Genomic DNA, 42321 nt, shown 5'->3' with positions numbered 1-42321 from the left:
CCTCGGAATAGTTCTTGCGGGCCATGGTCCTGATCATCTCGCTTCCCCAGCCGATGGCTGGAATCAGCGTGTCCAAGAACCAGGGTCAAGGCCCCTTGTCAATCGGTATGACAATCATCCAGCACTGGCAATGTGGCATGTACACAATGAGTACGGGACGGTCTGTTACTGCTCGCTGGCGGCTGAGCGGTTCCGGGACTGGTTGCGGGAACGATACGGGTCGCTCGACCGGTTGAACGCCGCGTGGACGACGGCGTTCTGGAGTCAGGGGTACGCCGACTGGCAGGACGTCCAGCCGCCGCGTCGTACGCAGTACCTGGTGAATCCGACGCAGTTCCTGGACTATCGGCGGTTCTGGTCGGACGAGTTGCTTGCGGCGTACCTGGAACAGAAGGCTGTCATCCGTGAGCGATCGTCGTTGCCGATCACGACGAACTTCGTGTTCGGGAACTGGGTGCCGGTGAACCATGCCCAATGGGCTTCGGCGGTTGATGTCGTTGCCATCGACCACTATCCGAGCCGGAGCGATATCGGTGCAGAGGAACAGACCGCGTTCGGTGCCGATCTCGCCCGGTCGTGGGCCGGTGGGAAGCCGTGGCTGTTGATGGAGCAGGCGGCGGGAGCGCTCAACGACGGTCAGCGGCTGCACGCAAAGGAGCCGGGACGGATGGCGCGGCAGAGTCTGTCGCACATCGCGCGCGGGTCCAACGGAGCGCTGTTCTTCCAGTGGCGGGCCTCGCGCGGTGGCTCGGAGATGTATCACTCGGCCCTGGTGCCGCACGCCGGGGCATCGTCGCGGATATTCCGGGAGGTTGCCGACCTGGGGTCGGTGCTGCCCCAGCTGGAAGAGATTGCCGACAGCAAGGTTGTCGCCGAGGTCGCGGTGCTGTGGGATGTCGAGTGCTGGTGGGCGATGCAGGGGACGCATCTGCCGTCGTCCTCACTGGATTACCTAGTGGCGGTCCAGGATGCACATCGGCATTTCTGGCGTGCCGGTGTGACCGTCGACTTCGCGGATCCTTCGGCCGACTTGTCGTCGTACAAGCTGGTCGTGGTGCCGTCGTTGTACTTGATCAGCGATGCGGCGGCCGCGTCGCTCGCGGCGTATGTCGAGGGTGGCGGGCAGTTGGTGGTCGGGTACTTCAGCGGGATCGTCGACCCCGACGTACAGGTGCGGCTCGGCGGGTATCCGGGTGCGTTCAGGTCGCTGCTCGGCGTGCGGGTGGAGGAGTTTCATCCGCTGCCTGCCGACGGCGTGGTGGAGCTGTCGTCCGGCGGCCAGGGGCGGTTGTGGAGCGAGGACGTGGAGGCGGTGTCGGCCGAGGTGATCGATCGGTACGTCGGGGGAGTGCTCGACGGGAAGCCGGCGATCACCCGTCGTCAGGTCGGCGCCGGGACAGCCTGGTACGTCTCGACCTCGGTGGACGCCGAGACCGCTGCGGGCATCTTCGGTCTGACGACGTCGGCTGTGGAGACGGTTCGTCGCCGTTCCGGCTCCGGCGACACGACGTGGACGTTCCTGTTCAACCACGGCGACGCGGAGGTCGTCGTACCCGCTGATGGGGTTGACCTGATCTCAGGCCTGACAGTCGACGGCGAGTTGTCATTGCCGGCTGGTGGCTATGCCGTGGTCAGGTCACCTTGAGGGGCCGCGCAGGTGCTGCCGCGGGCGGTGAGCTTCGGCGGCAGCAGGGTCAGCTCGGGTACGTCGCCGCCCTCGAGTTTGGTGATGAGGGACTCGACCGCCTGCTCGCCGATCCACTCGGCCGGGATGGTGACGGACGACAGTTGCGGAACCTGCCGCTCGGCGACGTCGTCCGCGCAGATCGCCATCAGGGACATGTCCTCGGGGACGCGGCGTCCGAGTCGCCGCAGTACGTCGAGCAGCGGGCCGATGATCGGCTCGTTCTGTACCACGAGCCCGGTGATGTCCGGGTGGTCGCGCAGCAGTTGCTCGACGGTGCCGAGGATCGCGTCGAAGGTGTGCTCACACGGGGTCTCGACGCCGAGAACGCCACGACGCTCGGCCGCTTCCACGAAGCCGGTCAGAGTGCGCTGGGCGAAACCTGTCTGACGTTCGTACACGGCAGACGGGGTACCAAGCAAGGCAAGCGAGCGGTGGCCGAGGTCGGCCAGGTGATCAACACAATGGGCGCCCGCGGCAACGAAGTCGAGGTCGATACAGGTCAGCCGGTCGGCGTCGGCCGGGTACCCGATGAGCACCGACGGCATCGGCAGCTCGCGCAGCACCGGCACTCGCTCGTCGTGCAGCTCGACATCCATCACGACCAGCGCGTCCACGAGCGAGCTCTGCGCGACCCGCTCCAGACCTTCCGGCCCTTCGTCGGCGGTCAGCAGCAGTACGTCGTGATCGAACCGGCGGGCCGTGGTGACGACCGCGGCGGCGAACTGCATCATCACCGGAACGTGCATGCCGGTGCGCAGCGGAATCACCAGCGCGAGCACGTTGGACCGCTGGCTGGCGAGCGCACGAGCGCTGGCGTTCGGCCGGTAGCCGAGCGCGCGGACGCTGCGCTGGACGCGCTCGCGGGTGTCGGTGGAGATCGACCGCTTCCCGCTGAGCACGTAGGAGACAGTGCTGGCCGCGACCCCGGCATGCCGGGCGACGTCCGCGATCGTGACCATCGAGGGCTCTCCTTGTCCTGGTGTGTTCCTACCCTGTCATACCCCAGTCGAAGCGCTTCGACTCGGAGGCACCAGCGTCGAGTCGAGAAATCCCCTGTGTCAAGCCCCTGCGTCATCTCAACGCCCAAAGATGGGAGGAATAGCAATGGCCAAATGGTGGAGAGCGGTCACTGCGGTAATGACAGTACTGGCGGCGGGCTTGGTGGCCGCCGTACCCGCCCGAACACCGGTGGCGTGAAGTCGAACCGGCACTCGGCGCGCACCATCGGCAAGCGGGTGAACGCAATCGGCACCGGTCATCCACGCGGTCAAGTTGTTGCCTGGCGCAACGCAGCGGGACGGGACAAACAGAAAGGCAAGGAGAGCGGATCTCCTTGCCACTCTTAACTTATAGCGCAGGTGGGGGCTTGCCGCAAGGGGCGGGTTGTGGCGGAGAATCGCCGATCGTGACTAGAAATACTGACGTTGACGTAGTTGTCGTGGGTGCCGGACCGACCGGGTTGATGCTGGCTGGTGAGTTGCGGTTGGCGGGTGTGCGGGCGGTGGTGCTGGAGCGGTCCCCGCGGCTGCGGGAGACGGCGAAGGCCAACGGGATCGCCGGGCAGATCCTGGAGTTGCTGCGCTACCGAGGTCTGCTGGACCGGGTCAAGGCGGCCAGTACCGATCCCAGCCCGCCGGCTCGATTCCCGTTCGGCGGTCTGGATCTGGACTTCACCCACCTGGCAGATCCGCCGCTGTACGCGGTCCAGATCCCGCAGGCGCGGCTCGAGGGCGTGCTCGACGAGCGTGCCCGCGAGCTCGGCGCCGACGTACGCCGCGGGCACGAGGTGCTCGGGGTGAGCCAGGACGACGACACGGTGACCGCGGACGTGCGCGGTCCGGACGGGTCGTACCAGGTGACCGCCCGCTACCTCGTGGGCTGTGACGGCCCGCGCAGCCGGGTGCGCGAGCTGGCCGGCATCCCGTTCCCCGGTACCACGTATCCGGAGGTCAACCGGCTCGGGCAGGTCACCGTGCCCGACTCGATCACCCGGCTGGACAACGGCGACCTCGAGGTCAGCGGCGTCGGCACGATCCGTGCGGGTTTCACCCGGACAGACGGCGGTGTCTTCGGGTGGGGAACGCTCACCGCCGACGTCATGATGGTCTACACCTCCGAGGACGAGACCACCGAGTACGACGATGACACGCCGATGACCCTGGCCGAGCTCGAGGGCAGCATCCGCCGCGTCCTCGGCGTGGACCTGCCGTTGGGAGAACCGCGTCGGCTGTCACGCTTCACCTTCCATGCTCGACAGGCCGAGCGGTACCGCGAGGGGCGGATCCTCGTGGCCGGTGACGCGGCCCATCTGTTCCCTGCCACCGGGGTAGCGCTCAACGCCGGCATGCTCGACACGGTCAACCTCGCCTGGAAGCTGGCAGTCGGCGTCAACGGCTTGGCGCCGGACGGTCTGCTGGACACCTATCACGCCGAACGCCACTTCGCCGGAGCCCGCACGCTCCTCCACACCCGCGCCCAGGTCGCACTGAGGCGCGGGCTTGACCCCGCGGCCGACGCGCTGCGGGAAGTCTTCCAGGAACTGCTCGTCGACGAGCAGCCGTTGCGCCGCCTCGCAGCGCGTGTCGCGGCCTCCGACATCCGTTACCCGCTCCCTGGCGCTGACCGGCACGCCTTGATCGGCACGTTCGCGCCCGACCTCACCCTGCACACCGACCAGGGCACGACCAGCGTCGCGGAGCTGATGCACGCAGGACGGCCCGTCCTCCTCGACCTCGCCGACCGTCAGGATCTTCGCGAGACCGCCCGGGACTGGCAGCAGCGCGTCCACATCGTCACCGCCAAGACCGACGACCGGCCGGCCGACGCCCTCTTGATCCGCCCGGACGCCCTCGTTGCTTGGGCCGCAACCAACGACGAACCCGCCGGAACCGCGCAGCCCGCGCTGCACGACGCCCTCACGACCTGGTTCAGCTGGGAGTGAAGGGCTGTTCTCGCGGCGCGGTCGGGCGAGTGTGATGCCGAGCAGCACCAGTGCCATCCCGAAGAGTTGTGTGACGGTGAGCAGTTCGCCGGACAGGGTGGTCCCCAGGAGTACGCCGGTGACCGGGTTCAGCAGGCCGATCAGGCCGACGGTGGCGGCGGGGAGGTGGCGGAGGCCGGTGAACCAGGCGGTGAAGGCCAGGGCGGTGGCGATCAGGCCGACGTACGCGAAGCCCGCGAGGGCCGGTAGGTCCATCGTGGGTGGCCGACCCTCGATCGCCACGGCGAACGGGATCAGGACGAGGCCGCCGGCGATGAGTTGCCAGGAGGTGGTGGCCAGCGGGCTGGCCGCTCGGCCCCACTTCTTGGTGAGGATGTAGCCGCAGGAGGACATCAGCAGGGCGGCGAGTGAGGCCGCTACGCCGCGGAGGTCCACCGCGGTTGCGCCGGCGCCGAGCATCAGACACACGCCGGTGATTCCGGCGGCTGCGCCGACGAGGACCGGCAGAGTCGGGCGCTCGGCGAGAAGGGCCCACGCGAAGAGCGCCATGGTCAGTGGGCTGGCGGACATGATCATCGAGGCGAGACTGACCGGCAGCAACTGCGAGGCGACGTAGATCAGCGCGAAGAAGGCGCCCATGTTGCAGATGCCCAGCACCAACGAGCGCCACCACCAAGACCCGCGGGGGAGGCGGCGGGCGAGACCCAGCAACAGCAGTCCGGCGGGCAGGGCGCGGAAGAGGGCGCCGTACAGGGGATAGCCGGCCGGCAGGTACTCGTGGGTGACGAAGTAGTTCGTACCCCAGGCGATCGGGGCGATCGCGGTGACGAGCACCCAGCGGAGGATATTTTCCATGGAAGCTATTATATCTTCCTGGGAAGATATACTGGACTGGTGACCGAAGACCACGTGGCGCGGATCCAGGCGGAGTGGCGAGTCGAGCGGCCGGACGTCGACACGAGTCCACAAGGAGTGATCGGCCGGCTGCACCGGATCGCGAACCACCTGACCGGTGAGCTGACGCTGCTCTACGCGAAGTACGGGCTGACCGAGGGGGAGTTCGACGTACTCGCGGCGTTGCGCCGGGCCGGTACGCCGTACGAGCGGGCGCCCGGGGAGATCGCGCTGCACACGATGGTGACGACCGGTGCGGTCACCAAGCGGGTGGATCGGCTCGAGGAGGCCGGCCTGGTGGAGCGACGGCGCAGTGACGCCGACGGTCGCGGTCGCGTCGTTCGCCTGACGCCGGCCGGGCGCCGCCTGTTCGACAAGGCGTTCACTGCGCATATGGCCAACGAGCGCCGGCTACTCGAAGCGTTGAGTCCGGATGAGGCCGCGCAGCTGGAGAAGTTGCTCACCAGCTGGCTCGGCGCACTGGAGCCGACGACCGGCTGAGCTGTTTCGCCGGAGCGCGCCGCCGCGTTGGTGGCGGCGTTGGGGAGGGGTGGGTAACCTGCCCTGGTCGTCGGTCGAGCGGATAGGAGATGATGCCCCCCGTGACCGGACCACGTAGCCAGGACGCGCAGGACCGGCTGACCCCGTCGGAGGCCGACCCGTCCGTTGCCAGCCTGACTGTGGGGCTCGGAGGGCCGTCCGGCCGGTTCGCCCGGCTGAGCTCGTCCTGGTGGACACCGCTGCGGATCGCGCTGGCGGTCTGCACGCTCACCTTCGGGCTCGGCGTACTGCAGAAGGCGCCGTGTATGGAGGCCGGCTGGGACCGGCAGAGCTGGCGGCCGTTCAAGGCGCTGTGCTACTCCGATATCGGGTTCCTGTACCAGGAGCGCGGCTTCGCGGAGGGCAACCGGCCGTTCCTCGACACCGGCAACTACCCGGTGCTGGAGTACCCGGTGCTGACCGGTGGGTTCATGGAGGTCGCGGCCCGGATCACCTGGGTGATCACCGGCGACCCGAAGACGGACCTGACCGTCGAGCAGAAGCGCGACACCGCGGGTGTGTTCTTCGTCGTCAACCTGGTGTTGCTGTTCCTGTGCGCGCTGCTCATCGTCGGTCTGACCGTCGCCACCGCGCGCGGGGTCGAGACACGCCCGGGCGCGGCCCGTGGGCAGCCGCTGGACGCGCTGTACGTCGCCGCCGCGCCGGTGCTGGCGTTGACAGCGACGATCAACTGGGATCTGTTCGCGGTGGCGCTGACGGCCGGGGCGATGTTCGCCTGGTCGCGGGGAAGACCGATCTGGTTCGGCATCCTGCTCGGGCTGGGCACGGCGGCGAAGTTCTACCCGTTCCTGCTGCTCGGTCCGCTGCTGATCGTGTGCATCCGCGGCCGGAAGCTGTGGCCGTGGTTCCAGGCGACGGTGGCCGCGATCTTCGCCTGGGGTCTGGTCAACGCGCCGATCTACCTGCTGGCGAAGAACGAGTGGATGTCGTTCTGGACCTTCAACGACGAGCGGGAGAGCGACTACGGCTCGATCTGGTACGTGCTGAAACTGGCCAAACACGAGGTCGCGGACGTCAACCAGCTGAACATCGTGATCTTCGCCGGGCTGTGCCTGTCGATCGCGATCCTCGGCCTGATGGCGCCCCGGCCGCCACGCTTCGCCCAGCTCGCGTTCCTGGTGGTGGCGGCGTTCCTGCTGGTCAGCAAGGTCTACTCACCGCAGTACGTGCTGTGGCTGCTGCCGCTGGTGGCGCTGGCCCGGCCGCGGTTGCGGGACTGGCTGATCTGGCAGGCCTGCGAATGCTTCTACTGGATGCTGGTGTGGATGCATCTGGCCCAGTTCCTGGCGCCCGGGAATCCGGACCAGCCGGATCGGATCTACTGGCTGTCGGTGATCGTGCGGATGGCCGGGACGCTCTGGCTGATGCTGGTGGTGGCGCGCGACATCCTGCTGCCGGAGAACGACCCGGTCCGTCAAGGTGACGTGGTCGACGACCCGAGTGACGGGGTCAAGTCCGACTCTCGTGCGCTGGCTCCTGCCTAGAGGACCAGCTTCGACACGTCGAGGTTGCCGCCGCTGACGACGGAGGCGGTCGTGCCCTGCAATTGGATGCTGCCTTCGAGCAGCGCCGCGAAGGGTGCGGCCGCGGCCGGCTCGAGGGCCAGCTTGGTGCGGGACATGACCAGGCGGGTCGCTTCCAGGAGCGCCTCTTCACTCACGCGGACGACGTCGTCGACGTACTGCTGGATGAGCGGGAAGTTGCGCGTACCGCAGACCGGTGCGGCCAGCCCGTCGGCGATGGACCGGGCGGTCGGCAGCTTCTGCGGTTCGCCGGCCGCGAGGCTGCGGCTGACGACGTCGGCCTGCTCGGGCTCGATGCCGATCACCCGGATCTCCGGCTTCACGAGCTTCACCGCCAGCGCGACGCCGGAGATGAGTCCGCCGCCGCCGATCGGGACCAGGACGGTGTCGATGTCCGGGCGCTCCTCGAGCAGCTCCAGGCCGAGGCTGCCGTGACCGGTGATCACGTCCTCGTCGTCGAACGGGTGGACGCCGGTCAGCTTCCGCTCGTCCCGGATCCGCTCGTACTGGGCCATCAGGTCGCCTTCGACGAGTTCGACCGTGGCGCCGTACCCGCGGGCCGCGTCGATCTTCGCCGGTACGGCGGTTTTCGCCATCACCACCGTGGCCGGGACGCCGGCGTTCCGGGCGGCCCAGGCGAGGGCTCCGGCCGCGTTCCCGGCGGAGACGGTGATGACACCGCGCTCGCGCTCCTCCGGACTGAGCCGGAGCAGCTTGGTGAGCAGGCCGCGGACCTTGAAACTGCCGGTCTTCTGGAACAGCTCGGCCTTGAGCAGCAGCGTGCCCTGGAAACGCTCGTCCAGCGCGGTCGAGGTCAGGATCGGAGTGCGGTGGATGCGGCCCCGGAGCTGGGCGGCGGCCTGCTGGATGTCCTCGAGCGTCGGCATGACTCCGACTCTATTTGTCTACTAAATCAGTCGACAAACTCTCATATGCCGAGACGCGGTCCAGACCGGTCGCGGCGGCGCCTACCGTTTTGTCATGAGGCCGACCCTGACAGTGATCGTTGATCCCGCCGACCGCTGGATGACCCGGGCCGCCTGTATCGGTCAGGCACCTGCCTACGACGAGACGGCGACGCCCTGGGAGCAGCGCAAGGCCCGCCAGCTCTGCCTGACCTCGTGCCCGGTGCTGGCCGAGTGCCGCGAGTGGGCCCGCCGGACGAAGTTCACCGGCACCGCGGCCGGCGAGACCCTGCTGTACGGCCGCCGCCGGGGTCACCCGGAGTCGGCCGCCAGCTAGACGCGGTCGGCGACCGCGGCCGCGAGCTTCTCGGTCGCTTCCGGGGACTGGGGGAGGAACAGGTAGGGCTCGATCAGCTCGAGCTCCATCAGCAGGAAGCGGCCGTTGACGACCACGCCGTCGACGCGGGCGTACAGCGGGTCGGAGCCGGCCGCCACCAGAGCTGCCCGGGCGCCGTCCAGCACCGCGGGCGACGGCTCGGTCAGGGTCGCGTAGCCGCCGAACTCCTCCTGGACCCGGTAGTCACCAGCTGCCGGACGCTTGACGACGGCGTGGGTGAACTCACCGTCGACGAACATCAGCGACCACTCGCCGTCGGTCTGGATCTCGGTCTGGAACGGCTGCACGAGGTAGACGGTGTCCGGGAGGTCGTCCATCGCCTGGTTGAGCTCCGGCGAGCCGGCGAGACCGCGGATGGTGTGCCGGGCGGTGGCGCTGACCGTCGGCTTGATGACGATCTCCTGGCCGTCGAGCCCGGCGACCACCTCGCGCAGGCAGTCGCCCGCAGCCACCTGCGACGGCACGATCGCGACCCCGCGCTCCCGCAGTTCGAGCAGGTAGCGCTTGTCGCTGTTCCACCGGACCAGACCGCTGTCGTTGAGCACCGGTACCTCGGCCTTGTCGACCAGGCCGAGCCATTCGGTGAACTCGTCGTACCTGATGTGGTAGTCCCACACCGAGCGCAGCAGTACTGCGTCGTACGCCGACCAGTCGACGGACGGGTCGGTCCACACCTCGGTGACCGGGGTCAGACCGGTGGCGCGGAGCGCGTCGACGAGGGGGAGGTCGTGCTCGTGCAACTCAGGGTGGGCGGCCGAGGTCGCCAGGGCGATGCGTTTCGTCACGCCGCTCAGTGTTGGTGCGCGTCCACCGGCTCGTCAAACTGGTTGTCCACAACCGGGTCGTGACGCACTGTGATGTCGGGCCGAACGATCTACGCTCTAGCCGTGGCTACTCGTGTGCTCGTGGTGGACGACGACCCGACCGTTTCGAACGTCGTCTCGGCGTACCTGACCAAGGCCGGGTACGACGCCCGCGTGGTCGCGGACGGGGTCGCGGCGGTCGAGGTGTGGCAGCAGTGGAGGCCGTCGGTCGTCGTCCTGGACGTGATGCTGCCCGGCTTGTCCGGGCTGGAGGTGCTGCGCCGGATGCGCGCGGCCGATGACGGTGCCGCGGTGATCATGCTGTCCGCGCGCGGCGAGGAGGAGGACCGGGTGGTCGGGCTGGAGGTCGGCGCCGACGACTATGTGGTCAAGCCGTTCAGCCCGCGCGAGCTGACGCTGCGGGTGCAGGCGATGTTGCGGCGCGAGGAGCGGCTGGCCGGGCTGGATCTGACGCCGACCAAGATCAGCGCCGGGCCGGTCACGATCGACACGGGTGCTCGGCTGGCGTTCCTGGACGGGGTCGAGTTGTCGTTGACGCATCGCGAGTTCGACCTGCTGACGTATCTGGTGTCGCATCCGGGCAAGGCGTACACGAAGGCCGAGCTGCTTCGCCGGGTGTGGGGTTGGGACTTCGGTGACTCCTCGACGGTGACGGTTCACGTCCGGCGGCTGCGGGAGAAGCTGGAGGCCGATCCGTCGGACCCGAAGCTGGTGCTGACCGTGCCGCGGACGGGGTATCGCTTCGTGGGTGAATCGGGTCTCGCGGGCGAATCAGGCCTCGCGGGTGAATCAGGATGAACCGCGACACCGTCACGATCCTCGCGCTGACCACCGTGTGGACGCTGGTGGTGGCGGCGATCGGGGCCGCGATCCTGTGGCAGTTCCGGCGGCGGTCGTTGCGGACGGCGATGATCGTGGCGGCGCTGGTGCCGATGGCTGCCGCGCTGGCCGCCGTACTGCAGAGTGTGCGGGCGATGTTCATCTCGGCGCACGACTCGCTCGTGGTGCTGTGGACACTGGCGTTCTCGGCCCTGCTCGGAGTCGCGTTGTCGGTGCTGATCGGGCACTGGATCACCACCGGTTCGCGTGATGTGGGGCGACGGTTGCGCGAGCTCGGTACGTCGTACGACGCTCCGGCCGCCGCGTCGACGGGGACTGTGCCGGCCGAGTTGGCGGCGTTGACGGACGAGCTGGAGGTGACGCGGATGAAGCTGGCCGCGTCACATGAACGTGAGCGTGCGTTGGAGGACAGCCGGCGGGAGTTGGTCGCGTTCATGTCCCACGACCTTCGTACGCCGCTCGCCGGGTTGCGAGCCGTGTCCGAGGGACTCGAGGACGGCGTGATCGACGACGTACCGGCGGCGTTGCGGCAGATGCGGGCGACGGTCGATCGGATGACCGGGCTGGTGGACGATCTGTTCGAGCTGTCGCGGTTGTCGTCGGCGCCGGCGCCCCGTCGGCGGACGGCTGTGTCGTTGCGAGAGCTGGCGGAGGACGTCGCGGGGGAGAGCGGTGAGCATGCGCGGGTCTCGGGTGTGCGGCTCGTGGTGTCCACGCCGGCGGATGACGATCGGCTCGCCGTACAAGGGGATCCGGACGAGCTGACCCGCGCGGTGACGAACCTGGTCGACAACGCGATCCGCCATACCAAACCGGAGGAAGCGGTCACCGTGTCCGTTGACCGCTCGTCCGACGGTGAAGTCAGTCTCGCGGTCAGCGACGCCTGCGGGGGCATACCCGCCGACGACCTGCCCCGGGTTTTCGACGTCGGCTGGCGCGGTGACGCGGGGCGGACCCCGACCGACGGCGGCGCCGGCCTGGGTCTGGCCATCGCCCGCGGCATCGTCGAGTCCCACGACGGGACCATTGCCGTCAGCAACGTCCCCGGCGGCTGCAGTTTCCGGATCGATCTGCCTGCTGCGCGGCCGTGAGTCTTTCCTGGGTGCTGCTCGCGGTCGCTGTCGGGCTGCTGTTGCTCGGGGCGTATGCGAGCTGGACGGCTGGGCGGTTGGATCGGCTGCACCATCGGGTCGAGAGCTCGCGGGCGTCGTTGGAGACGGAGCTGGCCAAGCGGGCGGCGCTGGTTGCGGAGTTGGCGGGGGCCGGGATTCTCGATCCGGCGTCGTCGCTGTTGCTGCTGGATGCGGCCCATCGGGCCCGGACCGCGCCGGCAGAGGAGCGCGAGCAGTGTGAGTCCGCGCTGACCCGGGCGATCAATGCCACCGGCACCGATGCGGAACCGTGGTCCGGGGAGCTGAGCATGGCGATGCGCCGGGTCCAGTTGGCGCGCCGGTTCCACAACGACATCGTGGTGTCGACACGCGATCTGCGCCGGCGGCGGCTGGTCAGCTGGCTGCGGTTGGCGGGTCACGCGCCGATGCCGGCCACGATCGAGTTGGAGGACGGGAGTTGAACTTCGAGGACCTGGCTGAGCGGCATCGGCAGGAGTTGCTGGTGCACTGCTACCGGATGCTCGGCTCGTACGACGACGCCGAGGAGATGGTCCAGGAGACGTTCCTGCGTGCCTGGAAGTCTCAGGATCGGTTCGAGGGCCGTTCGTCGGTGCGCGCCTGGCTCTACCGGATCGCCACCAACGCTTGTATCGACGACGTACGACGACCGCAGCGTGTCCTCCCGTATCAACTCGAGCCCGCGTCGTTCCCGGCCTCGGCCTTGCCTGCGCGCGAGGACGTGCCGTGGTTGCAGCCGTTCCCGGACGTGATGTTGAACCGCATCGAGGAGCCCGACGCTGTCGCCGTACGCCGGGAAACCATCGAACTCGCCTTCCTGGTAGCGATCCAGCACCTCCCGCCGCGCCAACGGGCCGTACTCATCTTCCGCGACGTCCTCGGTTGGTCGGCCCGCGAAACCGCCGACGCCGTCGCGCTGAGCGTCGCCGCGGTCAACTCCGCCCTCCAACGAGCCCGGCCGGTCCTCCGCTCACATCTCCCACCACACCGCTCGGAGTGGTCCGCTTCATCGTCGTCCGCCGTCGAGCAAGACCTTTTGCGCAAGTACATGGCCGCCTGGGATGCCGCCGACCCCGACGCCCTGGCCGCCCTCATGCACAAAGACATCCGCATCACGATGCCGCCGTACCCGTTCTGGTTCCAGGGCCGCCGCGACGCCATCCGCTCCCTGACCCCCAACCTCGACCCCACTTACCGAGGCCACTGGCGCTTCCTCCCCACCACCCTCAACCTCCAACCCACCCTCGCCGCCTACCTCCGCACCCCCACCGACATGGCCTACCACCCCTTCGCCTTCGACGTCTTCCGCATAGAACAAGGCCGCATCGCCGAAATGACCGCCTTCCACCTCACCGGCTTCGCCCGCTTCAACCTCCCGACCCACCTGACCTGAGCCGTCGGGGCCTACTTCGCGTCGGCGTACGTCTTCACGGTGGCGGTGGTGAAGGCGAAGTGGGTGGGGGTGGGGCCGAAGGTCAGGGTGCCGGCGAGGTTGCTGGCGGATTGGATGGCGGTGGCTACCTGGTCTGCTTCTTGGGCGGGGCAGTGGACGATGACTTCGTCGTGCTGGAAGAACACGAGCTCGGCTTTCAGGTCGGCGATCGACTGGCGGAGGGCGGCGAGCATCAGCAGGGCCCAGTCCGCGGCCGAGCCTTGGACGACGAAGTTGCGGGTGAAGCGGCCGCGGGCTCGGGCGTGGCGGGCGTCGGTCTGGGGTTCGTCGGCTGGTGGGCCTTCGAGCATGGCGGCGTCCAGAGGTGTGCCGGCGGGTGGGCAGGTGCGACCCAACCAGGTGCGGACGAGGCGGCCTTCCTCGCCGGCCCGGGCGGCGTCGTCGACGTACGCGACTGCTTGCGGGAATCGCTTCCGGAGCATGGCGAGGTTCTTCAACCCGTCGCCGGAGGTCTGGCCGTAGATCGCACCGAGTACGGCGAGCTTCGCCATCGCGCGGTCACCCGCGAACGCCTGGTCCGAGACCGATTTGTAGAGATCGCCCGCCGAGCTCGCGACCTCCATCAAGGCCGGGTCGCGAGAGATCGCGGCCAGGATGCGCGGCTCGAGCTGGGAAGCGTCCGCGACCACGAGCCGCCACCCCGGGTCGGCGACGACCGCTCGGCGGATGACCTTCGGGATCTGGAGACCGCCACCGCCGTTCGTGACCCAGCGGCCGGAGACTGTCCCGCCCGGAAGGAAGCCAGGCCGGAACCGGCCGTCATGCACCCAGTCGTGCAGCCAGGACCAGCCGTTCGCGGTGTAGATGCGGTAGAGCTTCTTGTACTCGATCAGTGGCGCGACCGCCGGATGGTCGATCGTCTCCAGCTCCCAGCGCCGGGTCGACTTCAGCTGATACCCGGCCGACTTGAACGCCTTCAGTACGTCGGCCGGCAGATCAGGACGCACCCGCCGATCAAAGGCCGCAGACACCTCGTCGGCCAACTCGGTCAACCGCCGAGGCTCCCCGGACCCTCCGAATCGATCGCCGAGCAGCTCGGTCAGCAGCTCACGATGCGCCGAGGCACTCCACGGCAACCCGGCCCGATCCATCTCCGCCGCGACCAGCATCCCTGACGATTCCGATGCCGTGAGCAACCGCATCCGCTCCGGATACTCCGCCAGCTGATGCCGCTTGAGTTGGTCGGCGTACACCTGCAACAAGCCCTCGAAGGAGACCGGCTCCTCCTGGATCTCGAAGAGCGACGACTGTTCCCCCGGTACGACGGCGCGCAACGGTGGATCCGGCGGCACCGGCCGGCCGGTCAACCGAGCCCACGCGGCGGCCGCCGAGCGCGGCTCACCCAGCCGGCCCTCGTGGCCGAGCAGCAGGCCCTCACTGTTCTCGATGTCGTAGCAGCGCTCCACCCGGACGCCACTTTCCAGCAACCGCGGGTAGATCTCCGCCGACGACCGCCACACCCACCGAGTCACCTGCGGACGCGAACCCACGGCTGCCGCCAGATCCGGCTCATGCAACACAGGGCCGGCAGGCAGCCCGGAGGACGGATGCAGGGCGACGAGCACCGCCCCGCCACCCTCCTCCGGCGCAATCGCCCACCGCTCGTCCATGCGTAGATCTTCACACCCCGCACCGACAGTCCCACCACGCGCGGCAGGTCAGAGCCGACGGCACTGATCCTGCTTGTTGCCACCGGGCGGCGGGTAGGCCGAGCACGCCCGCTGTCAGGCCAGTCGTGTCAGACTGGACTTATGTGGCGGGATGCTGATCTGGATCCGGTGGACGGGACCAAGACCGAGCAGGTCGAGGCGCTCGTGCTGCGGCGGATCGAGCGGGGCGACCTGTCGATCGGCTCGCGGTTGCCGTCGGAGCGGGTGCTGGCGGAGCGGCTCGGGCTCAGTCGAGTGACCGTCGTACGGGCGTTGGATCACTTGCGGGCGGACGGCGTACTGGAGACCAGGCGCGGTTCCGGGACGGTCGTGCGACCGCTCGACCGGCTGCTGGACCCGATCGCGCCGGCGTCGACCGTGACAGCGGGGGACCAGCCGCTGCTGGACCTGCGGTTCGCGACGACCGCCGCACCGCACGACGTGGCCGAGGTGGCCGCGCAGATCGTCGAGGACGGTCTCCCGCAGGCCATGGGCGGCGACGGACCACCGCCAGGCGGCTCGTTGGAGCTCCGTACGGCGCTAGCCGAGCGACTCACCACAGAGGGCGTACCGACCGAGCCGGACCAGCTCACCCTGACCGTGGGAGCCGCAGCCGGACTCAACGCAGCACTCGCCGGACTGGACCTAGGACCGGGAGTAGCGATCACCGAGACCCCGACGTACCCGGCTGCCTTCGACCTGCTCCGAAAACACCGCCTGGACGTGGCCGGCTGGCCTGCTGGGGTGTGGGACACGGACCAGCTCACACACCTGTGTAGACGGCACCGCCCCAAGGTCATCTACCTCCAGGCGGACAACCACAACCCAACCGGCCTGAGCCTCCCGGCTGACCGCCGTACGGCGGTGGTCGAGATCGCCCGGCGCTATGGCGCCGCCCTGATCAGTGACGAGACCATGAGGCCACTGTGGTTGGCCAGTGGAGAGCAGGCCGAGCCACTGAGTCGCTACCCGCGGACTGTGAGTGTGGGGTCGCTCTCGAAGACTGTGTGGGGTGGACTGCGCGTCGGCTGGGTCCGCACCGGCAAACAGCTCAGGAGACGCATCAACACCGCGGCTCAGCTCAGTGTGGCGTCGCCCAGCGCGCTGGACGACCTCCTCGCCCAGGCGATCATCGGCCGGCTCGATCGGGTGATCAGTCGGCGCCGGACCCGGCTTCGGGCCAACCTGGCCGCACTGGAGACTGGACTCAAGACACTCGACGGTGTGGCGTGGCCCACGCCGACTGGTGGCATGACGTTGTGGCTGGAGCTGACGGAGACCAGGGCGCGGCGGGTACTGGAGAAGGCCCGCGAACAGGGGCTGCTGCTGGGTGCTGGGGACCTGTTCACACCGGACGGGACGGACCGTCGGCACATCCGCATCCCGTTCACCGCACCGCCCGCGACCCTCCGGTTGGTCGTCTCCCGACTGTCGGATGCCATCGCTCAGTCCACTTGATCCGAGGTGGACTGAAGATAGGTGCCCCGAGCGCCCTAATCTGGAGACGTGCCCCACGACCAGGAGGATGCAGTGACGGAGAACCAGACCCCCCAGACCCCGCAGACCGGAACCGCGAAGGTCAAGCGCGGCATGGCCGAGATGCTCAAGGGCGGCGTGATCATGGACGTGGTCACCCCGGAGCAGGCCAAGATCGCCGAGGACGCCGGTGCCGTCGCGGTGATGGCGCTGGAGCGGGTCCCGGCCGACATCCGCGCGCAGGGCGGCGTCTCCCGGATGAGCGACCCGGACATGATCGACGGCATCATCAGCACCGTCTCGATCCCGGTGATGGCCAAGGCCCGGATCGGTCACTTCGTAGAGGCGCAGGTGCTGCAGAGCCTCGGCGTCGACTACATCGACGAGTCCGAGGTGCTCACCCCGGCCGACTACGCCAACCACATCGACAAGTGGCAGTTCACGGTGCCGTTCGTCTGCGGAGCAACCAATCTGGGCGAGGCGCTGCGCCGGATCACCGAGGGTGCGGCGATGATCCGCTCCAAGGGCGAGGCCGGCACCGGTGACGTCTCCAACGCGACCACCCACATGCGCCAGATCCGGCAGGAGATCCGCAAGCTGCAGAGCCTCCCCGAGGACGAGCTGTTCGTCGCGGCCAAGGAGCTGCAGGCGCCGTACGAGCTGGTCAAGGAGGTCGCGCAGCTGGGCAAGCTCCCGGTCGTGCTGTTCACCGCCGGCGGGATCGCCACCCCGGCCGACGCCGCGATGATGATGCAGCTCGGCGCCGAGGGCGTGTTCGTCGGCTCCGGCATCTTCAAGTCCGGCAACCCGGCCCAGCGCGCCGAGGCGATCGTCAAGGCGACCACCTTCTACGACGACCCGGACGTGCTCGCCAAGGTGTCCCGCGGTCTGGGTGAGGCGATGGTCGGCATCAACGTCGACGAGATCCCGCAGCCGCACCGTCTCGCCGAGCGCGGCTGGTGACAACTCCGGAAGGCCTGCTGGCAGTGGACGAGCGGACCGCGCGGGAGCTGCGCGGTCTGGCTCGCGTCCTGGTGCGGTCCGGGTACGCCGACCACGCCGCCATCACGGCCGCGTTGACCGAGGCCGTCCAGGAGGACGCGCCGTCGATCGACGCGTCCGCGCTGGTGCCGCTGCTGATCGGCGAGGCGGTGATCGACCTCGACGCGGACGCCAACGACTGGCCCGCGACCACGGATCCCGACCGGTTGGACGCCGTACTGGACGAGCTCGAGATGCGCGGAGTGGTGGTGGTCCGCTACACGTCGGACCACCACGCCGCCAGGCAGGCCCTCGAGGCTGCCGCGGATCCGAAGGGCCTGGTGTTCTTCACCGACACCGACGTGTGGCACGCGGTCGACTTCGGGATGCTCGAGCTGAAGGTCTGGCATCCCGACACTGCCAACGTCGCGCCCGGTGAACCGCTCCTGGAGGACGTGCTCGCGCTGTTGCACCAGCACAACCTGCCCGCCGTTTTCGACGAAGGCCGGATCGAGGTCACGCTCGACTGGCAGCGAAGGGTGACTTTATGACCGTGATCGGCGTGTTCGCTCTGCAGGGCAATGTGCGTGAGCACGTGGCCATGCTGAACCAGGTCGGCGTCGAGGCGCGGCCGGTACGGCGGCCGGCCGAGCTCGAGCAGGTGGACGCGCTGGTGCTGCCGGGTGGCGAGTCGACCACGATGGACAAGCTGGCCCGCGCGTTCGAGCTGTTCGAGCCGCTGCAGAAGCGGATCGCGGACGGGATGCCGGTGTTCGGCACCTGCGCCGGGATGATCATGCTGGCGAACGAGATCACCGGCGGGATCGACGGCCAGGAGACGCTCGGCGGACTGGATGTGACGGTGCGGCGGAACGCGTTCGGGCGGCAGGTGGACTCGTTCGAGGCGGACCTGGATTTCACCGGTCTGGGAGCCGCGTTCGACACGCCGTACCACGCCGTGTTCATCCGGGCACCGTGGGTGGAGCGGGTCGGCCGGGACGTCGAGGTACTCTCGACGGTGAGCTCGGGCCCGGCCGCGGGTAGGATCGTCGCGGTTCGCCATGATCGGCTGCTGGCCACGTCGTTCCATCCGGAGATGACCGGGGACGCCAGGCTGCACGGCTACTTCGCCGAGCTGGTGCGCGGACTCTGAGACGCTGGAAGCGGTAGAAGGGTTGGTTTCGCCATGTCAGGCCACTCCAAGTGGGCCACCACGAAGCACAAGAAAGCCGTCATCGACGCGAAGCGCGGCAAGCTCTTCGCGAAGCTGATCAAGAACATCGAGGTGGCCGCCCGGATGGGCGGTGGCGACCCTGGCGGGAACCCGACCCTGTACGACGCCATCCAGAAGGCGAAGAAGTCGTCGGTCCCGAACGACAACATCGACCGCGCGGTCAAGCGTGGCTCCGGCGCCGAGGCCGGTGGCGCCGAGTACCAGACGATCATGTACGAGGGCTACGGCCCGAACGGTGTCGCAATGCTGGTCGAGTGCCTGACCGACAACCGCAACCGCGCGGCCGCGGACGTCCGGACCGCGATGTCGCGGAACGGCGGCTCCCTGGCCGACCCGAACTCGGTCGCCTACCTGTTCAACCGCAAGGGCGTCATCGTGCTGGCCAAGGACCAGGACGGGAAGTCGCTGTCCGAGGACGACGTGATGGAGGCCGTGCTCGAGGCCGGTGCCGAGGAGGTGAACGACCTCGGCGAGTCCTGGGAGGTCATCACCGAGGCCACCGACGTGGTCGAGGCGCGGACCGCGCTGCAGGACGCCGGGATCGACTACGAGTCGGCCGAGGTGCAGTTCGTCCCGTCGATGACGGTCGAGCTGGACGCCGACGGCGCCGGCAAGATCTTCCGGCTGATCGACGCGCTCGAGGACAGCGACGACGTCCAGAACGTCTACGCCAACTTCGACGTCAGCGACGAGATCATGGAAGCCGCCAACGCCTGAGCCGCCCGGGCCTCACAGGCCGAGCGTCTTGCCGTCGATCACCTGAGCTTTCGGCGGCGCCTTGGGCGCCTTCACCTGGTCGTACTCGGTGAAGGTGATGCTTGCGGTCGGGGCGGGCTGATCCAGCTGGATCAGCCGCGCCGTGCCGGCGTCGAGCCACGCGATGCCCTCGCCGTCCTTCCCGAGGCCGACGCACAGGATGCCTCCGATGGTCCGTGGTCCGACCTTCCGGACCGCATGGTCCCCGTCGAACGTGGAGTCGAAGAAGGTGGCCTTGCTGGCGAACGAGGCCGTCTGACCGAAGCCCTCGTCGGTCAGCTTGGCCTTGATCCACCGTCCGCGGGTCTGCTTGATGAGCTTGTCGGCCGCCGACTTCGGCTTGACGGTCTGCCGCCAGTAGGCGTCGCTGGGCTGTACGTACGCCGTCTGGCCGATCACCAGCACCTCGAGTGCGGCGCCGTCCATGGTGATGGTGCCGGAGCTGCCGGCATTGGTCATGCCGACATCGATGGCCATCGGCGGGCCGTCCTCCACGGCGAGTGGGCCGCGGACACGCACGCTGACGGCGGCTCTGACTGCGGCGCCGGCCTTCTTCAGAATCTGCTGCGCTGTCAGATCGGCGATACTTGCGGCCGGCGTCGACGGTGGCGCGGCAGACTGCCGGGTTGTGCTGGGCGCTGCGCCGGCCGAGCCGTCAGGCTCAGAGCTGCCGCAGCCCGTGATGAGTACGGTCCCCAGTGCCGCCATCGTGATCAAACGCGTACGAATCGGTGACATGGCAAATCCCCCCTGGTGAGACACCGAAAGGCGTCTCACCAAGCACGATGGGCCACGGCGTCGAGATGTTGCGATCGTCCGGTCTTCGATAAAGCGTGTCAAAATATTGACGAGCGTCAGGGCGAGTGGCACGATTCGTGGCATCTCGAGCCCTGCGAAGGAGTGCGCCATGGCTGGAACGTTCGTCCTCATCACCGGTGCCTGGCATGGCGGGTGGGCCTGGCGACCCGTCGCCGAGCAGCTTCGAGCCGCGGGCCATCGGGTGCTGACCCCGACCCTGCCCGGACTACGGGACGGCGCGGACCCCACGCCGTACACGCTGACCGATGTCGTCGACTCGGTTGTCGAACTCGTCGAGGGCGAAGATCTGCACGACGTCACGCTGGTCGGGCACAGCTGGGGCGGTTACGTGATCGCCGGCGCGGCGCCACGGCTCGCGGCGCGGTTGCGGAAACTGGTGTTCTGGAGCGCGTTCGTGCCGGCCGAGGGCAGGAGCCTGTACGACGAGGTACCGCCGAACTATCAGGCGTTGTTCGACGGACAGGCGCAGGCGTCGGGGAACAACTCGGTCGCGATGCCGTTCGAGGTGTGGCAGGCCGTGTTCATGCCGGACGCGCCGGAGGACCTGCAGCGGATGGTGCACGGCCTCCTCGTGCCGCAGCCGATGCAGTACTTCACCGGGACCGTCGTACCGCTGGACCTCGAGACCCTCGGCGTACCGGTCGCCTTCCTGCTCGGTGAGGACGACGTCGCCCTGCCGCCCGGCGAATTCGGTTGGACCCGATTCGCCGAGCGGCTCGGCGTTGCTCCCATCCCGGTCCCCGGCAGTCACGAGGCCTGTTTCACCCGCCCGACCGAACTCGCGGAAGCCTTCCTGAAGGCCTGATCTCAGGGGTTGACGATCTGGTCGCCCACCAACGCCAAGGTCTGGATGGCGGCCAGGCCGTACAGCGCTGTGGTGTTGGTGGAGACCCACTTGGCGGCCTGGGTCGGGTTGAGGGTCGACTTCACGTCCTCAGCGGTCCACGGGAGGTTCGGTCCGTAGCCGTCGCCGGTGTAGAACTCCTTCCAGGCCCGGGCGGCCAGGTCGTCCCGGTCCAGCCGGACGGCAGCGTACGCCGTGAGACGGGCGTGACCCTGGCGGAGGATGAGGTTGCCGAAGTACGCACCGCACTCTTCGGTCTGCTCGGCCCGGGTGGCGTTGTAGAGGCGGCAGTACTGCAGCCACGCGGCCTCGAACGCCGGCATTTCGACCAGGTCGATGAGCTCAGCACAGATCTCTACCTGGCCGAACATCGCACTCAGGTGCGACACACTGACGGTCTTCTCCGTGACCGGTGCGAACCGCCCGGTGTCCAGGTCGTAGAGCCCACCACCGGTGACGAAGCCGTTCGGCATCGCGCCGATCGTCTCCATGGTTCCCAGCAGCTTGGCTTTCGCAGTCGCGGCCTTGGGGCCTTGACGCTCCCACTCGGTCAGCCACGCGGCAGCCAGACCACTCCAGTCCGTGCCGAGGCCGATGGCGAGTGCATGCGGGTCCGGCTCGTACGGCTCGGTCCTGATCTTCCGCAGCGGGTCCAGCACCAGGAACGTGCGGTCGGAGTCGACCAGCTCGGACAGCAGGTCGCCAGTCCGCTCGTCAGCCGTCAGGTAGTAGTAGAAGCGCCGGTAGATCGCCGTACTGATCCGCTGCTGCTTCGCACTGTCAGCCCAGTGCTGTACGCCGTGCCGCGTACCCAGACCGGCCCACTGCCCGAGGTGGTAGACGTCGACCTCACCAGTGTGTCGCGTCATCGCCTCGGCGAACCGGAAGATGTCGGCCCGGCCGGATCGCAGGAACGCGTACCAGAGCCACAGGTCCGGCGACAGCTCCGAGTTGTCCCACGCGTACCCGCCCACGTCGTACCGCCAGACCAGCCGGTCCTCGTCGAACGTGTGCATGATGTCGCCGTAGTCCCAGAACCCGTACCAGTGCCGCGACTCGACCTGACCCCGGTAGAAGTCGAACAGGAAGTCCAGGTGGTCCTCGATCGCCTTCTTAGCCGGCACCGAGCGGTCCACCGGCGTGACCAGCCCACCGAACACCTTCGTCGACACCAACTGGTCCACCGGGTTGATCAGCTGCGGGGGAGTCCGCACCTGGTCGGCCATGTCACCCAGCCGGTCGGCTGACGGTGTCGCCGCCAGCGCCCAGAACGTCAGCTCACTGGTCCTTGCGATCCCGTACGGCGTACCGAACGCGGGCTCGTAGTCCTCGTAGGTGATGTTGAGGCCCTCGAGCTGTTCCGGGTACGTGTCCTGACCCATGCCGTCGTGGTAGAACCGCGTGTCCATCGGACCGGCCTCCGGAGACCACAGCCACACCGTGACCTCGGCCTCCTCGGTCGCCGCACCTCGGATGTCGAGCTGAGTGGGGTGCCGCTGCCAGAAGTCCCTTAATCCAAAGGCAAAACCGCCACTCACACCACCGACGTACCCGAGGCCCGATGCGCGCTTGCCCTGGTCGACCGGGATCCAGCCGTACCCCTTCTTGGTCCGCTTCTTCACCGTGAAGCCGTCCGCGTTCAACTGGCTGAGCGAGTAGTCACCCCACTCGGGGATGTACTGCAGCCGCGTCGTCACCCGCTGGTCCCACGTCGACGGGTCGGGCAGCTTGGTCCCGGCGACCTGTGCGGCCCGTACGACGGCACCGGGGTCGCGCCGCAACCCGGTGATGCCCTTCACTGCCTCGGCAAGCATGCCGTGACCCTCACCGACGAAGCGGACATGACGGTCGTACGCCGCATCGCGCAGCGGCACCCGGAAGCGCACGCCGAGGCCAGCGATGTAGTCCTTCTGACCATCGCGGTCGTACACGAACGTGTGCACCATCCGCACGTTCTCGGCGCCCGCCGCGAAGTACAACCGCACCGAGAACGGCAACCACGTCTTGCCCTTGCGGGACTTGTGCCGGCCCTCGATGCGCACCACAGCACGCACCGGACCGGCCTGCTCGACGGTGACCTTCTGGATGTCGCTCTCATAGCGTTCCCGGACGCCGCCGCCTTCCTCGTCCTCGGCGATCTTGTCCTGCTTGAGATTGACCAGTTGGCCCTTGCGGGCGATCACCACGTCGTCACGCGAGATCTGGCTGATCAGCTCGGAGCCGCTCTTCCGGATCCTCACCTTGATCACGCCGGTGTCGACGTCGACGTAGGTCTTCTCGTCCTTGACCGTGACGGCTTGCGCCGGGGCAGCCGCCGTACCAGGGCCGAGGGTGTAGGACTCGGCCGGTGCGTCCACCGCGATGGCGTGCGCACTCCACTTGAGCGACCCGTCCGGCCAGTACGCCGTCGGCCAGCTCTGCAGCGGTACGGCGCTGCCGTCCGCAGCCTTCAGCGCGAAGGACTGGTTCGCCGGTACGGTGCCCTTCGGCCACGGCGTACCCCACGTCGTGACGGCCGCCGAGGTCGGCTTGCCTTCCAGCCAGGTGAGCTTCACTTCAGTTGCTTCGGCCTGCTGCGCGAAGGCTGCAGCGGCGGGGGAGTCCAGCAGGGACACCGCGGGTACGGCGGCCATACCTGCTAGGACTGTGCGTCGGGAGACCTCCATGCCGTTCCACCTCTGTCATTTCGGTGTTCAGGTATCAGGGACAGGTTCTGGATCGCTGCCAGCGCGTACTGCGCCGCGCTGTTGGTGCTGACGAAAGCGGCCTCGTCGACCGGCATGAGTGCACCGTCGATCGAAGTTGTCTTCCACTCCGCCTCGCGCTGCAGGGGATTGCGGTTGACCTGGTCGCCTTCGTCGAGGAAGAACTTGCGCCAGGCGAGTCGGGCCAGCTCTGCGTCGCCGGTGCGTGCGGCGGCGTACGCGGCGAGCCGGCTGTGAGCCTGGACGAGTGAGATGCCTTGTAGTGCTTGGCCGACCTCTGCTGCTTGCTCCTCAGGCGAGAGCAGGTAGAGCCGGCAGTAGTCCAGCCACGCCTTCTCGAACCCGGGTACGTCAAGGTCCAGGTCGATGAGCTCGGAACAGATCTCGGGCAGGCCGAAGAGCGAGGACAGGTGTGACACCGCGATGGTCCGCCGGCTGGTGTCGAAGCGCCCGGTGGACAGGTCCAGCCGCGCGCTGCCGGTGAGGAAACCGTAAGGCAGTGCTGCGATGTCAGCCATCGTGCCGACCAGCCGTGCGCGGGCACGCTCGTCCCCGTGCCGCTCCCACCGCGTGAGCCAGGCCGCAGCGAGTGCACCCCAGTCCACGCCCAGTTCGATCGACAGCGCATGCGGGTCGGGGGAGTAGACATCAGGCCGCACTTTGCGCTGCGGATCGACGACCAGGAACGTCTCCTCGATGGTCGCCAGCTCGTCCATCAGATCGCCGGTCCGCTCGTCGGCGGTCAGGTAGTAGTAGAAGCGCCGGTAGATCGCGTTGGAGATGCGTGCCTGCTTGCAACTGCAGCCCCAGTGCTGCACGTTGTGCCGCGAACCAAGTCCCTTCCACCGGCCGAGGTGATGTATGTCAACTTCACCTGTATGACGGGTCATCGCCTCAGCGAACCGGAACACATCGGCACGCCCGGTCCGGAGGTACTGGTACCAGAGCCACAGATCCGGAGACAGTTCGGAGTTGTCCCACGCGTAGCCACCGATGTCGTACCGCCAGGTGTGCCGGTCAGGATCGTACGTATGCATGACATCGCCGTAGTCCCAGAACCCGTACCAACGACGCTGCTCACGTTGGCCGACGTAGTACCGGAACAGGAAGTTCAGCCGGGCTTCGATGTCCTGGTCGTCGGCAGTGGGCAGACTCCAGCTGCCGAAGACACCGGCCTCGAGGATACGGGCTGGGGGAACGGCGAGCAGGCCGGGGGAGTTGAGCAGGGCTGCGTGCTCTGCCAACTCGTCTGCTGACGGCGTCGCGTTGTGGACCCTTAACGTCAGCTCGTGGGTGCGGGCGATGCCGTGTGCGTTGCCGAAGCCTGGTTCGTAGTCCTCGTAGGTGATCTCGAGGCCTTCGAGCTGTTCGGCGTAGCTGTCCTGGTCCATGCCGTCGTGCCAGTAGCGCACGTCCATCGCCGGTGCACTCGGCGACCACATCCACACCGTGGCGGTGGCAAGGTCCGTGGCCGCGTTGCGGATGTCCAGGCGAGTCGGGTGCAGTTTCCAGAAGTCACGCAGGCCGAAGCCGAGTCCGCCGCTGGCACCACCGACGTACCCGTAGCCGGGCGATCTCGTGCCGGCTGGGATGGTCACCCAGGCGTGGTCGGGTCCGGTCCGCTTGCGCAGGGTGAAGCCGTCCGCGCTGCTCTGGTCGAGGGTGTAGTCGTTCCACTGCGGGATCAGGTGCAGCCGGTTCGACACCTCGGGGTTGGGGATCTCCTCGACCGCATGGCCAGCCACCTGCGCTTGTCTTACATGTTCACCTGGATCACGACGCAGACCGGTCAGACCGCGGACTGCCTCGGTGAGGAAGCCGGACGGACCGGCCAGCCGGATATGCCGGTTGTGCGGTTCGTCGCGCATCACCACATCGGCGCTGAGGCCCAGGCCGGCGAGGAAGTCGCGGTCCGGATCACCGTCCCAGATGAAGCTGTGCACGATCCGGACGTCGGTCGCCCCCGCGTAGAAGTAGAGCCGGACACTGAACGGCAGCCAGTCGCCGTGCTTGCCGTCCAGCTTCACCACGGCCCGCACCGGCCCGTCCTGTTCGACGGTGATCGTGTCGACCGTCGCGGTCGTCTGCTGCCGGGTGCGACCGAGCTCCTCGTCCGGTGCGTTCTGCCGCAGACTGACCAGTCGTACGTCTTGTACGACGGTCTGGTCGTCGTACTTGATAGACAAGATCAGATGTGGTGCTTTGAGCACCCAGGTGACGTCGCCTGACGTCACCCGGACCTCGTCGCCGGTCTGCTCGACCTGCACGGGCCGGCTCGGTGCCGCGGGGGCTCCGGTGAACAGCTCGTACGACGACTCCGGCTGCTCGGAAGGGCCGATCGCGTGGGCGGACCACTTGATCGAACCGTCCGGCCAGGTCGCGGTCGTCCAGCTCTGCACCGGCGTACCGTCGGCCAGAGCGAAGGTGGTGCCTTCGGCAACCGTTCCACGGGGCCAGGGGACGCCCCAGGAAACGCCCTGTTTGCAAGGTGTTTCGAGCCATTGAAGCGTTGTCATTCCTTCACCGATCCGATCAGGACGCCCTTCGCGAAGTGCTTCTGCAGGAACGGGTAGAAGAACAGGATCGGCAACGTCGCGACGACCACGACCGCGAACTTCAGCCCCTGCTCCGGGAACGTGACCGTCTCCAGCTGCTGCAGGACGTTCGCGGAGTCCGCGTTCGCCGCGGTCAGTTGGCGGACGATCATCTGGAGCGTCCACTTCTTGCTGTCGTCGATGTAGAGCAATGGCGACATGTAGTCGTTCCAGATCCCGACCGCGTAGAACAGCGAGAACGTCGCGATGATCGGCTTCGACAACGGCAGCACGATCCGCAGGAACACGTTGAGCTCGTTGCAGCCGTCGATCCGGGCCGCCTCCTCGAGTGCCTCCGGCAACTCCTGGAAGAAGCTCTTCACCACGATCAGGTAGAACGGGTTGATCGCCAGCGGCAGGATCAGCGCCCAGTAGCTGTCCAGCAGCCCGAGGTCACGCACCACCAGGTAGGTCGGGATCATGCCGCCGCTGAACACCAACGTGAACACCACCAGGTTCAGCACCAGCGCCCGGCCCGGCAGGAACCGCTTGGCCAGCGGGTACGCCATGGTCAGCGTGAGCAGCAACTGCACCACCGTGCCGACCGCGGTGACACAGATCGTCGTCAGCAACGCCCGGACGAATGTGTCAGTGGAGAAGATGTACCGGTACGTGTCGGTGACGAACTTCTCCGGCCACAGGAAGAACGGCCGCGAGCTGATCTCCGACTCGGTCGCGAACGACCCGGCCAGCACATAGACCAGTGGTAAGACAGTGACAAGTGCCAGACCAGTCAGCAGTACGAGGTTCAGTACGTCGAACGCCCGGCTGCCGGCCGAGTCGTAGTACCGGACGGATTCCTTCTTCTTCAGCATCGTCTGCCTCCTCAGAACAGGCCGCGCTGGCCGAGGCGCTTGGCCAGCCAGTTCGAGCCGAAGATCAGCAGGACACCGACCAGACCCTTGAACAGGCCGACGGCGGTCGCGTAACTGAACGCACCCTGCGTGATGCCGATGTAGTAGACGAACGTGTCGAACACGTCCGCGACGTCGCGGTTCAGCGAGGTGGTCATCAGCCAGATCTGCTCGAACCCGGAGTCCATCAGGTTGCCCGACGTCAGGATGGCCATCACCACGATGGTCGGCCGGATCGCCGGCAGCGTGATGTGCCAGAACTGCCGCCACCGGCCTGCCCCGTCCACCCGGGCCGCCTCGTACAGCTGCGAGTCGACACCGGCCAGCGCGGCCAGGTAGATGATCGTGCCCCAGCCGGTCTGCTTCCACAGCAGCTGCAGCACGATCAGCGGCCGGAACCACTCCGCCTGCGCGACGTAGTCGGTCTTCGGGCCGCCGAGCAGGCCGTGGATCCAGTTCGCGATCACACCGAAGTCGACCGAGAACAACAGGTAGGTCAGCGACGCGACGATCGTCCAGGACAGGAAGTGCGGGATGTAGATCAGCGACTGCACGGACCGCTTGAGCACGTTGATCCGCAGCTCGTTCAGCATCAGGGCGACGATGATCGGCGCCGGGAAGACGAAGACGATCGTGAGCAGCGCGAGCAGCAGCGTGTTGAACATCAGCCGGCCGAAGTCCGGACCGGTGAACAGCTCCTGGAAGTGCTTGAGACCGACCCATTCACTGCCCGAGTAGCCGAGGAACGGCACGTAGTCCTTGAACGCGATGGTCAGGCCGTACATCGGCAGGTACTTGAAGACGATGAAGTACGCGAGGCCGGGTAACAGCAGCAGGTACAGCCAGCGGTAGCGCAGCAGGTCGCGCCAGAGCGGCACCGGCCGGGAGTTGCGTCTGCGCTTCGGGGCCTGAGGTGCTGCGTCGGCGGCTGGGGGTACCACCTGGTTCGGCACCAGATCGGTGGCCACGGTGGCCTCCCTTCGGGCTAGGAGATGGGGGACAGGGCCGGTACGACGTCCGTGCTGTGACCGCGCGGACGCCGTACCGGCAAGGCGGTACCTGGAGGGGTCAGCCGCCGACCTTGGCGACCAGGTCGTTGACCTCCTGGGCGATCTGCGTACCGCCGCTGTCGTACCAGCGCTTGATCTGCGCCTTCAGCTGGTCCTCGGTGATCGCACCGGACAGGTACTTGATCCGGGCGTCCGGGATGATCGTGTCGATCGTCTGGCCCTTCGAGACCGCGGTCGGGGCGATCACGCCGAGAGCCGGGTTGAACACCGCGGTCTTCAGGTCCTCGTTCATCAGGATGTCGAACCGCTCCCGCATCACCCGGCTGGCCGCGTCGTTCGGCCGCAGGGCGTAGGCGCCCATCCCGACCGAGGCCCGGGTACCGAGCTGGATGAAGGCCTTGTCGACGTCGTTCTGGATCGCCTTGACCTTCGGGTCGTCCTGGTTGATCGGCACGGCGTACTTGCCCTCGACCTTGAAGTTGCGGCCCTGGATGCCGTTGCTGAGCAGGATCGAGCCTTCCTTGGACGCGAGCTTGTCCAGCGTCTGCAGGGTCTGGTCGAGTTGTTCGTCGGTCCGGATGCGCTGCTTGGAGACCGCCATCACCATGTTGTAGCCGGTGAACGGGTAGGAGAACTTCTGGCCGTCGGGGCGGCTCAGGTTCCCGACCAGGGTGACCTTGTCGAAGTCCTTCGGGCTCTTCTCCTTGAACAGGTCGAGCAACTGCGTCGCCCGCACGTTCACGTCGATGATCATGCCGCCCTTGCCCTGCACGAACGGGTCGTTCCAGTTCGCGGTGTCCAGGGTGGCGAAGTCGGGGTTGATCAGGCCCTCGGTGACCCACTTGCGCATCCAGCGGTTGGCCGCCAGGAACTCCGGGGTGTCGAAGCCGGGGACCAGCTTGCCGTCGCGCTCACCCCAGCCGTTCGGCGCGCCGAACCAGGTCTCGACGACGTCGTACGGGCTGGCGCTGGAGTAGCCGCCGGGCCACTTCGGGATGATCAGGCCGTAGGTGTCCTTCTTGCCGTTGCCGTCCGGGTCCCGCTCGGTGAACGCCTTGGCGACGTTGTAGAGGTCCTCGGTGGTCTGCGGTTCCTTCAGGCCGAGCTTGGCCAGCCAGTCCTTGCGGATCACGATGCCCGAGCGCAGCAGCGGCCGGATCCGGTAGATGCCGTAGGTCTTGCCGTTGGTCATCGAGTTCTTGGCGGTCTGCTCGTCGGCCGGCTTGAGGTTCGGGTACTTGTCCAGCTTGCCGGTCAGGTCCCAGAACGCGCCGGCCTCGGCCGCCTTGACGAAGCCCGGGCTCTTCTCGTTCACCACCATCACGTCGGGAATGTTGTCCGAGGCAAGGGTGACGTTGGTCTTGTCGCCGTACTCGGCGTTCGGCACCCAGGTGACCTTGAGTTTCTTGCCGATGAGCTTCTCGACGGCCTGCTGCATCTCGCCGTTCGGATCCGGCGCGGTGCCGAACAGCGTCGTCATCACCGTCAGCTCGGTGCTGGTGGCCTGGCCTCCTTTGTCGTCGCCACCGCCGGAACAGGCGGAGGCGAGCAGTGCCGTCGACGCGGCGACGGCAACGGCGATACGCCGTCGGGAGAAGATGGTCATGAGTTCCCTTTCAGGTGCAGGCGCGCCTCGTTCTCGGCGAAGAAGCGCAGGCAGAGCCAGGTGTCGATCTGAATCCAGCCGCCGCCGGCCAGCACGATCCCGAGAACCGGGAACTTGCCGGACACGTAGGCGATGGACACCGCGACGAAGAGCAGGACAAGAGACGACGCCGGCCGCGCGAGCGCGACCAACGATGCCTTGGGCAACAACTCGCGGACCCGGAGGTCGTAGTGCACGGCCATCGGGAGCAGGTAGGCGGCGATCACTCCGAGAGCGACCAGCGCGGCGAGGCTGGCCAGCCGGGGGACCGACGCACTCGCGCCGAGTGACGCGAAGTACAGATAGTTGCCGATCAGCACCACCGCGGCCGCCACCAGGGGCAGTACGACGACCGAGCCGCGGCGGAACTCGCGGCGGAACGCGACGCGGAAGGCAGGCAGAGCATGAAACGATTCACAGGATGACCTGCGTCTGGCCAGTGAATAGGCCGCGAGCGTGGCCGGGCCGATACCCAGCGCGACACCGCCTAGCAGCGTGAAGGCAATCCACAGGGCGTTCAGTTTCATCACCCAGACGACCTCGTCCGCGGCGTCGTAGAGCTTGATCGACCAACCAGGGGAGCTCATCAGGAGCCTGCACTCGGCCGGCTGAATGAGGTGGAGCGGCAGTGTTTCACGGTTGTCCCTGCCTTGTGACAGATGCGTTTCGGGCGAAAAGTGATGTGACCATATGGTTGAATCGTCTCAATGTCAACGCCCTGGAAAGCGTTTGTCAGAGACTGGTCACGAACTCGTCCACGCCGGTCCGCGGAGTGTCCGAAGTAGCGTCTACGGCTGCGAAATTCGCAGGTTCGCGTACTCGCCGATCAGGGGCGCCATCTGGCGGAAGCCGATCCGGCCGCCGGTCAGCGGCTGGTCGTCGTACCACTGGAAGCTGGTCACGTCGTTGACCGCGAAGGTGATGTGGCCCTGGTCGACGGTAAGCCTTAGTTTGTAAGGACCTTGGGCGTCCAGGACCGAGGGGAGCGGGTCCGGTCCCTGCGCGACCAGGTGGAAGCCGTAGCTCTTGCGCAGGTTGCAGGTGTGGAAGGCGCGCTCGGCCGGCCAGCGGCGGCGGAAGTACGAGACGTGGTAGGTGTCCAGGTCGCCGTGGTGGTACTGCTCGTACGGCCCGGTCCGCGGCGCCAGGTCGAAGAGGTCCTCGCCGGCACGGCCCTTGGCGTGGAAGAACAGGATGCACAGACCGGGCTCGCGGATCGGCCAGAAGTCCCACTCGACGGTGATGTCCGGCGGGAAGTCCTCGGGGCACCACAGCACCACGTTGGCGTCCTGACCGTCCTCCGGCGGGCGCACGCTCTCCAGCCGGAGCCGGCCGAGCGGGAAGGAGACGGCGCCGTCACCCTCGAGACGGAAGCCCTGGAGGTCGTCGGCCGCGGCCAAGAAGTTCTCGTACAGCGGCTCACCGGCGGACGAAGTCACTGGACTCCCTGACGATCAGATCCGGCTGGAAGATCACCTGCCGATGGCGATGCCGGTCGGCCGCCTCGACCTCCTCCTGCAGCAGCTCCATCGCCGACCGCCCGAGCAGCTCGGCCGGCTGGCGAACCGATGACAGCGGTACGGCGGCCGCGGCGGCGAAGTCGATGTCGTCGTACCCGACGATCGCCATGTCGCGCGGGACGCGCAGCCCGGCGACGGACATCGCCTGGAGGAAACCCAATGCCAGCAGGTCATTCGCGATGAACGCGGCGGTCGGCCGGGTCCGCGCCGGCATCGCTGCGACCTGCTCGCCGATCGTGCGGCCCTCGACCACGCCCATCACGTCCACCTCGAACAGTTGCAGGTCGACGTCGCCGGCCTGCCCGACGACTGTGGTGATACCGGCCATCCGGTCGGAGACCTGTTGCATGGTGAACGGCCCGCCGACGAAGGCGATCCGGCGATGACCGGACTCGATCAGGTGGTTCCCGGCCAGTCGTCCGCCGAGTTGGTCGTCGACCGACACCGAGCAGAGTCCGCGGTCGGCGGCGCGATCGACGAGAACGACCGGCGTACCACGGGCAACCAGTGCGGTCAGCCGTGGATCGTTGCTGTCGAACGGCGTGATCAGGATGCCGAGCACGCGTTGCTGCTCGAGCTGATCGAGGTGATGGCCCTCGCGGACCGGGTCGGTCTTGCTGTTGCAGAGCATGACCACGGTGTCGTGTTCGTAGGCGAGCGACTCGGCGCCTTCGGCGAGATCGGTGAAAAACGGGTTCGCGACGTCGAGCACGACCAGGCCGACGGTCCGGCTGCGGCCGGCGCGCAGATGACGGGCGGCCTCGTTGCGGACGAATCCGAGCGCACTGATGCTGTCCTGCACCCGCTGCCGGGTGGCGGGGGCCACGATCCACGGCCGGTTGAGCACGTTGCTGACCGTGCCGACCGAGACACCGGCGCGGTGCGCGACCTCTTTGATGCTGGGCGTTGCCATCGTCCCTCGTGAAGCGGTCGCGGGCCATCAAGGATCGCTAGTTTATCCACCCGAATTGAATCGTCTAAATCCCACCCGCGGGACACCGCTCCGTGCCGACTGGGGCTGTGGGCTCGACGGGTATGTGACTGGTGAGTAACATCTGGGTATGGCTAATCAGGTGTTGGGGACGTGGGAGAGGTTGCGGGCGGTTCCGGGTGGGGATCGGGTGTTCTCGCGGGGGTTCACCTGGAAGGCGCCGTACTTTCGGTCGATTCGGCCGCGGTTCGTGCAGGTGAGTCCGAACTACGCGGCGTTGGTGCTGCCGAAGCGGCGGGCTGTGCAGAACCACATCGGCACCGTGCATGCGATTGCCGTGTGCAACGGTCTGGAGGCGGCGATGGGTGCGTTGGCCGAGGCAACCATTCCGTCCGGGAAGCGTTGGCTGCCCAAGGGGATGGAGGTTTCCTATCTGGCCAAGTCCACCTCCGACCTCACCTGCTCCGCCGAGACCGACCCTGCCGATTGGGGTGCCGGCCCCGATGTCCCGGTCCGCGTGAAGGCGACCCGAGACGACGGGACCGTGGTGGTCGAGGGGACCATCCACCTCTGGGTGACCGACCGGAAATAGCACGGCGTGCGCTGTCGATGATCGATATCGGTGTGCCTCGGGTGAGGGGTAGGACATAGGGTCGTCGGCGTGAGTGACGCGTTGCGGTTTGTGGACATCACCGAGGACCAGCTCGATGCGGTGATGCGGGTGCGGGCACGGTCGTTCGGGGTGATGGCGGCCGGTGATCGGGAGCAGTGGCTCAAGGACGCACGGGTGTTCATCCAGGACGGCCGGTATGTCGGTGTGGCCGACGGTGACGAGGTGGTCGCGGCGGCCCGGTTCTGGGACTTCGAGCAGTGGTGGAGCGGTCGGCGCGTGCCGGTGGCGGGTGTCGCGGGAGTTGTCGTGTCACCGGAGTACCGGGGTCGTGGTGTGGGCAGCAAGCTGATGCGGGGTCTGCTGCAGCGTTCGGTGGACAAGGGGTTCCCGCTGACCGCGCTGTACCCGGCGACCACAGTGATCTATCGGCATCTCGGGTACGAGTTCGGCGGCGGACGCTACCGGTTCTCCTTCCCTGCGGCTGATCTGCGGGCGCTGGGTGGCAAGGAGGTCGGCGTACGACGTGCTGGGCCGGCGGACGCTGAGCGGGTCCTTGAGCTGGTGGGGGAGTCGCATGCGCGGCGACGGAGCAGCGGTCCGCTCGTGTGGCCGCTCAAGGAGGTCACCGAGTGGCTCGCGGACGAGGACAACTTCGCGTACCTCGCTGACGACGGGTTCGTCGTCTACAGCTGGTCCGGCTCCGACCTGTGCATCGACGAGATCGTGGCCGGGTCCGAGGCGACCGCTCGGGCCCTGTGGGCCACTGTCGGCTCCGGCTCGTCGATCGCCAGCACTGTGCACGCGTACATCTCTCCGGACGACCCGGTGCATCTCATGGTCGAGCACGAGGCCTACAAAGACGTGCAGCATCAGCGCTGGATGCTGCGGCTGCTCGACGCGCCTGCTGCGATCGCCGCACGAGGGTTCGCGCCTGACGCCACTGTAGAGATCGACCTGCGCCTCGAGGACCCCGACATACCTGGCAACGGCGGTGACTGGCACCTGTCGGTCGCTGACGGGGCTGGCGAGCTCACACCGACTCAGGCGTCCGGTGACGTCCTGAAGCTCGGGCCACGCGGGCTGGCTGCTTTGTACTCCGGCACGCCGCTTGCCACCCTCCGTGGATCGGGCCTGGCATCGGGTGGATCGAGTACGGCGGACGCCTCGCTCGATCCGGTGTTCGCAGGCCCGACGGCGTACACGCTCGACTACTTCTGAGCCCACCCGCGCGTCGATTTCCGAGCTGTCCGCGGCGGCCGTTAGGGTTGTCGAACAAACGTTCGGAGGTGATCCATGCGGGTGCTCGGCGTCGACCCGGGGCTGACCCGGTGCGGCCTCGGCATCGTCGAGGGCTCACCCGGCAAGCCGCCGGCGCTGGTCGCCGTCGGGGTGATCCGGACGCCGGCCGATCTGGATGTGGCCAAGCGGCTGGTCCGGATCGAGGTCGAGCTCGAGGAGTGGATCGACAAGCACCGGCCGGACGCGGTCGCGGTGGAGCGGGTCTTCGCGCAGCACAACGTGCGGACGGTGATGGGCACGGCCCAGGCTTCCGGGGTGGCGATGGTGGTCGCGGCCCGGCGTGGTCTGCCGGTCGCGTTGCACACGCCGAGTGAGGTGAAGGCCGCAGTCACCGGCTCCGGCCGGGCGGGCAAGGAGCAGGTCACCACGATGGTCACCCGGATCCTGAAGCTGGCCGAGCGGCCGACCCCCGCCGACGCGGCCGACGCGCTGGCGCTGGCGATCTGCCACGTCTGGCGTGGCGGTACGACGTCGCGCCTGCAAGAGGCGGCCGGGAGCCGGGCAAACCTTGAGGCGTTGGCGCAGGCCCAGTCCCGCCTGCAGGTGGCGCGACTGCGCGCCGCGGTAGCAGCACAGGAGAGCAAGCGATGAGGGCGGCCGGCCAGGTCCGGGCGCCGGGAGGTTGGCGATGATCGCGTTCGTGCGGGGGCCGGTGGCGGCCATCGGGGTCGACAGTGCCGTGATCGAGGTCGGGGGAGTGGGCCTGCAGGTGTTCTGCCATCCCGGCACTCTGGCCGGGCTGCGGCCCGGGCAGGAGGCGCGGGTGTCCACCTCGATGGTGGTGCGGGAGGACTCGCTGACGCTGTACGGCTTCTCCGACGACGACGAGAAGAGTCTGTTCGAGCTGCTCCAGACGGCATCCGGGGTCGGACCGAAGCTGGCCCAGGCGGCGCTCGCCGTACTGAGTCCGGATCAGTTGCGGCAGGCGGTCGCCACCGAGGATCTCAACCTGCTGGTGAAGGTCCCCGGTATCGGGAAGAAGGGCGCCCAGCGGATCGTGCTGGAGCTGAAGGACAAGATCGGTGCGCCGTCGAGGACGGTGACCGGCCGGCCGCTGCAGACCCACGAGGCCTGGCGGGAGCAGGTGCACGCCGGTCTGGTCGGGCTCGGCTGGTCCACCCGCGACGCGGAGGACGCGGTCACCGCGGTCTCACCACTCGCCGCCGACAACCCGAACCCGTCGGTTCCCGACCTGCTCCGCGCCGCGCTGCGCGTGCTGTCGAAGGCATAAGGCATGGAGGACAACGTCCGGCCCCTGGTCTCCGCGGACGCGGTAGACCTCGAGGAACGCAAGATTGAGTCCGCGCTGCGGCCGCGCACACTGGCCGAGTTCGGCGGACAACGCCGGGTCAGCGAGCAGCTCGAGCTGGTCCTGCACGCCGCCCGCGGCCGCAACCGGGCGCCGGACCACGTGCTGCTGTCTGGTCCGCCCGGCCTGGGCAAGACGACACTCGCGATGATCATCGCGAGTGAGATGTCGGCACCGCTGCGGATCACCAGCGGTCCGGCGATCCAGCACGCCGGCGACCTGGCCGCGATCCTGTCCGGGCTGAGTGAGGGCGAGGTGCTGTTCCTCGACGAGATCCACCGGATGTCCCGGCCCGCCGAGGAACTGCTCTACATGGCGATGGAGGACTTCCGGGTCGACGTGATCGTCGGCAAGGGACCGGGCGCGACCGCGATCCCGTTGGAGATCCCGCCGTTCACGCTGGTCGGCGCGACCACGCGGGCCGGGCTGCTGCCGGGGCCGCTGCGGGATCGGTTCGGGTTCACCGGGCATCTGGAGTTCTACGAGTCCGCCGAGCTGGAGAAGATCGTGAACCGGTCGGCCGCGCTGCTCGAGGTCGACATCACCCCCGAGGGAGCGGCCGAGATCGCGTCCCGGTCCCGCGGTACGCCGCGGATCGCGAACCGGCTGCTGCGCCGGGTTCGCGACTACGCCGAGGTTCGCGCCGACGGGATCATCACGCTCGCGCTGTCCAAGGCGGCGCTGGAGCTGTACGAGGTGGACAAGATGGGCCTGGACCGGCTGGACCGGTCCGTCCTGGACGCGTTGTGCCGCCGGTTCGGCGGCGGACCGGTGGGTCTTTCCACGCTGGCGGTTGCGGTCGGCGAGGAACGTGAGACTGTGGAGGAAGTGGCCGAACCATTCCTGGTCCGGTCCGGTTATCTGGCTCGTACGCCGCGCGGCCGCGTCGCCACGCCCGCGGCCTGGCGGCACATCGGGCTGAAAGTCCCGAAGGGCGCGACGTTCGCGGACACGCTCTTCGACACAGAGTGAGAACAAGACCCGAGTAACGCAAACGTGACCCGGTGTCATGAGGTGATTGTTGCCACCCAGGGTTAGACTCCCCGGTGGCCTGACCTCAGGTCATTCCGTTGCGACCTGCGCGCTTGAGCAGAGCGTGCCGGATGCCCCGTACTCCCGACGACGAAGGATTCTGAGTCCCGATGCAACTGATCGCCGTACCTTTGGCCTCTTCCGGGGGTGGCTCTGGCTTCACGCTGCTGCTGCCGCTGATCCTGATCGTCGGGATGATCTGGTTCATGAGCCGCACGCAGCGCAAGCAGCGCCAGCGGCAGGCCGACACGGTCGCCTCCCTCACGCCCGGCACGAAGGTGATCACCACCAGTGGTCTGGTCGGCATCGTCGAGGAGACCGATGACGACTACGTGACGCTGGAGATCTCCGAGGGCGTCCTGGTGCAGGTGGTCAAGGCAGCGATCGGCCGGGTCATCCCGGACGAGGACGGCGCCGCCGTCGACACCCCGGCCGAGCCGGTGGTCGAGGACACGACCGACGCGGCCGAGCCGGTCGCCGACGAGGAGCCCGCCAAGGACCCGGTCGATGTACCGGACGCGGGGCGTGACAAGGCCGGCGACAAGGCCGACGGCAAGACGCAGGACGCGCCGAAGTTGCCGCCGACGCACACCGAGAACTGACTTACCAGTCCTAGCGGCCTGCGGCGCGCCGACCGGCGTCCACCAGACGATGCGGCGCGCCCAGAAGTACGAAGGTTGAATCTGACGTGGCAACGACGACGACATCCCGCCCCGGGCGGCTACTGATCGTCCTGGGGGTCATCGTGGTCCTGCTGTTCGGGATCATGGGGCTGACCAAGACCTGGAAGCCCAAGCTCGGCCTGGATCTCCGCGGTGGCACCACCATCACGCTGACCGCGAACTCCCTGGCCGGCGGCGGTTCGGTGACCGCCGACCAGCTGAACGAGGCGAAGAACATCATCTCCCAGCGGGTCAACGGTGCGGGTGTCGCGGAGGCCGACATCACCACCTCCGGAGCGAACCACATCAACGTGGCCGTTCCGGGTGCCACGCAGGACGCCCTGGTGAAGCAGGTCGGCCAGACCGCACTGCTCTACTTCCGGATCGTGTACGACGCCCAGGCGGCCGCGCCGGCGGCGACACCGTCGCCGACGCCGACCGGAACGCCGACGGCCAAGCCGAGTACGACGCCGAAGCCCAGCAGCACGGTCAAGCCGAGTTCGACCGCGACCGTAAAGCCGAGCGCAACGCCGAACGGCCGGGCCTGGAGCAGCGCGCTGGCCGAGGCAGACCCGACCCCGACCCCGACGCCGACCGCCAAGCCGAGCACCCCTGCGGCGACTCCGTCGGCGCCGGCGGCGAGCACGGATCCGCTGCAGTACGTGCCGGACGCAGCCACGCAGACCGCATTCGCGGCGTTCAAGTGCGGCGACAAGCAGACCGACGACCCGAACAAGCCGCTGTTCTCCTGCGACCGCAACGGCCAATACCGGTACCTGCTCGGTCCCGCGATCCTGAAGGGCACCGACCTGGCCGACGCCAGCGCCGGCATCCCGCAGGGCGGCTTCCAGTGGCAGGTGAACCTGAAGTTCACCGGCGAGGGCGGCGACAAGTTCCTCAAGGCGACGCAGAACATCTCCGCCCGCGGTCAGGGCCAGAACCTGTTCGCGATCGTGCTGGACGGCGAGACCATCTCCACCCCGAGCGTCGACCAGCCGATCCCGGGTGGTCAGGCGCAGATCACCGGTACCTTCACCGAGGCCGAGGCGCGGGACCTGGCGAACGTGCTGAAGTACGGTGCGCTGCCGGTGTCGTTCGACATCTCCTCGGTCGAGACGGTGTCACCGCAGCTCGGTGGCGACCAGCTCGCCGCGGGCATCTGGGCCGGTCTCATCGGCCTGGCCCTGGTTGTGCTGTTCTCCTTCCTGTACTACCGCGGCCTGGGAATCGTCGTGGTGGCGTCGCTCGCGGTGGCCGCCGTACTGACGTATGCGTCGGTCGTCCTGCTCGGCAAGGCGATCGGGTTCACCCTGACGCTGGCCGGTATCGCCGGTCTGATCGTGGCCATCGGTATCACCGCGGACTCGTTCGTCATCTACTTCGAGCGACTCCGCGACGAGGTCCGGGAGGGCCGCAGCCTGCGGTCGTCGGTGGAGACCGGCTGGGCCCGGGCCAAGCACACGATCATCGCGGCCGACTCGATCTCGCTGCTTGCCGCGGTGGTGCTGTACATCCTGGCGATCGGCAGCGTCCGGGGCTTCGCGTTCACGCTCGGCCTGACCACGCTGATCGACCTGCTCGTGGTGTTCATCTTCACCAAGCCGCTCGTCACGCTACTGGCCCGGACCGACTTCTTCGGCCACGGCCACAAGCTGTCCGGCCTCGATCCTGAGCATCTCGGGGTGGAGCGGCTGCCGGGCCAGATGAAACCGTCCGCGCGGCCGGCCAAACCGTCGACGCGCAAGCCGGTGGGAGGGGAGGTCTGATGTCGAAGCTCGGACAGCTCGGTGCGAAGCTGCACCGCGGTGAGGTCTCCTACGACTTCATCGGCAAGCGCAAGCTCTGGTTCACCGTCTCCCTGGTGCTGGTGGCCGTGTCGCTGATCGGGTTGTTCACCCGCGGCCTCGCGCTCGGCATCGAGTTCAAGGGCGGTGTCGAGTACCAGACCAACGTCAAGGTCACCGACAGCACGGTCCAGGACTTCACCGACGTGGTGAAGGCGACCAACGCCAAGGATCTGGGCGACCCGGTCGTCACCACCATCGGCGCCGACAAGGTGCGGGTGCAGACCAAGCCGCTGGCCCAGGACGACATCACCAAGGTCCGCGCCGCGATCGCCACGCAGGCCGGGGTCTCGGTCGAGCAGGTGACGTCGCAGCAGATCGGCGCCTCCTGGGGTCAGCAGATCGCGAACAAGGCGATCATCGCGCTGATCGTGTTCCTCGGCCTGGTGTTCCTGGTCATCTGGGCGTACTTCCGAGAACCCAAGGCCTCGATGGCCGCCATCATCGCGCTGCTGCACGACGTCCTGATCACGGTCGGTGTGTACGCGCTGATCGGCTTCGACGTCACGCCGGCGACCGTGATCGGCGTACTGACGATCCTTGGTTACTCGCTGTACGACACGGTCGTGGTGTTCGACAAGGTGCGGGAGAACACCCGGGGCATCACCGGGTCCAACCGGTTCACCTACTCGGACGCGACCAACCTCGCGGTCAACCAGACCGTCGTACGGTCGATCAACACCACGCTGATCGCGCTGATGCCGGTCGGATCGATCCTCGTCGTCGGCACCGTCGTCCTGGGCACCGGGCCGCTGAAGGACCTGTCGCTGGCACTGTTCGTCGGTATCGCGGTCGGTGCGTACTCCTCGGTGTTCATCGCGCCGGCGCTGCTCGCGGCGTTCAAAGAGCGTGAGCCGGGGATGCAGGCGCTGCGCCGTCGCGTCATGGCCAAGCGGGCCGCGGCCGCGGCCGCGCCTGTGGCCCCGGCCGGCGGTGCAGCGGCCGGTGGTGCGCCGGTCGCGGTGGGAGCCGGTGCGGTCAAGGCCGAGCCGCGCAAGCAGGACCGGCCTTCCGGTACGGCGCCGACGCCGGCTGCTCGCCCGATGAAGGCGACCGGCGCGGGACGGCCGCAGCCGTCGCGCAAGCCCCGCTCGAAGCGCGGTAAGTGATGCGCTCACTCGAGCAGGTCCTGAAGGACGGGATCCGCGACATCCCGGACTACCCGCAGCCGGGGGTGGTGTTCAAGGACATCACCCCGCTGCTGGCCGATCACAGCGGGTTCGCCCTGGTGGTCCAGGCGCTGGCCGCGGCCGGTACGGACGACGACGGTAACCCCGTCGTGGACAAGGTGGTCGGGATCGAGGCACGCGGGTTCATCCTCGCCGCCCCGGTCGCGCTCGCCCTCGGCGCCGGATTCGTGCCGGTGCGGAAGAAAGGGAAGCTGCCGGCGGCGACGTACGAGGAGTCGTACGCGCTGGAGTACGGCGAGGCGACCATCGAGGTCCACCAGGACGCGTTCGCGCCGGGGGACCGGGTGCTGGTCATCGATGACGTCCTCGCCACCGGCGGGACGGTCGAGGCGTGTCTGCGGCTGATCCGGCGGTGTGAGGCCGAAGTCACGGCGACCGCGGTCCTGCTCGAGCTGTCCTTCCTGCCGGGCCGTGAGCGGCTGGCCGGGGAACAGGTCAGCTCGCTCCTCACGGTCTGAGCGCCGTACGGCGTGTCTGAAATCGGATAACTCTCCGCGATCGGAGCCTGGCTCGGCGTGTTGTCCACAGGGCGTTTCAACCTCGTTGGACGGTTCCCCCTAGACTGGTGGTCTGTCGGCGGAGGGACACAAACGTGGGCGAAGACCCGGCGATGACGTCAGCGGTACCGAACGTGGTGCCGCAGGAGCCTCCGCGCGCGCCCGCACCGGTGCGTCCGGCTCCCGTGTCACCGCCGCCTGCCGCCCAACCGCCCCGGATCGCGCCGGCCCGGGTCCGTGCCCGGCTCGCCCGCCTCGGCGGCACCAGGCACCCGAACCGCGCTCCGATGCTGGAGCCGCTGTTCCGGGTCGTCCGGGCCACCCACCCCAAGGCCGACCTGGGCCTGATCGAGCGCGCCTACCGGACCGCGGAGAAGTACCACACCGGCCAGTTGCGCAAGAGCGGTGACGCCTACATCACCCATCCGCTCGCCGTCGCCACCATCCTGGCCGAGCTCGGTATGACCGCACCGACCCTGTGCGCCGCGCTGCTGCACGACACGGTCGAGGACACGCCGTACACGGTCGACGAACTCACCCGCGACTTCGGCGAAGAGATCGCCATGCTGGTCGACGGCGTGACCAAGCTGGACAAGGTCAAGTACGGCGAGTCCGCGCAGGCCGAGACGATCCGCAAGATGGTCGTCGCGATGGCCAAGGACATCCGGGTGCTGGTGATCAAGCTCGCCGACCGGCTGCACAACATGCGCACACTCGGGTTCCTACGGCAGGAGAAGCAGGAGCGGATCGCCCGCGAGACGTTGGAGATCTACGCCCCGCTGGCCCACCGGCTCGGTATGAACACGATCAAGTGGGAGCTCGAGGACCTGTCCTTCTCGACCCTGCACCCGAAGGTGTACGACGAGATCGTCCGGCTGGTCGCCGAGCGGGCGCCGTCGCGGGACGAGTACCTCGCCTCCGTGATCGACCAGGTGCACGAGGACCTGCGCGCGGCCAAGGTGAAGGCGACCGTCACCGGCCGGCCGAAGCACTACTACTCGATCTACCAGAAGATGATCGTCCGCGGCCGCGAGTTCGGCGACATCTACGACCTGGTCGGCATCCGCGTCCTGGTCGAGTCGGTCCGGGACTGCTACGCGGCGCTCGGCATCCTGCACGCGCGATGGAATCCGGTGCCCGGCCGGTTCAAGGACTACATCGCGATGCCGAAGTTCAACATGTACCAGTCACTGCACACCACCGTGATCGGCCCGCAGGGCAAGCCGGTGGAGCTGCAGATCCGGTCGTTCGCGATGCACCGCCGGGCGGAGTACGGCATCGCCGCGCACTGGAAGTACAAGGAGGACCCGACCTCCGCGGCGCCCGAGGTGTCCGGCCCGCCGACCACCGAGATCGGCGGCCCGAACGAGATGCCGTGGGTCCGTCAGCTGGTCGACTGGCAGCGAGAGACCTCCGACCCGTCGGAGTTCCTCGACTCGCTGCGGTTCGAGATCAACAACTCCGAGGTGTACGTCTTCACCCCGCGCGGTGACGTGATGTCGCTGCCGACCGGGTCGTCACCGGTCGACTTCGCCTACGCCATCCACACCGAGGTCGGGCACCGCTGTATCGGCGCCCGGGTGAACGGCCGGCTCGTCCCACTCGAGAGCACCCTCGAGAACGGTGACGTGGTCGAGGTCTTCACCTCGAAGGCGCAGGGCGCGGGTCCGTCGCGCGACTGGCTCTCGTTCGTCAAGAGCCC

38 protein-coding genes and 1 pseudogene (1 of these 39 running past the window's edge) are annotated in these 42321 nt (G+C 67.9%); 25 read left to right on the top strand and 14 right to left on the bottom strand.

Going from position 1 to position 42321, the window contains the following annotated elements:
* Positions 1-130 precede the first annotated feature (130 nt).
* The gene (locus tag ACGFIF_RS39895; protein ID WP_393162253.1) at positions 131-1645 is read left to right on the top strand and encodes a beta-galactosidase; all 1515 of its coding nucleotides are present in this window, start codon (positions 131-133) and stop codon (positions 1643-1645) included.
* On the opposite strand, the gene ACGFIF_RS39890 is transcribed toward ACGFIF_RS39895, so the two are convergent.
* The gene (locus ACGFIF_RS39890) at positions 1621-2646 is read right to left on the bottom strand and encodes a LacI family DNA-binding transcriptional regulator (protein ID WP_393162251.1); all 1026 of its coding nucleotides are present in this window, start codon (positions 2644-2646) and stop codon (positions 1621-1623) included. The genes ACGFIF_RS39895 and ACGFIF_RS39890 overlap by 25 nt on opposite strands.
* A gap of 446 nt (positions 2647-3092) precedes the next feature.
* Between ACGFIF_RS39890 and ACGFIF_RS39885 the strand changes: the two genes are divergently transcribed.
* Complete coding sequence (locus ACGFIF_RS39885; protein ID WP_393162249.1) at positions 3093-4628, top strand: FAD-dependent monooxygenase; 1536 nt, start codon at positions 3093-3095, stop codon at positions 4626-4628.
* Between the two features lie 87 nt (positions 4629-4715).
* Here ACGFIF_RS39885 and ACGFIF_RS39880 read toward each other — a convergent pair.
* Positions 4716-5483 (bottom strand): annotated as a pseudogene (locus ACGFIF_RS39880) (EamA family transporter); the annotation flags it as partial.
* 39 nt (positions 5484-5522) lie between these two features.
* On the opposite strand from ACGFIF_RS39880, the gene ACGFIF_RS39875 reads away from it, so the two are divergent.
* Positions 5523-6023 (top strand): MarR family winged helix-turn-helix transcriptional regulator, encoded by a 501-nt coding sequence (locus ACGFIF_RS39875; protein WP_393162247.1) that lies wholly within the window; start codon positions 5523-5525, stop codon positions 6021-6023.
* 92 nt (positions 6024-6115) lie between these two features.
* The gene (locus ACGFIF_RS39870) at positions 6116-7567 is read left to right on the top strand and encodes a glycosyltransferase family 87 protein (RefSeq protein WP_393162259.1); all 1452 of its coding nucleotides are present in this window, start codon (positions 6116-6118) and stop codon (positions 7565-7567) included.
* On the opposite strand, the gene ACGFIF_RS39865 is transcribed toward ACGFIF_RS39870, so the two are convergent.
* Positions 7564-8493 carry a threonine/serine dehydratase gene (locus ACGFIF_RS39865; RefSeq protein ID WP_393162245.1) on the bottom strand — a complete coding sequence of 310 codons (930 nt, stop codon included), beginning with the start codon at positions 8491-8493 and terminating at the stop codon, positions 7564-7566. The genes ACGFIF_RS39870 and ACGFIF_RS39865 overlap by 4 nt on opposite strands.
* A gap of 94 nt (positions 8494-8587) precedes the next feature.
* Here ACGFIF_RS39865 and ACGFIF_RS39860 point away from each other — a divergent pair, with 94 nt between their 5' ends.
* Positions 8588-8848: a WhiB family transcriptional regulator gene (locus ACGFIF_RS39860; RefSeq protein ID WP_393162243.1), complete on the top strand. Its 261-nt coding sequence runs from the start codon at positions 8588-8590 to the stop codon at positions 8846-8848.
* On the opposite strand, the gene ACGFIF_RS39855 is transcribed toward ACGFIF_RS39860, so the two are convergent.
* A complete protein-coding gene (locus tag ACGFIF_RS39855; protein WP_393162241.1) occupies positions 8845-9693 on the bottom strand; it encodes a RimK family alpha-L-glutamate ligase in 849 nt (282 codons plus the stop codon). The genes ACGFIF_RS39860 and ACGFIF_RS39855 overlap by 4 nt on opposite strands.
* Positions 9694-9795: 102 nt before the next feature.
* Between ACGFIF_RS39855 and ACGFIF_RS39850 the strand changes: the two genes are divergently transcribed.
* The 4 genes from ACGFIF_RS39850 to ACGFIF_RS39835 are packed head-to-tail and all read left to right on the top strand — an operon-like array spanning position 9796 to position 13095.
* The gene (locus ACGFIF_RS39850; protein ID WP_393162239.1) at positions 9796-10530 is read left to right on the top strand and encodes a response regulator transcription factor; all 735 of its coding nucleotides are present in this window, start codon (positions 9796-9798) and stop codon (positions 10528-10530) included.
* On the top strand, positions 10527-11663 hold the full coding sequence (locus ACGFIF_RS39845) for a sensor histidine kinase (protein WP_393162237.1): 1137 nt from the start codon (positions 10527-10529) through the stop codon (positions 11661-11663). Before ACGFIF_RS39850 ends, ACGFIF_RS39845 begins: the two co-directional genes overlap by 4 nt.
* Positions 11660-12145 (top strand): hypothetical protein, encoded by a 486-nt coding sequence (locus ACGFIF_RS39840; RefSeq protein WP_393162235.1) that lies wholly within the window; start codon positions 11660-11662, stop codon positions 12143-12145. The genes ACGFIF_RS39845 and ACGFIF_RS39840 overlap by 4 nt, the downstream gene beginning before the upstream one ends.
* Positions 12142-13095: an RNA polymerase subunit sigma-70 gene (locus tag ACGFIF_RS39835; RefSeq protein ID WP_393162233.1), complete on the top strand. Its 954-nt coding sequence runs from the start codon at positions 12142-12144 to the stop codon at positions 13093-13095. The genes ACGFIF_RS39840 and ACGFIF_RS39835 overlap by 4 nt, the downstream gene beginning before the upstream one ends.
* 11 nt (positions 13096-13106) lie before the next feature.
* On the opposite strand, the gene ACGFIF_RS39830 is transcribed toward ACGFIF_RS39835, so the two are convergent.
* Positions 13107-14765 carry a bifunctional 3'-5' exonuclease/DNA polymerase gene (locus ACGFIF_RS39830; RefSeq protein WP_393162231.1) on the bottom strand — a complete coding sequence of 553 codons (1659 nt, stop codon included), beginning with the start codon at positions 14763-14765 and terminating at the stop codon, positions 13107-13109.
* A 141-nt stretch (positions 14766-14906) separates the two neighbouring features.
* Here ACGFIF_RS39830 and ACGFIF_RS39825 point away from each other — a divergent pair, with 141 nt between their 5' ends.
* From ACGFIF_RS39825 to ACGFIF_RS39805, 5 genes are all read left to right on the top strand, one after another.
* The gene (locus ACGFIF_RS39825; protein WP_393162229.1) at positions 14907-16262 is read left to right on the top strand and encodes a PLP-dependent aminotransferase family protein; all 1356 of its coding nucleotides are present in this window, start codon (positions 14907-14909) and stop codon (positions 16260-16262) included.
* Between the two features lie 72 nt (positions 16263-16334).
* The gene (gene pdxS / locus ACGFIF_RS39820; protein ID WP_393162227.1) at positions 16335-17243 is read left to right on the top strand and encodes a pyridoxal 5'-phosphate synthase lyase subunit PdxS; all 909 of its coding nucleotides are present in this window, start codon (positions 16335-16337) and stop codon (positions 17241-17243) included.
* Positions 17240-17812 carry a DUF6891 domain-containing protein gene (locus ACGFIF_RS39815; RefSeq protein WP_393162225.1) on the top strand — a complete coding sequence of 191 codons (573 nt, stop codon included), beginning with the start codon at positions 17240-17242 and terminating at the stop codon, positions 17810-17812. The genes pdxS and ACGFIF_RS39815 overlap by 4 nt, the downstream gene beginning before the upstream one ends.
* Positions 17809-18414 carry a pyridoxal 5'-phosphate synthase glutaminase subunit PdxT gene (gene pdxT / locus ACGFIF_RS39810; RefSeq protein ID WP_393162223.1) on the top strand — a complete coding sequence of 202 codons (606 nt, stop codon included), beginning with the start codon at positions 17809-17811 and terminating at the stop codon, positions 18412-18414. Before ACGFIF_RS39815 ends, pdxT begins: the two co-directional genes overlap by 4 nt.
* A 33-nt stretch (positions 18415-18447) precedes the next feature.
* Positions 18448-19212: a YebC/PmpR family DNA-binding transcriptional regulator gene (locus ACGFIF_RS39805; protein WP_393162221.1), complete on the top strand. Its 765-nt coding sequence runs from the start codon at positions 18448-18450 to the stop codon at positions 19210-19212.
* 12 nt (positions 19213-19224) lie between these two features.
* On the opposite strand, the gene ACGFIF_RS39800 is transcribed toward ACGFIF_RS39805, so the two are convergent.
* The gene (locus ACGFIF_RS39800) at positions 19225-19989 is read right to left on the bottom strand and encodes a hypothetical protein (RefSeq protein ID WP_393162219.1); all 765 of its coding nucleotides are present in this window, start codon (positions 19987-19989) and stop codon (positions 19225-19227) included.
* Positions 19990-20158: 169 nt separating this feature from the next.
* Between ACGFIF_RS39800 and ACGFIF_RS39795 the strand changes: the two genes are divergently transcribed.
* Entirely contained in the window at positions 20159-20875 is a 717-nt protein-coding gene (locus ACGFIF_RS39795; RefSeq protein ID WP_393162217.1) for an alpha/beta fold hydrolase, read from the top strand.
* A gap of 2 nt (positions 20876-20877) precedes the next feature.
* Here the strand turns inward: ACGFIF_RS39795 and ACGFIF_RS39790 are convergent, their stop codons facing one another.
* The 8 genes from ACGFIF_RS39790 to ACGFIF_RS39755 all read right to left on the bottom strand — a co-directional run bounded on the left by ACGFIF_RS39790 (position 20878) and on the right by ACGFIF_RS39755 (position 32155).
* The gene (locus tag ACGFIF_RS39790; RefSeq protein ID WP_393162216.1) at positions 20878-23580 is read right to left on the bottom strand and encodes a Tat pathway signal sequence domain protein; all 2703 of its coding nucleotides are present in this window, start codon (positions 23578-23580) and stop codon (positions 20878-20880) included.
* Positions 23553-26135 (bottom strand): Tat pathway signal sequence domain protein, encoded by a 2583-nt coding sequence (locus ACGFIF_RS39785; protein WP_393162215.1) that lies wholly within the window; start codon positions 26133-26135, stop codon positions 23553-23555. Before ACGFIF_RS39785 ends, ACGFIF_RS39790 begins: the two co-directional genes overlap by 28 nt.
* A complete protein-coding gene (locus ACGFIF_RS39780; protein WP_393162213.1) occupies positions 26132-27028 on the bottom strand; it encodes a carbohydrate ABC transporter permease in 897 nt (298 codons plus the stop codon). Before ACGFIF_RS39780 ends, ACGFIF_RS39785 begins: the two co-directional genes overlap by 4 nt.
* Positions 27029-27039: 11 nt before the next feature.
* Positions 27040-28035 (bottom strand): ABC transporter permease, encoded by a 996-nt coding sequence (locus tag ACGFIF_RS39775; RefSeq protein ID WP_393162210.1) that lies wholly within the window; start codon positions 28033-28035, stop codon positions 27040-27042.
* 100 nt (positions 28036-28135) lie between these two features.
* Positions 28136-29683 (bottom strand): extracellular solute-binding protein, encoded by a 1548-nt coding sequence (locus tag ACGFIF_RS39770; RefSeq protein ID WP_393162208.1) that lies wholly within the window; start codon positions 29681-29683, stop codon positions 28136-28138.
* Positions 29680-30309 (bottom strand): YesL family protein, encoded by a 630-nt coding sequence (locus tag ACGFIF_RS39765; protein ID WP_393162206.1) that lies wholly within the window; start codon positions 30307-30309, stop codon positions 29680-29682. The genes ACGFIF_RS39770 and ACGFIF_RS39765 overlap by 4 nt, the downstream gene beginning before the upstream one ends.
* Before the next feature lie 201 nt (positions 30310-30510).
* The gene (locus ACGFIF_RS39760) at positions 30511-31161 is read right to left on the bottom strand and encodes a DUF1961 family protein (RefSeq protein WP_393162204.1); all 651 of its coding nucleotides are present in this window, start codon (positions 31159-31161) and stop codon (positions 30511-30513) included.
* Positions 31142-32155, bottom strand: coding sequence for a LacI family DNA-binding transcriptional regulator (locus tag ACGFIF_RS39755; protein ID WP_393162202.1), 1014 nt, complete (start codon positions 32153-32155; stop codon positions 31142-31144). The genes ACGFIF_RS39760 and ACGFIF_RS39755 overlap by 20 nt, the downstream gene beginning before the upstream one ends.
* Positions 32156-32303: 148 nt before the next feature.
* On the opposite strand from ACGFIF_RS39755, the gene ACGFIF_RS39750 reads away from it, so the two are divergent.
* The 10 genes from ACGFIF_RS39750 to ACGFIF_RS39705 all read left to right on the top strand — a co-directional run.
* Positions 32304-32765, top strand: a complete 462-nt coding sequence (locus tag ACGFIF_RS39750) for a hotdog fold domain-containing protein (protein ID WP_393162200.1) — start codon at positions 32304-32306, stop codon at positions 32763-32765.
* A 69-nt stretch (positions 32766-32834) separates the two neighbouring features.
* Complete coding sequence (gene eis / locus ACGFIF_RS39745) at positions 32835-34004, top strand: enhanced intracellular survival protein Eis (RefSeq protein ID WP_393162198.1); 1170 nt, start codon at positions 32835-32837, stop codon at positions 34002-34004.
* 75 nt (positions 34005-34079) lie between these two features.
* A complete protein-coding gene (gene ruvC, locus ACGFIF_RS39740) occupies positions 34080-34676 on the top strand; it encodes a crossover junction endodeoxyribonuclease RuvC (RefSeq protein WP_393162196.1) in 597 nt (198 codons plus the stop codon).
* A 37-nt stretch (positions 34677-34713) separates the two neighbouring features.
* A complete protein-coding gene (gene ruvA / locus ACGFIF_RS39735) occupies positions 34714-35316 on the top strand; it encodes a Holliday junction branch migration protein RuvA (RefSeq protein ID WP_393162194.1) in 603 nt (200 codons plus the stop codon).
* 3 nt (positions 35317-35319) lie between these two features.
* Positions 35320-36366, top strand: a complete 1047-nt coding sequence (gene ruvB, locus ACGFIF_RS39730) for a Holliday junction branch migration DNA helicase RuvB (RefSeq protein WP_393162192.1) — start codon at positions 35320-35322, stop codon at positions 36364-36366.
* Between the two features lie 170 nt (positions 36367-36536).
* A complete protein-coding gene (gene yajC, locus ACGFIF_RS39725) occupies positions 36537-37028 on the top strand; it encodes a preprotein translocase subunit YajC (RefSeq protein WP_393162190.1) in 492 nt (163 codons plus the stop codon).
* An 86-nt stretch (positions 37029-37114) separates the two neighbouring features.
* On the top strand, positions 37115-38854 hold the full coding sequence (gene secD / locus ACGFIF_RS39720; RefSeq protein WP_393162188.1) for a protein translocase subunit SecD: 1740 nt from the start codon (positions 37115-37117) through the stop codon (positions 38852-38854).
* Entirely contained in the window at positions 38854-40041 is a 1188-nt protein-coding gene (gene secF, locus ACGFIF_RS39715) for a protein translocase subunit SecF (RefSeq protein WP_393162186.1), read from the top strand. Before secD ends, secF begins: the two co-directional genes overlap by 1 nt.
* Positions 40041-40580 (top strand): adenine phosphoribosyltransferase, encoded by a 540-nt coding sequence (locus tag ACGFIF_RS39710; protein WP_393162184.1) that lies wholly within the window; start codon positions 40041-40043, stop codon positions 40578-40580. Before secF ends, ACGFIF_RS39710 begins: the two co-directional genes overlap by 1 nt.
* A gap of 152 nt (positions 40581-40732) precedes the next feature.
* Positions 40733-42321, top strand: partial view of a RelA/SpoT family protein gene (locus ACGFIF_RS39705; protein ID WP_393162182.1) — the 5' portion only. 784 nt of this gene lie beyond the right edge of the window; only the first 1589 of its 2373 coding nucleotides appear in the window; it begins with the start codon at positions 40733-40735; the stop codon falls past the right edge of the window.

Origin of the sequence: Kribbella sp. NPDC049174, assembly GCF_043197365.1 — a bacterium.
Lineage (GTDB): Bacteria > Actinomycetota > Actinomycetes > Propionibacteriales > Kribbellaceae > Kribbella.
The sequence above is the reverse complement of the archived record's forward strand: the minus strand, read 5'-3'. Positions and strand labels throughout refer to the sequence as shown.

Bases quoted from the DNA above. Each gene is read 5' to 3' on its own strand.
- ACGFIF_RS39795 (WP_393162217.1), top strand. From the start codon at position 20,159: ATGGCTGGAACGTTCGTCCTCATCACCGGTGCCTGGCATGGCGGGTGG.
- ACGFIF_RS39800 (WP_393162219.1), bottom strand. From the start codon at position 19,989: ATGTCACCGATTCGTACGCGTTTGATCACGATGGCGGCACTGGGGACC.
- ACGFIF_RS39825 (WP_393162229.1), top strand. From the start codon at position 14,907: ATGTGGCGGGATGCTGATCTGGATCCGGTGGACGGGACCAAGACCGAG.
- ACGFIF_RS39765 (WP_393162206.1), bottom strand. From the start codon at position 30,309: ATGAGCTCCCCTGGTTGGTCGATCAAGCTCTACGACGCCGCGGACGAG.
- ACGFIF_RS39890 (WP_393162251.1), bottom strand. From the start codon at position 2,646: ATGGTCACGATCGCGGACGTCGCCCGGCATGCCGGGGTCGCGGCCAGC.
- ACGFIF_RS39805 (WP_393162221.1), top strand. From the start codon at position 18,448: ATGTCAGGCCACTCCAAGTGGGCCACCACGAAGCACAAGAAAGCCGTC.
- ACGFIF_RS39755 (WP_393162202.1), bottom strand. From the start codon at position 32,155: ATGGCAACGCCCAGCATCAAAGAGGTCGCGCACCGCGCCGGTGTCTCG.
- ACGFIF_RS39860 (WP_393162243.1), top strand. From the start codon at position 8,588: ATGAGGCCGACCCTGACAGTGATCGTTGATCCCGCCGACCGCTGGATG.
- ACGFIF_RS39845 (WP_393162237.1), top strand. From the start codon at position 10,527: ATGAACCGCGACACCGTCACGATCCTCGCGCTGACCACCGTGTGGACG.
- pdxT (WP_393162223.1), top strand. From the start codon at position 17,809: ATGACCGTGATCGGCGTGTTCGCTCTGCAGGGCAATGTGCGTGAGCAC.
- ruvA (WP_393162194.1), top strand. From the start codon at position 34,714: ATGATCGCGTTCGTGCGGGGGCCGGTGGCGGCCATCGGGGTCGACAGT.
- ACGFIF_RS39780 (WP_393162213.1), bottom strand. From the start codon at position 27,028: ATGCTGAAGAAGAAGGAATCCGTCCGGTACTACGACTCGGCCGGCAGC.
- ACGFIF_RS39710 (WP_393162184.1), top strand. From the start codon at position 40,041: ATGCGCTCACTCGAGCAGGTCCTGAAGGACGGGATCCGCGACATCCCG.
- ACGFIF_RS39865 (WP_393162245.1), bottom strand. From the start codon at position 8,493: ATGCCGACGCTCGAGGACATCCAGCAGGCCGCCGCCCAGCTCCGGGGC.
- ACGFIF_RS39830 (WP_393162231.1), bottom strand. From the start codon at position 14,765: ATGGACGAGCGGTGGGCGATTGCGCCGGAGGAGGGTGGCGGGGCGGTG.
- ACGFIF_RS39770 (WP_393162208.1), bottom strand. From the start codon at position 29,683: ATGACCATCTTCTCCCGACGGCGTATCGCCGTTGCCGTCGCCGCGTCG.
- ruvC (WP_393162196.1), top strand. From the start codon at position 34,080: ATGCGGGTGCTCGGCGTCGACCCGGGGCTGACCCGGTGCGGCCTCGGC.
- ACGFIF_RS39895 (WP_393162253.1), top strand. From the start codon at position 131: ATGTGGCATGTACACAATGAGTACGGGACGGTCTGTTACTGCTCGCTG.
- ACGFIF_RS39870 (WP_393162259.1), top strand. From the start codon at position 6,116: ATGCCCCCCGTGACCGGACCACGTAGCCAGGACGCGCAGGACCGGCTG.
- secF (WP_393162186.1), top strand. From the start codon at position 38,854: ATGTCGAAGCTCGGACAGCTCGGTGCGAAGCTGCACCGCGGTGAGGTC.
- ACGFIF_RS39790 (WP_393162216.1), bottom strand. From the start codon at position 23,580: ATGGAGGTCTCCCGACGCACAGTCCTAGCAGGTATGGCCGCCGTACCC.
- ACGFIF_RS39785 (WP_393162215.1), bottom strand. From the start codon at position 26,135: ATGACAACGCTTCAATGGCTCGAAACACCTTGCAAACAGGGCGTTTCC.
- yajC (WP_393162190.1), top strand. From the start codon at position 36,537: ATGCAACTGATCGCCGTACCTTTGGCCTCTTCCGGGGGTGGCTCTGGC.
- ruvB (WP_393162192.1), top strand. From the start codon at position 35,320: ATGGAGGACAACGTCCGGCCCCTGGTCTCCGCGGACGCGGTAGACCTC.
- ACGFIF_RS39750 (WP_393162200.1), top strand. From the start codon at position 32,304: ATGGCTAATCAGGTGTTGGGGACGTGGGAGAGGTTGCGGGCGGTTCCG.